Genomic DNA, 57,671 nt, shown 5'->3' with positions numbered 1-57,671 from the left:
CTATTTGGAGTGTGGTAAGCACAACAGTGACTTGTACTCTATTCGCCCAGACAAGTAAAAAAACCGCCTAACAGGCGGTTTTTTTATTCGTCAGAATCAATATAACTTTTTGATTTTATTTATTATTACAGATTCAAATCCAACAATGTTATTTGATGTCTCCAAAGCGCTCAAGATAAAGGACGGTTGCTGCAGTACGAGAAGGAACTTGAAGCTTTTTAAGTAAACTCTTCATATGTACTTTAACCGTAGACTCAGAGATAAAAAGACGATCGGCAATTTGCTTGTTGCGGAAACCTCTTGCCACCTCTCTTAAGATCTGCGATTCACGATCGGTCAGTGTATCAAACACGTCCTCTTGCTCTGAACGTTCACTCAAATACTTAGAAACTTCTTGGCTGTATGCCTTGTCCCCTTGGTGCGCTTGTTTTAGCAACTCAACCAACTCATCGGGCTCAGTGTCTTTCAATAAATAGCCATCGGCACCACTTCGAACTATTGCTTCTATATCTGCTGGGCTATCCGAAACGGTTAGAATGACAATTCTGGCTTCACAGCCATCTGCACGCAGTGCTTGCAAAGTATCAAGGCCAGACATGCCTTTCATATTAAGATCAAGAAGTACAAGATCCAGTTCCAGCTCATGCGCTTTCGCTACTGCATCCGCGCCATTACTTGCTTCTGCAATAACCTCAAACTCAGGCTCAAAGCTTAAAAGCTGGTGGATACCTCTTCGCATGAGTGGATGATCATCCACCAGCATTACTTTACACACTGTCACTGTTTACTTCCTTACTATGTTGGAATTCTAATTTTACGGTACAACCTTTGTTTATCGATGCTTCGATGTGAAGATCGGCATGCAGTCTAGCGGCCCGCTCTTGCATGATACTCATACCGTAATGATTTAATTTTTCGTCTTGATGTTCAAAGCCTATTCCATCGTCGCTAACGGTTACTGTGACTTTTCCATCATTATCGAGACATTGAATGTGAATATTATCTGCTTGCGCATGTTTGATAGCATTAATTGCCGCTTCTCTTATCAACTGTAGTAAATGAACCTGCTGATGTGCATCCAGTTCAGTTGATGAAAGTCTATTTTTTAGCGTAATGTCCGCAGCAGTTTGTTCACTGAGCGTTTCAACCATGTCTTGCAATGCTTGGCCAAAACTGCCCTCTTTAATCGTAAGACGAAACGTCGTCAGTAACTCGCGTAACTGCGTATAAGCGGCAGATAAGCCCGTATCTAGCTCGGCAATAACTTGATTAGCCTGCGCGATCGCCTTTTCGTCAGGCAAGTTCTTTACGCTTCTCTTCAACAAAGCGACCTGAATTTTTAAGTAAGAGAGTGCTTGAGCCAATGAATCATGCAACTCCCGAGCAATAGTGGCTCGCTCTTCCATCAGCAGAATTTGTTCTGCTTGGCGCTGCGCCCGATTGTAATACACGGCGCGTGATAAAATCTGCACGAAGTTGTCAATAAGAGCCTCGTTCGGACAAGGTAACCCTGCTTTCCAATATAAATAGCCCAAGTGCTCACCATCTAGCATCAGGGCTTTACCGTGGCAATCTTCATCACAATCTTGGCAGCATTCTTCTCCTTCCATCAATATCCAGCTCGGTTCTCCCAGCTGCTCGATTTCAAGTTTGACCGCTTTAATGCCCTCAAGACTGACGATATGCTGCAAAATCGCCTGGAAATTGTCTTGATTAATACGCGACGCCGTGAGTTCTTTTGACGAGTCATACAGCACCTCTAAAGACTGGTTGGCATGCTGCAATTTACGTGTTTTCTCATCAACCGCTTGTTCTAATCCTCGGTACAACTTACCAAGGTCTGTCGCCATCCGATTAAAGGTTCGAGTCAGTATTCCCATTTCATTATCGCTGGATACATTGAGCGATATATTAAATGAGCGATTTTTAATTTGCTCGCTAGCAAAAACTAAAGCACGCAGAGGCCGAACAACTTCGAGGCGCACAAAATGAACGACAAACATACTGACACAAAGAATGCCACCCAACCCTAACCCGCCGATCCAGGCTAAGTTAATCAGTTTTTGCTCCGAAAAGCTTTGCAGCTTAAATACAAACTCATCGATTTGTTCAACAAAACCTGCCACTAGGAGTTGATATTCTGCCGGGTTGTCTCCTCTAAGCACCGCCTTGAGTTCATGCCATCTGATAATAAGACGGTAGTAATCGTGAGTGATGTCTTCTGGCACAGACCAATGCTGAAGCGCTTTCATTGAAGGTGAATATATCGAATGTTCAAATGCGTCAATATGTGAAGAATAGTCAACAGATTTAACCTGAATATCATTCGCCAGACGGTAGCTTTGCATTCGCATCGAGCCAGCAACATTGACGGCTTCAGCATCGTTCAAACTGGACGCTAACGTAAAAATTGCAAAACCAGTCGTAGCGACTGAGAGCAGCAAAATAAGAAGCATCGCGGACGCAATCGTGCGCGTCACCGACTTTTTCACATTTTTAAACAATCTGAGTTCCTCGCCCATTAACAATCCTATTTTTACGTGCAATGAACCCATTACCTTTCAACTTTATCAATATGTGATCACCTGCGACGGAATTTATTGATCCAAAACAATATTGCATACCATTTACCCCCTAAGAGGTATTTATACAAATATGTCAAAAACTACAATTTCGTTAGTTTAAATGACAGTTTATTAATGAAAATTGTGGACTATGCTTAGTTTGGGTTCCAAGTTTCGAGGTGACTAAGTGGTAGACCTTTCCAGAAGAAGACTCTTTGCAAGAAAAGCGCACCCCGACAACGCCGTACGTTTGCCTTGGTTAACTAAACCGCAACAGTTTACGGACGATTGCACTCGCTGCGGTAAATGCATTGAGGCCTGTGAAACAAAGATTATAACCAAAAGTGATGGCGGATTCCCCTCGGTCGATTTTTCCATCGATGAATGCACATTTTGCTATCAATGTGCAAACGCCTGTCCTGAGCCCCTTTTCTTGCCAGAAACAGAACAACCTTGGCAAGCAAAAGCAAGTATCAACGATAACTGCTTAGCAAAACAAAATGTCGAATGCCGAAGCTGTGGGGATATGTGCGACCCGATGGCAATTCAGTTCAAATTAGAACTGGGGAAAGTAGCACAACCCAATTTAGACCTTGATGAGTGTAACGGCTGCGGCGCCTGTGTTTCAGTGTGCCCGACTTCATCCATCAATGTGAGCAATATAACAGCCTAAGCCGAATGTCGTCGGCCAAAGGCAATAAAAATAAATGAGAGAGCTATATGTCACTAAATGAAGTGCATATTTCAAGTTTGGTAGTACATGTGCTGCCGGAACATTTGGACGAAATCAAACAAAAGATAGAAGCACACGAAAATGCGGAAATCTATGGTGACAGTCCTGAAGGCAAGATTATCGTCGTACTTGAAACTGAGAACCAAGGTTTCATCACAGACACTATCGATGCCATTAATAATTTACCGAACGTCTTAAGCACGGTATTGGTTTATCACCAAATCGAAACTGGGCTTGAAGAAACGGATGAAGAAGACACTGGAACACAACATTCCCAAATCGAGGGTGAAGTATGAAAATGACAAGACGTGCGTTTGTGAAAGCAAACGCGGCTGCATCAGCTGCTGCTGTCGCAGGTGTGACACTACCAGCATCTGCAGCCAACCTGATTGCAAGCTCTGATCAAACCAAAATCACATGGGACAAAGCACCTTGTCGTTTCTGTGGTACAGGCTGTTCTGTTCTTGTTGGCACTCAAAACGGCAAAGTGGTAGCAACACAGGGTGACCCAGAAGCACCAGTAAACAAAGGTCTGAACTGCATCAAAGGTTACTTCCTTTCTAAGATCATGTACGGTCAAGACCGTCTAACTCAACCGATGCTACGAATGAAAGATGGCAAATTCCACAAAGATGGTGAATTTACACCTATCTCTTGGGATGACGCTTTCGACATCATGGCTGAGAAATGGAAAGCTTCCCTCGAGAAAAAAGGCCCAACAAGCGTAGGTATGTTTGGCTCAGGCCAATGGACAGTAATGGAAGGCTACGCTGCGTCAAAGTTAATGAAAGCAGGCTTCCGATCAAACAACATTGATCCAAACGCTCGTCACTGTATGGCTTCTGCCGTTGTAGGTTTCATGCGCGCATTCGGTATCGATGAGCCAATGGGTTGTTACGATGACTTCGAGAACGCAGACGCTTTCGTTCTTTGGGGCTCAAACATGGCAGAAATGCACCCGGTTCTATGGACTCGCATTACTGACCGCCGCCTAAGCCACCCTCACGTTAAAGTGAACGTGCTTTCTACTTACTACCATCGTTCATTTGAGTTGGCAGACCACGGCTACATTTTCAATCCTCAGTCTGACCTTGCAATTGCTAACTTCATCGCAAACTACATCATCGAAAACGATGCAGTAAACTGGGACTTCGTGAACAAACACACGAACTTCACTCAAGCAGACACTGACATCGGCTACGGTCTACGTGACGATGATCCGCTACAAAAAGCAGCGAAGAACCCGAACTCTGGCAAACTCACTTCTATCTCATTCGAAGAGTACAAGAAATCAGTAGCGCCATACACAGTAGAGAAAGCATCTGAAATCTCTGGTGTTGAGAAAGAGAAGCTTATCGAGCTTGCGAAGCAATACGCGGATCCAAATACGAAAGTGATGTCTCTATGGACGATGGGTATGAACCAGCATACTCGTGGTGTATGGATGAATAACTTGGTTTACAACATCCACCTACTAACCGGTAAGATCTCGACTCCGGGGAACAGCCCATTCTCACTAACGGGCCAACCATCAGCATGTGGTACCGCTCGTGAGGTTGGTACGTTTGCTCACCGCCTACCAGCGGACATGGTGGTTGCTAACCCTAAACACCGTAAGATTGCAGAAGACATCTGGAAACTGCCAGAAGGTACGATTCCACCAAAACCTGGCTTCCACGCCGTATTGCAAGACCGTATGCTGAATGACGGCGTTCTGAACTGTTACTGGGTTCAATGTAACAACAACATGCAAGCCGGTCCAAACATCAACACAGAGCGTCTTCCAGGTTACCGCAATCCAGAAAACTTCATCGTTGTGTCTGACCCATACCCGACAGCAACAGCACAAGCAGCAGACCTTATTCTTCCTACCGCAATGTGGATTGAAAAAGAAGGTGCTTACGGTAACGCAGAGCGTCGTACCCAAGCTTGGTACCAACAAGTGGGCACAGTCGGTCAAGCAAAATCCGACCTGTGGCAGCTAATGGAGTTCTCGAAACGCTTCAAAATGGAAGAAGTGTGGCCTGAAGAGCTTCTAGCGAAAGCGCCTCAATACCGTGGTAAAACAATGTACGACGTACTTTACCGCAATGGTAACGTCGACAAATTCCCTATCGAAGAAGCTCGTGAAATGAATGACGATGCTCACCACTTCGGTTTCTATGTTCAAAAAGGTCTGTTTGAGGAATACGCAACATTTGGCCGTGGTCACGGTCATGATTTGGCTCCATACGACCGCTACCACCAAGTACGTGGTCTACGTTGGCCTGTTGTTGATGGTAAGGAAACACAGTGGCGCTTTAAAGAAGGTTCAGACCCATACGCGAAAGAAGGTTCTGGTTGGGATTTCTACGGCAATGCTGATGGCAAAGCGAAGATCATTTCCGCGCCATACGAAGCGCCACCAGAAGTACCGAACGATGAATTTGATATGTGGTTATGTACTGGTCGTGTTCTTGAGCATTGGCACACAGGCACCATGACTCGTCGTGTACCTGAATTATACAAAGCAGTACCAGACGCAGTGTGTTACATGCACCCAGAAGACGCAAAAGCACGCAATGTTCGTCGTGGTGAAGAAGTACTCATGGCAAACAAACGCGGTGAAGTACGCGTTCGTGTTGAAACTCGCGGTCGTAACCGTCCGCCAAAAGGTTTGGTATTCGTACCGTTCTTTGATGCACGTATTTTGATTAACAAGCTTATCCTAGATGCGACTGATCCACTGTCTAAACAGACAGACTTTAAGAAGTGCCCAGTCAAAATCACTAAGATTGCTTAACCTTCAGATACTGAATGCTACGGCCGTCATTATGGCGGCCTAATAAAGAATTTAAGCCATAAAGGCGGAGATGAAATGATGAAAAAATTACTTGTCGCAGTTTTATCTGTAGGTGCGTTAGTGACAGGCATTGCGCAAGCTGAGTTGGATAATCCAGGTGGTATTGGAGGTCTAGAATCTTTACGTGGAATGTCTCAATTGGAAGATACGCGTCCAGCAGACGAGTTCAAAGACTTCCCTAAAGATCAAATTGTTGAAGACAGCTATGTTTATCAACCACCGTTGATCCCACACAGCATTCGTCACTACGAAATTTCGTTAAATGCTAACAAGTGTCTTGCATGCCATAGCTGGAAAAATGCAAAAGAGTCAGGTGCGACTAAAATTAGCGTAACGCACTATGTAAACAGAGAAGATGCGGTACTGGCAGATATGTCTCCTCGTCGTTACTTCTGTTTGCAATGTCACGTTCCACAAACGGATGCAAAACCACTAGTGGAAAACGAGTTTAAGGCAGTCGATTCGCTTCAGTAATTGAAACGCGAGTACTAAGAGGTTACTTATGAAAATACTTAAAGCGTTTTGGAAGAGACTGTCGAGCCCGAGTAAAGCTGCCGCTGGTGTGGTTTTATTTCTAGGCTTCGCTGGTGGCCTTCTATTTTGGGGCGCATTCAACACAGGTATGGAAGCAACCAACACAGAAGAATTCTGTTCTGGCTGTCACGCGCCGATCGTTGCTGAAATTCAAGAAACAATTCACTACTCCAACCGATCTGGTGTTCGTGCGATTTGTTCAGACTGTCACGTTCCTCATGAATGGACGGATAAGATCGTTCGTAAAGTACAGGCATCTAAAGAGCTATTTGCACACTTCGTAACGAAGACGATCGATACGCCAGAGAAGTTCCAAGAGCGTCGTGGCCACCTCGCAGAGCGAGAGTGGGCACGTATGAAGAAGAATGACTCTCTTGAATGTCGTAACTGTCATGAGTTTGATTTCATGGATTACTCTCAGCAAGGATCACGTGCGGCAGAACAACACTCCACCGCTCTCGCTTCAGGCGAGAAAACATGTGTAGACTGTCACAAAGGTATTGCGCACAAACTACCAGACATGAGCGGCGTTGAAGGCTGGCACTAAGGAGACTTACCATGAGTACATTAGAATCTGTAATTTGGCATATCCTTGGCTACAGTGCTATGCCAGTGATTATTCTTTCCGGCTTTGTGGCGGTAGCAGCAATCTCTCTCTGGCTGCTGTCATTTGGTAAGGATAAAGAGGTGTAACGTAACGCATCTCTACTCGTCAACTAGCCTATTTGTTGACACTGAGCGCCGAGCAAATGCTCGGCGCTTTTTATTTATTGCTCAATGGTACTTGCCAACAATAAACAAGCAATCATACATAAAAAAAGCGACCATAAAGGCCGCTAAGATTTACTGCTATAGGGAGTTATTTAAGATTCTTTTACTGGCAGAACCTGTTTGACGTATTGTCCTGGCGCTTCATCAATAACCGGATGGTTTTCTGAGCCAATAGGGAAAGGCTCAACTTGCTCTTTAGGGTTGAATTGGAGTAACCACTCGTTCCAGTGTGTCCACCACGATCCCTCTTTGTGTTCCGCGTTATTCAACCACTCATCAGCAGAGTCATCCAAATTATCGTTCAACCAATAACCATACTTATTTTTAGCTGGAGGGTTCACGATGCCCGCAATATGACCAGACTCACCGAGGACAAATGTTTTGTTGCCACCCGTGTTCAGCGCACCACGGTAAGTTCCCTGCCATAACGCAATATGGTCTTCTTTCGTTGACACAAAATAGCTAGGAATTTTGATCTTATTTAGATCAATCCACACTCCACCAATTTTGACGCCTTTATCTTGCACTAGCTTGTTCTCTAAATAGAGCTCGCGAAGCAAGAAATTGTGAGATGCAGCGCTGACGTTGGTGCTGTCACTATTCCAGTACAACAAGTCAAAATCGACTGGGCTATTGCCTTTCAAGTAGTTGTCTACGTAGTAGTTCCAGTACAAGCTGTTTTCACGCAGTAAACTAAACGTCACGCTTAAGGAACGGCCGTCCATATACCCTTTTGCGTTATTTTGCGCTTCAATTGCACTAACAATGGTGTCATTGATATACGCGCCGACTTCACCTGGTTGAGAGAAGTCGAGCAACGTGGTGAAGAAAGTGGCAGACTTGATGCGCTTCTTCATACGTTTTGCAGCGTAGTACGCAACCGTGCTTGCTAAAACAGTACCACCAATACAATAACCAGCCGCATTGATTTGCTCTTGTCCTGTTATATCTTCAATCGCAGCGACGGCTTTCACCACGCCTTCTGTCACGTAGTCACCAAACTCTATGTGCGCTTGAGCCTTGCCTGGGTTACGCCAAGACATCATAAATACACTGTGCCCCTGCTCTAACAACCATCGAACCATTGAGTTCTTTGCTGTTAAATCAAGGATGTAGTATTTATTGATGAAAGGTGGGACGATGAGCAGCGGCGTCGCATTCACTTTCTCTGTTAGAGGTCGATATTGAATCAACTCAAACAATTCGTTTTGAAAAACCACATTGCCCTGTGTCGTCGCAACGTCATCGCCCACGCGGAATGCATTGTTATTCGTCATACGAATTTTTAAAATGTCTGCGCTCGACTCAACGTCTTCTTTCAACTGTTCTAAGCCTGCCAGTAAGTTTTGACCGCTTTGCTCAAGTGTCAGCTTCAAAAGCTCTGGGTTAGTGGCGATGAAGTTGGAAGGAGAAAGGGCGTTAATGGCTTGGCGAGAGAAAAAAATAATACGTTCTTTCGTCTTTTCATCTAAGCCTTCCAAAGACTCGATGGTGTCCAGATAGGTCTTACTAAATAAAAGGTAGGATTGTTTGATGAAGCTATACATGGCTTCATTTTGCCACGCTTCGTTTGAGAAACGCTTATCCCCTTTTTCAGCTTCGACGATTTGTGCTTGGTTCCCTGCCAATGCAACATTCTGCCAAATTTGCAGCTGCTGTTCCCACCACTGTGCTTGCAGCTTTAAAATCGCAGCAGGCTGATTCGCAGCTTGTTCGAACAGTTTGGCAGTATCCTCAAAGTTCACTTCTTGCATGGCCTTGTTTAAAGGAGAGTTCACGACTGCCTTGTTCACTTCGAAATCATGCCACCACTGATGATTGGTTTCCTGAAGCTTCACAAGATAGTCCGAAAAGAAGTGTTGAAACATAGTCTTACTCCTATATTCGGAAAAAACAACGCCGCCCAAATCTAGGGGCGGCGAGAATCGGACAAATTACGCTGGAGTAACAGTCTTTAGATTTTCCGAAGTCATTTTCTCAACGTCTTCTTTGAACTCTTTTGCAATCGCTTGAAGCTTGTTGCTGTCATCCATCATTTGTTGAGAAAGTTTAGTAAGTACGCTTAGTTGCTGACTGTTGAAAGCAGTCAATGACGTTACGTCTTTGATTTCTGTCGCTGCTTTCATCTGGTTTAGACCCACTTCACTGTATGTGCGAATGGCGTTCAATTGAAGCTCGGTCAACACTTCTACGTTTTTTGTCACTAGCTTGTTGAACTTCAAGTAAGGTTCTAGATTTTTTTCAGTTTGATCGCTAAATGTTTTGAAGAAATCTGTGTACATGGTTTGTCTCCTAGAGAAAGAATTAAAAATGTCCGTTTAAATAATTACTTAACTGTCTTTACAACCACAGCCGTGCCCATGCCGCCGCCCACACAAAGTGAAGCAACGCCATATTGACCATTTTGCTTATGAAGCTCGTGAACCAGCGTGACTAAGATTCGGTTGCCAGAAGCACCAAGCGGGTGTCCTAGCGCGATAGCACCACCGTTAAAGTTCGCTTTATCTTGAATCGCGTTAACTGGAACTTGGTTTGTTTCCGCCAACTGATGAATCACGCCAAGTGCTTGCGCTGCAAATGCTTCGTTTAACTCGTAAACGTCGATGTCGTGTACACTGAGTTCTGCTTTTTCGAGTGCTTTATTGACCGACTCAACAGGACCTAGGCCCATGATCTTCGGATCAAGACCCGATTGCGCGTAGCTTACGATCTCAGCAAGCGGCGTTAATCCGTGCGCTTTAACTGCGCTTTCAGACGCAACGATAATCGCACTCGCGCCATCGTTAATGCCCGACGCATTACCCGCAGTCACTGTGCCTTCGCGGTCAAAAGCAGGACGCAGCTTGCTTAAAGCTTCCATTGTTGCGTTCGCTTTTGGGTATTCATCGGTATCGAATAGTACGGTTTCTCGACGCTGTTGCACTTCCACTGGCACAATTTCGTCTTTGAATTTACCTGCTTCAATAGCGGCTACCGCTTTCTGTTGACTAGACAACGCATATTCGTCTTGCTGTTGACGAGTTAGGCCGATTTCTTTTGCTACGTTTTCTGCCGTCACACTCATGTGATATTGGTTGTAAACGTCGGTTAAGCCGTCCGCTACGAGCAGATCTTTCAGCTCCAGATTGCCCATTTTGTTGCCATCACGAATGCTGCTTGGTGCGGCAAACGGAATCTGAGACATGACCTCAACACCCGCCGCAACAACGATCTCTGCATCGCCACTACGGATATGAGAAACTGCGTCCATGACCGTTTTCATACCACTACCGCAAACCATGTTTACGCCGTATGCAGGAACAGATTCGGGAATCCCAGCAAACAATGCCGCTTGGCGGCCAACACCCATGCCTTGACCTGCACCAACAACGTTGCCGACAATCACTTCGTCAACCTTGTCGCCAGCCAACTTTGCTTCTTCTAACGCGCCCTTAATCGCTACTGCTGCCAGATCGCCAGCTGAGGTATTTTTCAGGCTGCCACCAAAAGCGCCAATTGGGGTACGCTTCGCCGCTACGATAAATACTTTTTCCATCATCTTATCTCCTTAGTGCATGTATAGGCCGCCGTTCACCGACAAAGTCTCACCGGTGATATAGGCGCCGGCATCGCTGACCAAGAAGCTCACTGATGCTGCAATTTCTTCTGGTGTCGCAAGGCGTTTCATTGGGATTTGGTTCGTGATGGATTCCAACACTTCTGGCTTCATTTGCTCAACCATTGGCGTACCTGTGTACCCCGGAGCGATAACATTGACCGTCACACCCGAGCGAGCGCCTTCGTATGCCAAGGCTTTAGAGAAACCGATCATCCCAGCTTTCGCCGCCGAGTAGTTTGCTTGACCAAACTGCCCTTTTAGACCATTGACTGAAGAGATATTGATGACACGACCACCACCTTTTTCGCACATTGCTGCGAATAGGGGTTGCGTAACGTTGAATAGACTATTGAGGTTGGTATTGATGACATCATTCCAAGCTTGCGCAGTCATCTTTTTAAACACGCCATCGCGTGTGATACCTGCGTTGTTGACAACAACATCAATGGTTCCTTCTTCCTCAAGCAATTGCGCTAACTTCTCCGCACACTCAGCGGTGTTTGTTACGTCCAACTCAAAAAGGCGAACCTGATCTTTGGTAAACCCTTTACTGTTGAACCACTCCAGCGCACATTCGTAGTTACCTGTGAAATAAGTAGCGATTACACGGTAACCGTCATTGACTAATTGAGAGGAAATAGCAGAACCAATTCCGCCTTTTGATCCAGTGATCAAAGCGACTTTCTTCATTGAAGACTCCATTCTTAACGGCATTTAAAAAGCAAACTTAATACACTGATGAAATAGTTCACCAACTGACGTGTTTATTTATTCTTTTGACAACCAATCCTGTGCTGCCTTTTATTTTAAGTTAACCTAGAAATATTACATTTCAAATAAAAAACTAAACCATTTGCATAAGATTGATTTAGATCTCATTACACATGAAATGTTATAAAATGGTTAATTCTTCATGACTCATTGTTTTTAATAGTACTTACCTGAAACGCCAGCCTACCAACACGGCAAATAAATACTTATATATCATATAGTTACATACAGAACGACAGACGTTACATTATGTCATGATTTAAGATCTGAATTTTAAGCCTATATGATTACAACAAACTTGAGATTAGAATAATAATTCAATTATCAGTAAAAATAATTATCAAACATATCATTTAATTACTGTGTTTAATGATAATTTAGTTATCAATTCGATTATTTTAATACAGTGATGATTAATACCGATAAAATATAATAAATTAAATATATTTAATCTAAAAATGATATAAGAGCTTGTCTCATACTGGTGCAATACGCACTATTATGACGCATAGATTAAAATATAATTTCATTTTAATTTTATATATTCGAAGAACATCAACTAGCTACTAGTGAAAGTAATCGTTCGCTTTGTAGTAGCATCCTTTTCCACTTTGCACTATCTTTGTGGCTTCTCTTTAATCACTAAATCATCAACAGATATGAATCTTGCATTGCTCAGTATGTTCATCCCTACTTTCTTTTTTGTCTCAATCACGCCTGGTATGTGCATGACTCTCGCCCTAACGTTAGGTATGAGTATCGGTTATCGTCGCACGTTATGGATGATGATAGGAGAACTTCTCGGTGTTGCGCTAGTGTCAGTCTCTGCGGTGTTAGGTATCGCTGCGATTATGCTCAATTATCCTTGGATGTTTATCGCGTTAAAGTTCATTGGTGGCGGTTATTTACTCTATCTTGGTGTTGAAATGTGGCGATCGCGAGGGAAACTTGCGATTAATGTCGACAACTTAGAAACACCAAAGAGTGACAATATCGCACTGATCATGCAAGGCTTCGTTACCGCAATCGCAAACCCAAAAGGCTGGGCATTTATGATTTCTCTTTTACCGCCTTTTATAGACCAAAACGCAGCACTTGCACCGCAACTGATCATACTTGTCTCCATTATTTTACTGTTTGAGTTCATTTGCATGTCTCTGTACGCTACTGGTGGTAAAGGGTTGAAACACGTATTAGGTCAGTCTAAGAATGTACGCCTAATGAACCGTATCGCAGGCACTTTAATGATGGGAGTTGGTGTCTGGTTGCTACTAAGCTAAGGCAAACTGGAAACAATGAAAAATATTCTGAATAAAATCGCTAAAGTCATGGGTGAAGTATTGGACTTTCAAGCCCGAGTTTGGGTTGTGAACGTCTATAGCGGTGAGCATAAAGGCGAGTCTTATGTCGTTAATGAAGATGCTTTCTCTGTACCTCTTCAGTGGATGAAGAAGAAAGGCTACCAAGAGTCGATGTTGAATAAAGTCGAAGCAATGAAGCGCTCACAAGTCTTAGAGTTCGATTTGGGACTTGTGAAACATCGTCTGATGCGCGTGAAATAAGCACAAAAAAGCGCCACTCAAGATGAGTGGCGCAAGCACTTTTACCTTAAAAATAATGCTACGGCGCTGCGTCAATCTCAACTGGAAGATAATGTTTCGGCTCCAGTTTCAACCACTCCGGCAGCACAGTACCAATCGAAATCGAAGACCATGTACCCGACAGAACGCCAATAAACATGGCGGTTGAGAAACCAGCCAAAGGCGCTCCTCCCATAATCCATAATGCACCAACAGTGATCAATGTCGTACCAGATGTCACCATAGTGCGTGAAAACGTCGCGATAACAGCTTGGTCATTGATGTCTTCTGTTTTCCAACTCTGTTTCGCAATCAACAGCTCACGGATTCGGTCTGCAATGATGATCGAGTCATTCAATGAGTAACCTAAAATCGCCAGCACAGCAGCAAAAACGGTTAAGTTGAACTCCATTTGAGTAATTGCAAAGAAACCAAGCACTAAGATCACATCATGGGCCAAAGCAAACAGTGAACCACTGGCCAAACGCCACTCAAAACGGAAACACAAGTAACCGAGAATACTCAACACACAAATCAACAATGCTAAGCCACCTTGTTCAAACAAGTCTTGGCCAACTTGAGCGCCAACTATACTGTTGCTGACAACATCAACTTGGTGAGAGATTGGCTTCAACACCTCTTCTACACTTGGCAACGTTTGTCCATCTTCCGGCGCAGAGTAACGAATCACCCAACGGCCATCTTCACCAGAGCGTGTCACTGACGCAGATTCACCAAGCTTTGGTTGCAGAACGTCAAGCAGATCATGGTTAGTTAGCTGCTTATCTACCTTTACTTCTGTCACCATACCGCCAGTGAAGTCCAAACCTAGGTTCAACCCTTTAAAGCCTAGAGCGACGATCGCGATCACCGTTAAAATGATGGAAACTAGCGTAGTAAAGTAGCGAATTTTACGAATATTTTGTTTTAGCATTTCGACCATGATTAAACCCTCACATCACGACGGGCATCGCGGCCCCAAATTAAATTGATCATTGCTCGAGAGGCAAATACGCCTGTAAACATACTGGTTAACAAACCTAATCCGAGTGTTAAGGCAAAGCCTTGGATTGGGCCATTACCGATGGCGTACAAAATCACGGCGGTGATCATGGTAGTAATGTTGGCATCAAGGATGGTCGAGAATGCGCTGTCAAAGCCTAGATCAATTGCTTGAGCGAAGCTGCGGCCTTCACGCATTTTGTCCTTAATACGTTCGAAAATAATAACGTTGGTGTCCACTGCCATACCGACGGTTAACACTAAGCCTGCAATGCCAGGAAGCGTTAACACAGCGCCTGGTAACAAAGCAATTAGGCCAAGCAAACAAAGCATGTTGGCACAAAGCGCCACGTTCGCTACCCAACCTAAGCGGCGGTACCAAAGTGCCATAAAGGTCAGTGTTAAACCCATACCTAAAGCCAGTGCTGCAAAACCGTTTTCAATGTTTTCTGCCCCCAGAGAAGCACCGATAGTACGCTCTTCCACAATAGTAACCGGCGCAGTTAGTGAGCCCGCGCGAAGCAATAGCGCTAACTGCTGCGCATCGTCCATGCTACCTGCTCCGGTAATACGGAACTGGCTACCAAGTTGAGATTGAATAGTCGCGACGCTGATAACGCGCTCACTACGCTCGGTTACACCGCGATCGTTTGTTTTGTACTCTCGGTAAACGGTCGCCATTGGCTTGCCGATGTGAGTTGCTGAGAAGTCGCTCATTTTCTTACCACCAGCGTGGTCAAGAGAAATATTGACTTCTGACATACCCATTTTGTCGACACCAGCACGAGCGTTTACGATGTGCTCACCCGTTAGGACTGGTCGTTTTGCCAAAATCACCGTACGACCGTCATTGTCTTGAAGAACAAGATCTTGGCTGCTGTGTGCTTGGCTCGCATCTTTCACTTCATAAAACGCCAAGCTTGCTGTTGCACCAATAACGTTTTTCGCTTGAGCAGGATCTTGTACACCAGGGAGTTCAATTCGAATGCTCTCTTTACCTTGGCGTTGCACTAGTGCTTCTGTGATACCAAGTTCTTCAATACGACCACGCATGATCTTCAGGTTTTGTTGAAGAGTCGACGATTGAAATTCTTGGATATTTTGTTCACTCGGTTCAAGCACAAAGCCACGAGATGAACTTTTTGAAATCCAGCCAGGGTAATTTTGACGCAAGAACTTGTTCACTTCCGACAATGCTTGCTCGCTGTCACTGTTTACCGTAATTCGGTTGCCGCTTTCTGCTCGAACTTGCACACCACGGACACGTTGATCACGTAAATTCGCTTTGATTTCATCAATCAACGCATCACGTTGCTCTTCAAACGCTTTATTCACATCAACATTCAACAAGAACTGAACGCCACCACGAAGGTCAAGACCGAGTTTAATTGGGCTAAAGCCCATCTCATTCAACCATTCTGGCGCAACCGATACGTATGAGAAAGTGATGCTGTCGTCTTTATTTAGCTCTTTGTTTAACAACGCACGAGCTTTACTTTGCGCATCTTCACCATCGAATACAATGGTTGTTTTGCCGTCTTTTTCGATGATTTTGTCGGCTGAAATATGGTTGGTTTTTAGCAGTTGATTCAGATGAACAACCGACATTTCACTGTTGTTTTGATCCGCAAACGTCAACTGAATAGAAGGCTGTTCGCCAAACCAAGTTGGGATCGCACTTAAAGTTAAGATAATGACCGTCGTGATTAATACGACATATTTCCAAGCTGAGTAGTGATTCATCAGCTTTCTGTTCTTTTGCTGCTTTGGTGTTTTTTTCATGTAAACATCATCCCTTCACGATGAAGTGAAGCTTTTAATAACAAGGCTTAACACACGACAGATGCTCCCAGAATAAATTCAGGGTATGAAATGCTCAGAACGCTCACGTCCTGTCGAATACAATCGTCGTGTTAAGAGTGCACAATGGTGCAAATAAATGGTGTTTAGGCAGAAAACTGACTATTGAGTGCGACGTACATGGCATTGGTCTCTTTCCAACCAGAAATGCGATGATCGCTTGTGAAATGATAAAATGTGGACTGGTTGTGACGCCAGTTAATGTCCATCAAACTGTATGTGTAACCCGCATCAGCGTAAAACGGAGTAGTGAGATCGCCGACAAAATCTACGTGCTCGTCATCAAGCCCTTCCCGTAAGTAAGACGTCCAGCGCTGAGAGTTAAACAAAGCAACGGAATCGAGACTTGCATGGCCTTCAGATACTGGAGATTGAGAGCTTTCTTCTGAAACTTCAGAAAAATCGACGGAAGAGTTTGGCGATACACTTACGGCTACAAAAGGTTGTAGCTTAGAAAAGTGCGGTACGTGAGCCTTGTGGTCGATTTGCGCAGCAGATACATGCACTGGTAGCAATACCATTGCAAATAGCAGCAAAATCAACTTTCTAAGGTAAATCCAAGGCATAGGAACTCACTAAAAACACAAAGAGCCAAGTTAGGTCACTTGACTCGTTGATAGTATTCCTATTGATTATGGTTCACAACTAAAAAGTTATAAATCTCTGATTTCAGGTTTGCATCGTTATTGCATTTATCAAAACGTCTTTAGAAAACTAGTGTAATTGGTGGTGAGTTATCGATAAAAAATATCGCCCTTATCAACATCTAAGTAGATCTTGTTCTCTTGCTCCAAACCGCCACAATAGATGAAGTAAACGTTGCGCTTTTTGAACGTCACAGAACGAACCCAGCCTCCGAGCTCCTCAAAATCACTCGGATCACAGGTTTCATCGTCTAACAATTGCTGTGTTTTCTTACGGAAAATATCCAAGTGAACTTTTAAGTCATCCGACTTCTGTAGGTATTCATCCAATATCTCTAAGCGCTCTTGCTCTTTAATAACTGGCTCTGCATCCGATAACCCTTCAGCATTCAACCATTCGGCTTTTTCTTCTCCACCCTCTTCATAGACAAGATAGCCGGAGATTCGGTACCACCCATCTACTTTTTCTAACACCGATACTTTTTCTCCCTTATAGAGCGTATCGACAACTAAAGCATTAGGGTTAGGCTTGTTGTAAACATTGACACGACGCTCAATAACGTAGTACTCGGTAACTTCCGGGGGAACGGCTTCTAAATCCAGAATCGGTTTGGATGTTTCTTTTTGCAGTGACGATTGCTCGACTTGTGTAGCCTTTGGTGCTTCAGGTTCATCTTTCTGCATAAAGAAGAAATAGTAACCAGCCCCCGCTCCGCCGAGCAACAGCATGACAATCAATGCGACGAGAATTTTCTTCATGCCCTTTTCCTTTTCATTCTTTATTCTTATCCCACCAGTAGCACGCATGTCGTAGAAATTTGGGTATATACTCAAAAGAGCAGGTCAACTAACGCGAGCAATAATGATCAACAGACTCAATTGGATACTACTATTTCTTCTGTTCCCGATAACGGGGCACGCCAATATTCAATGTAACCCATCGTCGTGGAATGACAATCTTACCCAATTCAATCGTTTAGAGTCCAATTACAATCAGCATGTTGAGGTATTCAATACACTTTTGACCGAACATAAACAGCGTCAGTTATTGTCCGAAACCTTTTCACTGCATGAGCTCGTGCTACTTTGGCGTGCCAAGTCGAACCAAAATGTGTTCAAAGCGCAATTAAAAGCATCGATTCAATACAAAGAAGAGCTCACAACTAAAGCGAATCAGCTGCTTAAATTGAGCACACAATCCCAATGGTCAGCAAATGGGTGGGAGATACTGGCCCAGAAGTGCCGCGAGTCAAACAAAACAGCCAATCAAATAACTGCGGAATGGTATAACACCAACGCTTTGGAACTTGCTGAAGATTACAAGCGCCTCTCTTCACAATATCAAACTCTGTCACAAGTCTATGATAAAGAAGCTCGAGCGCTTCAATACGCTCAAGATGTTTCGAAGTAAAAACAGAGCCAGTTTTGAATAGACGATGTTGGTTTTTCACTCCAATATTGGACGTTATTCGTGCTTTTTATCTTTCCTTAGTCGTGAATGATATCAAATGTAAATAATGGGATTGTTCCCTTTGACAAACTTGACTAAACCATGACCAAGACAATCAATTTATAGAGACATACGTCACATTAATGCTTTACTTATGGACATTTTTTGGTTAGTTTAGCCATTAATAAAATTTAATAAAAAGTCACATTTGGCTGGAGATGATGCTACAAACATGGTTATCAATCGATTAAGTAACAGGGAATGTCCTAATGCTACCAAAGCCAAGTTTTTGTCAGTAGTTAGGCACGTAAAAGAGTTCGGTTCAATCAGTGATTTGGATCTTTGTAAAATCTTCGGAGAAACAATATGGAGTGATGGGAGGGAATACCATTCAGCCGCGTTCTCATTCAAGGTTGATAGATACACAGGTAACTGTGAAATCTCACAATACAAAAACCAATAAGGCTTAAGAATTTATAAAGCGGAGTCAGGAAACGGACCCCGCTTTTTTGATCATGGCAATCGTAAAGTCGTGCTCGGAGTACCCCTCAATCAATCGTGTATTCGGACACAGCAACCGACAATAGCGAAAGACACCTTCTTTATTGTGCGACGCTAACATTTTCATGCTGGGTAGTTTGGATTCATCCAACAAGTTAAACACACAACCTTTCTCTGTCGCTCGGTACATTTTATCAATCATTTCAATGGTATGATTTGGGTTGGTGGATTGATAGTTCAATGATCCGGAAGCAAAAACAAAGTCGCAACGAGGCAATACCAACGTTGAAAAGTCGCCACATATAAACTTACTTTGCGTACGAAAATCTCGTTTTCTGGCTTCAGAGATAAACTGTTTTTGCTGATCAATGCCAATATAGCTTTGAGGAAGCCCCCCCGTAAGTTCGATAAACGCTAACAAGTCTCCGTAGCCGCACCCAATATCTAAAATACTTGAACCGTCTAACGTTAACCCTCGGCACAACGCCTCAAAACGGCTGATCTGACTATACTTATCTGCCCATCCCAGAGTTCGGGCTCTGTCTTTACCAAACTGTCTATATCGCTTTCGATGATAGTGGGCAATCTTAAGTCTATCGAAAAATTTCATCTTTCTTATGCATAAATCGGCAAACTGCCATTTCCTTTCACTTGTCTAATCGCCAGGTGGGTATGAATATCTTTCACATTTTCTAATCGCTGTAACTTTCTAGTAAATGTTTCATAACCAGCGAGATCTTTACTGACCACCTCTAACAGGTAATCATAGGCCCCTGATACGACATGGCATGAGATCACTTCATCCATCTCAACAACGGCATGTTCAAACTCATCAATCGAAGAAGCTTGGTGGTTATTTAAACTCACTTCAACAAATACAGTCATCGCGATGCCTACAGTGTCTCTGGACACAATAGCTCGATAACCACTTATTACACCTTCCTGCTCCAAACGCTTAATGCGTCTTGCACAAGGTGATGCCGATAGCCCTACTTGGTCAGCAAGTTCTGCCGTTGTCAGAGTGGCATCCTTCTGCATTAGGTTGATAAGTTGCCTGTCAATTTTATCCATCTATTCTTCCATGCCTTTAATCACCAACAATTAACACTTATACGCAATTTATCACCAACATCAAGCCTAATTACGTCAAACTTTGCCTCCCTTTGGCAAGAGTTTTATTCAACAATTAACACATCATTTACAAATGGACATGTCGATAATGATCTTGGGATACGCAGCTATATTAACGACCTTACTGCTTTGGTCTGGTTTCTTTATTTCTTTAAAAGGGGGCGCAATTTCTGCCTTGCAGCCAGCCGATATCGCGTTAGTTCGCTTTCTAATCCCAAGTATAATTTTATTACCATTTGTGATTAAGCATAAACAGTCGCTGCGCGTGGTGCCTAAACGCTACCTGGTTGGTGTTGTGGTTGGAAGCGGCCTTCCCTATCTTCTGGTCGTCGGAACGGCTATGCATTTCGCTCCCGTGGCGCACGGCAGTGCATTAGTACCTGGCACTTTGCCATTGTTTGTTTCTGCTATCGCGGTACTTTGTTATCAACAGTCGCTGAGTGCTCACCGCTTAATCGGGCTTTCTACGGTGTTGTTAGGGATTTTCGTATTCCTTCTTTCTAATAGCGGCGCAGAGTACAACTGGTCTCAGTTGCAAGGGCATATCCTGTTTCTAACTGGCAGCATCATGTGGGCTGCTTTCACCATCAGCGCTCGTGTCGCTAATCTTAATGCACACGTCTGTGCAGGATTCGTTGCAATCGCGTCTTTGGCTCTACTCATCATCGCCGTTGGTTTCGGGTGGGTAGACAGTTATTTGGTGGTAACACCGTTCAGCCAGTGGCCATGGGAGGAGTTATTTGGCCACGCGATGCTACAAGGTGTTGGCGCAGGTTTAATCGCTTCTTTCACTTTCATTTATGCAATTAGGATCATCGGTGCCGAAGCCAGCGCTGCTTTTGGTTCATTAACTCCAGTCGTCGCGACACTTCTTGCCGTTCCAATTTTTGGTGAACAACCAGATTCTCTCACTTGGTTAGCGCTGATGTTGGTCACATGCGGCAGTATTGTGGCAAGCCAAATCTTTATGAAAGGTGGAATGAGCCAAACTTATCGCCCACCACTTCACAGATAGCGATGATTTTACAAAAACTTATGCCTTACTATCTTGAATAACAAAATGGCGTTTTGATAGCCTCAGCTTAACTAAAAAATTAAAACGCCAATGTGATGCCAGCCACTCATACTAAAGATGAACTGCATAGGTTTCTCAAACCGGGAATGAAGCTTTCTACTAATTTCGAATTTGGGCCTAAGGATCAATATACGTATTCCACCACCTATCTGGGGATGAAAGAAAATGCTTATTTGATTCTTGATATACCAATGCGTTTGCTTGAAGAGCAAGTGATGAGAAAACTCCCCAACGCCGATGTCATCGTGCGTGGTGTATCAGATACGGAGTTAGGCCATGTCATTGCGTTTAAGTCCAGCGTGCTGACGACGACCGTTCGACCATCCCCCCTTTTGTTTATCCGCATTCCAGGAACATTTGCAACCAAACCAGTTCGGGAACATGAGCGTTACAAGTTGCAAATGGACTGTAACGTTATTCATGCAGGGAATGTCTACGACGGTAGCCTTATCGATTTCTCTCTAGCAGGTGTTGGTATATCAACCTTGATTGAGCCCGAATTCAACGTGGGTGAGAGTGTTACCATCGAATGCCCGTTAAGCCACTATATCGGAGAAGAAAATCGATGTGTCATTGCCAACATTAAGAAATTGGTGAAGGGATGGGTAGTTGGAATTAAGTTTGCCAGTCCCATTGCGATGACTCACGAACTAAAAACAGAGTTACTGGAGCAATCCTTTCTAACCAGTAACGTCTGAACTTACTGCTCGCTAAAGCGCGTCGCCTCAAAGCTGTTGAGTATTCTGTGAACCGTATAGGTCACAAGCAGCGTCGCAACAATAGCAAACAAAATACTGCTCACGCGATACAGCGCACTGAACATTAAGTCACCATCCGGAGTAAGATATTGGCCGAACAAAATGCCTAATGTGGTTAAACCGCCAAATCCGGCTCCCGAACCGCTAGACTCTTTCACGTGCATATAACTGAACATCATCGCACCAATCCAAAGCAATGGGACGATAAACAATAAGGTATCCGACCAATCGTATAATACAAGTTGTCCGACGATACCAAAGGTCACCCCCATCAAGGTTCCCATTGCTCTTTTTCGCGCATACCCTAAAGCACCGTTCCAATGCATAGGAAACAATAAAAGCAAGGTTGTCGCCTGAGCAGACATAGAGTCACTGAGGTCAAATAGCTGGAATACAAGGAAAGACATTGTAGCGATACTCGCCCCCATAAGGGCTTCATGACGCATTCGATGACTCTGTTTAGGCTGCGACGGTTTCGCTGGTGGCTGACGAGGTTCCGCATCGGGAATCAAAAATGTCACCACATAAGCAACGATCACTGAAATAACATTCGCTTGCAGGTTGCTAAATATTAGGTCATTTAAGTCAGTGGTTGGATAACTAGCAAAATGCAGCATGATGCTTAAGCTCAGTACGCTGTTCGCTCCAAATAAGAACAAGCTCCCTTTTGACATACAGGCGAATTTATATAGGAACAACCCGAATGCAATGATTGTCATCATGCCTGGGTGCCCACCAAATAACCCACCAAGCACCCCAACTTCTAATCCACACACAACCGCTGAAAAAATCAGTTGTCGTGCGGCATGTAGATTCATGACTGGCACCATTCCAAGTAACAGCATCGGGGTTACAGTAAAGAATACGCCATAGTTCCAACCAAATACTTTACATAAAGTGAAACCAATAGTCGCACCAGTTGCAATGCGCAAACACTGACGGAAGTCGTTTTCCGACATGGGGTGGTCCCATAACTTCATATCGCCTCCTCGTTAATAAATATAATGAAGAAGACTCAAGAATTGGATCTGGCATCTCGCTAACCAGCCAGATAATGCGTTTTCTGGCAACAACTGCACGGTTGCTCGTGCCCCTGCTGGAAATGCACGCTGCTGAGGCTCATCGATAGCTAAATGTAAACGTAAGCGCTGCGCGTCTCTCACCCAACGGTTTGAGTCAGTTGGTGTTGCTAAGCGACCATCCGCATCGAACTGACCCGAGCTGACCCCGGCATCCACACTCGTAATACGAGCTTCAAATACATCACCAGGCAAGCTATCAAAAGCCACTAACGCACGGCTGTTCTGATTAAAGTGTCGTAAACTCTTTTCACGAAAGTCGGCAATGATATCCACGTCATCGGAGACTAAAGCGACAAGAGGTGTACCAGCTGCCGCATAGGCCCCCGTCTCCAGCTGCAAGTTAGCGACAACGCCATCATGTTCCGCCGAGACTTGAGTGTAAGACAGATTAAGTTCCGCTTGTTTTAGCTGGTTTTGCGCCACGCGGATATTCACATTCGTCGCGCCTAAATCACCGCGGTTTACTTCCAACTCTTTTAAACGAGCACGTGCGGCCAGTAAGTTCGCTTTAGCTGCCGTTGCGCTGCTCTGTGCGTCATCGCGCTGTTGTTGCGAAGTACCATTACGGTGAAACAGGGTATTAAGACGTTTCGCTTCGCGAACTTTTTGTTCCGCCACGATTTTGCTCGCTTCAACGTCTGCTTTTGCCGCCGCAATAGAAGCATCAAGTTGTTCGTTGTTTTGAATCACACGCTCAAGGTTAAGTTGAGCCTTTTCTACGGCGAGCTGATAAGGCTGGGGATCAATCTGAAATAGTAGGTCGCCTTGGCTTATTTCTTGGTTGTTGGCAACATAAAGATGCGTAATCTGCCCACTCACACGGGGGGCCACTTTAGTTACCACACGCGTTGCCATTGCCTGAGGCGTCAACGGCATGGCGAGATCTGCAACTAGAAAATAGGCAAAGACAAGGACAAACGCGACGCAAGAATATTTGATCCAACGTGCGAATTTTTGATCTGGAGTCATAGGCGTTTACTTCTCTTTTTATTCGGTTTTCTGACTTATTCGCTAAGTGAATCAAGCGCATTGTGAGCAATCTGATCAAGAATCAATGAAAGCTGCTGAAGTTCCTGGTCGTTGATGTCCGTTAGGAGCTTGCTTCGAACTTGAAGAATTCGAGCCTCCATTTGCTTTAGTAGGGTTTTCCCCTCTTCTGTGAGGCTAACAATACGTGCTCGCTTATCGTGTTCACAGCAATGGCGAACGATCAGAGATTGCTCTTCTAATAATTTTAATGTTCGCATCAACGACGCTAACTCGATCTCAAGCGCTTCAGCCAAATGCTTCTGACTGATGTTGTCACCCATTCGATAAAGCTTCCATAACGCAGTCCAACGCGGATACGTTAGGTTTAAAGGCTCTAACTCGCGATCTGCAACCATTTTCCACAAACGAGCAACACGAGATAATTTTTCAGCCAGAGAAAGGTCTCGCAAACTGTTGATGTCTTGAATCATAAGATCTACTCAATTACTTAGCGTGCTAAGTAATATAAAATAGTTAGCACGCTAAGTAAATATCTTTTTGTGATTGAAATCACGTTGGGTGTGTCAGTGAAGGGGCAGAAATCTAAGTAACACAACACTATGTTTGAACTTGAAATGCAGCGATGTACACAACAAACGTCGAGACCAATAAAGTCTGATTTGTATAAGAGTAAAAGGGTCAGATACAAAAAAGCACAACCCACAGTCATGGTGTTGTGCTTTTCAGATAATGAATAATTGGGTTATCTCGTAGTGAGCCAATTATTCATGTTCGCTCGACTAAGAACCGCTGTTTAAAATCCACAAATGCTTCATGGAGCGCATTTTCTTTAATCGGCTTGAGAAGCACGTAATTCGCACCCGATTCCATAAAGGCGTCACTGGTTTCTTTCGCGGTGTCAGCAGTACACGCATAAATTGGCGTGCCTAGTTTTAGCTTTTGTCGGATCTCTTTGGTCGTTTCAATTCCACCAAGATGCGGAAGTTGGTTGTCCATCAGTATCAAATCGTAAGTATGATCTTTTAAGAATTCCATTGCTTCTAACCCATCTTTCGCCCAATCAACCTGCATTTTGTACTTGTTACAAAACGCTTTTAGAATGAATGCGTTAGTATGGTTATCCTCTACCAACAACACTTTGAGACTCTCTGCAAATAGTTCACCTGGCTTAACTCGCAAACTCGAATCAAGAGGGGTGAGTACTCGCTCACGATCTTTCACTGGCATTGTAATGACAAAAGTCGTTCCTAAGCCTTTCTGACTGCGGACTTGAACATCACCTTCCAGCATGTCGACAAGGCTCTTCACAATGGTCAGCCCTAAGCCACTGCCACCGTATTCTCGAGTCGTTGTTGCTTCTTCTTGAACAAAAGGTTCGAACATTTGGTCGAGTTTGTCAGACTCGATGCCGATACCTGTATCCGTAATTTCCACGACCAGCACGCTATTGTCAGCGCCATAGAACTGCTCAAGTTCAGCATGCAAGCGCACGCTACCCGAGGGCGTAAACTTTACTGAGTTACTGACTAGGTTGAATAAAATTTGGTTCAGACGAACTTGGTCAGTAAAAATTTCAACATTGGGATCTATTTTGTTTTCAATGACAAGGTTGACGCCTTTACTTTCACAAATAGGACGATAAATGTTTTCTAACGTTCGAATTGTATCAGTGAAAGAAAACGGGTGCTTTTGGATATTAAACTTACCCTGCTCAATCTTCGAAAAGTCCAAAATATCATTCAAAACAGCAAGTAAGTGCTCACCACTATGCCGAAGTACGTCAATTTGGTTATTCTGCTCTTCTGTTTCCACAGAGTCTTTTAGCAATTGAGCAACCCCTAAAATTCCATTGATTGGCGTTCGGATCTCATGGCTCATTTTAGCCAGAAAGTCGGCACGGGCTTGAGCAGATTTTTCTGCTTCTTTGCGCGCCAAGTTACTCTGTTTTTCCGCCTCAATAAGCGTGGTTATATCCTGACCTTGAACAATAATACCGCTAATATCTCCATCAACTCGAATCGGCGATAAGTTCCAGCGATATACTTTGTCTCCAATTGGCACATTAACGCCTGTCAACGTAGCTCCCTGAGCCGCCATGCGAAGGTGTGGCATCAACTTTTCTTTGAAACCTTTGAACACTGGGTGCATGGTTTCAACATCGTTTTCCATGACTAACTCTTTGCGTGCTGCCGGATTGATTTGGACAAGTACACCCGATTCAGACCACACCATAATAGGTGATAACGCAAAGTTAAACAGGTCGCGGAAAGAGCGCTTTTGTGCTTCAAGCTCTTCAAAAGTGTTTTCTAGTGTCGAACCAATATGATCGAATTCCTCAATATCTGACCCCTCAAAACGCTCAAATCCTTTTTCTTCACGAGCCGAGCGGGTATATGCCATCAGGGATCCTAACTCTTCAACTACTCGATTCTCGATCCATTCTTTAGTCATTAGCGCAATCATGACCATACCGATAACTGAGGCTAGCATTGCTAGCAGGTGTTGGATTTGCAATGTCACCACGCTCTGATTGTCTTGCACAGTAAGCAAGCACAAGTCAGTCTCGGCGGCATTTACCTCAATAGGGGTTTTGATGATCAATAATTGGTCAAGCTTGTGCTGGGACTCTCGTCGTTTGAGTACGTCAAATATTTGATAAGCCTCATCTCCTACTAATGAGCTTGCCAATGGTGTGTTGTTAGCGACCAACACAACATTGTCGACGTTGCCTTCATTTTTTAACCTTTCCATCAACCCAAAGTTATTATCTAAAACAACAACATTGTAAGAGTACCCCATCACTTCACCGGTTTTAGGTTGTAAAACGGGTACGCGACGAAGTAACAGATGGCGAGTTCCCATCGGGGTCTGTGAGGGTAGATAATACCAGTTGTTGCTAAAGGTCACCTGACTGGCAAGTCGGCTAAGTATCAGGTTGTTGATGCCATAGAAATGCGCGTTGCCATCGTCCCAAATAATACCTTGATGATCGGTTAGGAAACGAAACTCCGGTGTATGGGAAGGATCACTCTGGTCAATACTCATGAAAAAGTAATTGAGTGCCTCTTCATCACGTTCTGTATAAAAATCCAATACAACATCACTTTTCGAATTGCTGTTGTGATGAATCTGAATCGCTGCAAAATGGCTATCAAAAATGTTCAGGATCAGGGCAGAGGTCTGCTGCTTGGTTCGGTCGACTTCCTGCCAAATAATCTGCTTCGAGAAGTAATAACTCTGAACAAAGATGCCTAGAATGATCGGAGCAAGTACGAGAATAATTATTTTGGTAATAAGCGTCGACAGTGAGCGACGCTTTCTTGTTTTTGATGTAGTTGTCATCAATTATCTGAGTATCTAAATGCACGTTTTCTTAATGCTTCAATTCTTTCTGGAGAGTCCGATTTGGTAACGACTTCAAAATCACCAGAGTAAACGGTGGGAACTGGCTTTCCTTCTAAATCCCACTTAATGGCCTCAGCCATTGCAATACCTGTATCATCGTTCATACGCATAACGGTAACGTCTAACTCCCCTTTAGAAAGCGCCTCTAACTCTGCTGAACCGCCGCCCCAACCATTGATCATGACATCATCACGACCTAACTCTTTAAGAGCGTCAACAGCACCTAATGCTACATCGGTAGAACACGCGTAAATGAAGTCAACGTCCGGATACTTCTCCAAACTGGCTTTTGCAGCTTCATACCCAGATTGCTTTGTTGCTTTGGTGTAGTAAGCAGATTGTAGTTCAAATTGATTATCGCGGTTCACTTGGTTGATAAAAGTGTTGCCTCTGATGTCACTAATGTAGCCCTCTGAGAAGTAGAGAACACTATAGTGGCTATGTTTAGGGAAACGCTTGCCAAACTCAACGGCCAATTCACGACTTCCTTCTGCGTGGTCGAAACCAACATAAAGAAACGGCTGATGATGTTCCCAATCCCTAACAGGTGTGGTGATATTTTGTAAAATTAACTTGGTTTTCTTTGAATCTAAGACATGCTCAACAAACTTACGATGTCTTGTGGTATCTAGAGTAAAGATCAAGTAATCGGAGTTGCTTTTCAGCGCCTCCATTAAAGACAAACTTTGCTGCTTTATATCTGCATTAGGACGAGTAAACACTTGATTTAGTTGATAGTCGATATCAAGCTTATCTAGGCGTTTTTCAAACGCATCGATGTTTCGAATCCAATAATCAGAGATCTGCTGCCCTGGATAAACAACAGAAATTTTCAGTGGACGCTTTTTGTCTTTTGCTACGGGTACAGGGGTTTCTCTTACCACTTCAGCCAACGCACTAGTTAACTGCTTCTGTTGTGGAAACTGGTCTAAAAACTCTTGATATGCCCAATACCCATTAAGAACTTGGGTGGCCTGCACATTCGGCGCAAAAGCGGCCATTGAAATCAGGGAGAATACTAACGCTTTTTTCATCTACTGCTCTTTTAGCTTTTTTATGAGCCTAATTCAGCTCTATTCATTACCTAGCCGAGTCATCCTATACTCTTGTAATCTACCTTCCTCTTAGTGCCTGTTTCAATAGTAAATTGGTTCTTGGTCTGAGTGGATGCAAATAAAGTACATTGAGTCGCTTCCTTTGTCTCGATGACGTAGAGACATTTCGCGCTTTTCATACTCAGGACCTTTAAACAGAACACCAGCCCATTATGCGTCAGTTTATTCCTACATGGTACTCCAAAAACAAAAAGAAACCGCCAATGTGACATAGGCGGTTTCCGTGTATCTTTGCGTAGCAAGGGCTTATCAGAGTGCCACTATCTCTAACATCATTTGTTGATGTTCGTCGACGACAATATTTGCTTTTGACATAACGAGCAGCTCTTTTTTCGCTTTAGTTAGTTGCTTAATATAGTACTCTGCTCGCATGGCAAGCGTCTTTGAGTCAAAATCCGATGACCATTCCAATACCAAAGGGCCTTTTCCCTTCAAAGCTTTCGCTCCTTTTCCGGTTTGGTGCTGATTGAATCTTCGTTCAACATCATTGGTAACACCACAATACAACGCGTTGCGGTTATTTCGTATCAGGTAGACACTCCAACGCTGCGTTGTATTTTCCATCATGAAAGCAGTGACTCAACCTTAGCTTTTAATTCATCCAGCTCTTCTTTCAGCTGAGCGACTTCGAGCTCTAGCTGACTTACTCGATCGGAGCTCGAGCTTGCAGCAGACACAGGCGCTGCAAGTTCGGACGCATCAACATCACCACAGAACAAATGCATATAACGCGACTCCCGCTTACCAGCCTCACGTGGTAATTTGACCACTAATGGTCCTTTCTCTTCACTTGCTAAATGCTCAAGGACCGTTTCCACTTCTTTTACATCATGAAATGTCGCGAGACGATTAGTACGAGTACGAATTTCCCCAGGTGTTTGAGCTCCGCGCAAAAGCATACAGCATACAATGCCCTTCTCCTGCTCTGTCAGCTTTAAATCACCAAATTCCGTATTACAGAAACGGTGTTGATACTTGCTGACGCGGCTGTTGAACGCACTTTCGTCACTGACGAGCCTGCGCTCAATAAGAGCATCAACGGCATCGAGTACGTCTGACTCAGAGAGTGACATCACGGGATCACGGTTGCTTTTTTGATTACACGCGTTGGTTAATGCGTTCAGGCTGAGGGGGTAAAGATCTGGGGTAGTGACTTCTTTTTCGATCAAGCAACCAATAACTCGTGCTTCAATTGCCGTTAGCTCAACTTTCATAATGCATTTCCTTATTATTTTTGCATTTGACTTTGTACCTAAATCGCTTCGAAATCATACGCCATAAATTCACACAGCAGTGCAAGAAGCGTTAGCGGTTCAGGTGTTGGTGTCAGGCTAAAGCATAGCGTAAGACCTGACACCCCTTACGAATAGGGTCAGGTATCAATGCTCCGAGAGAATCGGCACTCTCGTCAAATTGCCATCTTGGTCGACCATCATTATTTTTGAACGATTAAGCTCAACTTCGATGATTTCGAGTTGCTCACGGGCGTTGATATACGCCGTTTTTAACTTTTCAGCCACAGAGCGAGTGACTTGCTCATTATCTTGACTATTTACTTGCTCCGCAGTGTTACCAGAGTCCATATCAAGTTCATCATTTTGCATTCAATGGTGTTGATAATATAGTGAAGGCCACGTTATGACAATGAATCGATGGATTCTACAATGTTGGCCAAAACTCGAAGAAAGCAGCACGATTATATGGACACAGCGCAATTGGTTGAGAAATGTTCAACTCTGCATTGCTATTGATCTAAAGACTGTTATGCCACTGGATGTTGTGCTTTAATCGAGGAAGATATTCATAAAATTAGGAAAGAGAACTATGAGTAGCGTATTTGAAATCGTTAACCAAGCTCGTCGTAAAAACAAACTAAAACGTGAGCTTCTTGATAACGAGAAGAAAGTTCGTGATAACCGCAAACGTGTTGATCTTCTAGAAAACCTTCTAGACTACATCAAACCAGAAATGACTCACGATGAAATCGTCGCAATCATCAAAAATATGAAAGCAGACTATGAAGATCGTGTTGATGACCACATCATTAAAAGCGCTGAGATCTCTAAAGCACGTCGCGACATCAGCCGTCGCATTCGTGAGCTGACTGAAGAAGACAAGCAAACTAGCGGCAAAAAATAAACGCGTAAGCTAGATTTTCGAACCCCGAGCAAGAATATCTTCCTCGGGGTTTATTTTTGTCTCTAAACTAACCGCCGTGTACAATCAATCTAACTCTTATTCCTAACGCATTCAGCTTTCTATGTCTTCAACTACGACAAGTACACAACCAACGCTTGCAAAACAATTATTTACGATGACCTGGCCAATGCTATTTGGCGTTCTGTCTTTAATGAGCTTTCAGCTTGTGGATAGCGCGTTTATCGGTCAGCTCGGCGTTTTACCGTTAGCCGCTCAAGGTTTCACTCTGCCTTTGCAAATGGTCATTATCGGCATTCAAGTCGGTCTAGGGATCGCAACGACAGCGGTCATTTCTAAAGCTCTTGGGGCGAATGAAAGTCGGTATGCCAAACAACTTGGCGGATTAGTATTGATGATCGGCTCAATTGGTGTCGCTATTTTTGGCGGGCTAATTTGGCTTTTGCGCTACCCCATTTTAGCTCTATTAAGCGCTCCAGAATCTGTTATGCCGATAATCGACAATTACTGGCCTTGGTGGTTATTAAGCTCATGGACTGGTGCGGTTTTGTATTTTTATTACAGTATCTGCCGAGCTAATGGCAATACAATGTTACCTGGCACAATGATGATGATAACCAGCGGCGTGAACCTTGTGCTCGACCCGCTATTTATTTTCACGTTTGACTTGGGTATTAACGGAGCGGCAATAGCAACCATCGTCGCTTTTGGGTTTGGTATTTTAGTCGTCGCTCCTCGCGTGAAAAAGAATCACTGGGCAACGACACAATGGCAAGATCTTAACGTAGCCAAAAGTGTTGCATCTATCGGTAACATTATGGGCCCTGCGATGATTAGCCAACTGCTGCCACCGTTGTCTTCCATGCTAGCAACAAAATTATTGGCAAGCTTTGGAACCGCAGCAGTCGCCGCTTGGGCGCTTGGTTCACGCTATGAGTTCTTTGCTATCGTTTCGGTCTTGGCGCTGACAATGTCTATGCCTCCAATGGTTGGACGCTTACTTGGAGCAAAGAACTATGAAGATATCCAAAGGCTCGTCAGTATTGCCGTAAAATTCATTCTAGGTTTCCAACTTTTGATTGCTGCCATTACATTTGCCGTCGCAAATCCACTCGCATTATTGATGACAAGTGATGTGCAAGTGGAGCAAGTCTTGGAAATGCATTTACTGATAGTGCCGATCAGTTTGGGTTCATTAGGGGTTTGTATGCTAATGGTTTCTCTTTGTAATGCATTAGGCAAATCTTACACCGCGCTCACTATTTCAGCGCTGCGCTTGTTTGTCTTTTTCCTACCGTGCTTGTGGGTTGGCGCTCAAATGGATGGAATCCGAGGTTTACTCTTAGGCGCTTGTATCGGCAACCTGTTAGCTGGTGTTTCCGCATACCTAACCTATCGCCAAACCATACGCAAACTCGCAGGCGCTCAAGCCAACGCACAACAATGAATAATCAGAACTAAGCCCCTGAAGTGGGGCTTTATCGTTTTGAGGCCTTGTCTAAGTTGAAATGTTAGCTAGGCGAGTTTTAATTCACTAAAGAGCTCAAATAACTGGTTCGATTTATACGGCTTAGGTAAATAAGCATCCATGCCTGCCGCAAAACAGTTGTGGATGTCTTCTTCCAAAACACTCGCAGTGAGTGCGATAATCATCGTTTTTTCACGTCCTGCTTTCTTTTCCCAACGACGAATTTCTTTCGTCGCGGTCAGTCCATCCATCACGGGCATCATGCAGTCCATTAAAATTGCATCGAATTCTTCTCCCTTTGTGATGGCTTCTAACGCTTCTTGACCGTTGCTTGTTATCAAATAGTCATAACCTGCTTTATCCAGAAAAAAACTCGCTATTTTCTGGTTCATCAAATTATCCTCCGCAATTAAGATCCTCCGATGAGAGCGCGACGCTCGATATTCAGAGCTGACAACATTATTGGTGACATTGTCACTTGATATAGTCTTTTCAACCTTAGCTAAATCATCAATGACATGCTTAAATCGATTGCCAAGGAAAGGTAATGTGAGTACGGCATGTACTTTTTCTGCATTTTCGTAGGGAGTGGATAAATGATGCTGGCAAATAATCACACGGCGAAGATCGTAATTAAATGATAGATTATCCAAGATTTCATCGGTATTAGCGTCGTTACTGTGGCACAGAAATATGACATCAAAGTCATCATTTATCGCTTGCACTTCATTCACATTATTAACACCAAAGAGATTGATTTTCGCTAAGCGACACTCTTTTAATACTTGGTCGGCGTAGTCGTAATTTGAGCAGATCAAAAGCCCTTTATTAATCACCTCCGAACGCCAGCCAAACACCGGAATTGCTTCAACCTCAATCGAGAATTCAAAGCATGTGCCCACTCCTTTTGTAGATGTTGCTACGAGCTTGCCCCCCATCATCGACACAAGCTGACAACAAATTGCCAAACCCAACCCTGTACCGCCAAATTGCTTCGACACTCCTTCATCTTCCTGAGTAAAGGGTTCAAAAATCGTGGTTAACTTATCTTGATCAATGCCTATTCCGGTATCTTCTACTTTAAACGTCAGCACTCCACGTTCTTTCTCAAGTAACTCCTCATAACTAACATCAACGCATACATGCCCACTTTCGGTAAACTTAACCGCATTCGATACCAGATTCGTAACTACCTGTTTGACACGATGATCATCGACCATCACGCGAATGGGGATATTTTCAGCTAAATTAATACCTAACTTTAGCTGTTTAGATGTTGCTTTGGATTGGAATAAAATCATCGACTGATACACGACTTCTCGGATATCCGCTTCTACTAGTGACAGCTCCAATCGTCCAGACTCGATTTTAGAGAGATCCAATATATCGTTAAGTAAAGTAAGCAGCGTTTGAGATGAGGAGTCAATGTCATCAACAACTTCTTGTTGATGCGAAGACAACTCACTTTGAGAGAGTATTTCTGTCATGCCCATGATCCCGTTAAGGGGCGTGCGGATTTCATGTGACATGTTGGCAAGAAACACAGATTTTGCACGATTAGCCGATACTGCTGACTCTTTTGCATGCAGTATTTCTTCAGTTTGTCTCTGCATTTCTTCAACCACTCGATTCACTTGCTGAGCAAAAATGGTCAGTTCATCACTTCCATCAACTTTGACTTTTGTTTGCTTCTCTTCGGAGTTGATCAACGCGTTTAAAGTATGAATGATCGCATCGAGTTTGCTGTTAACGCGGAACCAAGTACTAAATCCGAGCCAACAAAGCAGGATAACCACTAAGGCAACGCCAAAACTGATCATGGCTATATTGGCCTTTTGTTCATGAACCTGCGTGAGAAGCGACTGCTCAGTTTGTTTGGTGAACCCATCGATGAGCACTTGTAAGCGCTGCACACGAAAATCGAGTTCTTTTAAATACGCGGCGTAGTCACTTTGTGACATGTCTCCTGACATTAATTGTCCGCGAGACGCCAAGTTTCTCTGATATCTCGGCGAAGTAAACAAGCCAAGCAATTTATCCACTTGCTCGTATGACCCACCTAAGTTTAAAAACGCATCCAAATTTTGCTGCTGTCGGTCAATCGCCTGATAAAACATACTTTGACTTAGCCGACTCTTAGGGTCTTGGACTAAACGGTTCGTCAGCCAAGCTTCTTTCTGTGTCCAAAAAGAGAGCTGAGCAAGGTAGGCAATAAAATTTTGCATGCGAATGCCATCGTCACTGCCATACCATTGATGATTTTGCAACAAAGAGCGCGACATATTTTGGAGCTGTTGAAATGCCCAATCACCCAGGTCGTCCATCTCACTCAATCTACCTGACAATACCCCCAGCATGGCTTCTTTCAGTTCATCAGCATACTCAGCAGTATTAGGGTTACTCACAAACTTTTGATGCAAAGAAGAAATAACTTCACCTTGTTCTTCAATATTAATGGCTGCAGAGACTTGAAGATCAGGCTGTCGGCGTACTTTCTCTATGGAGTAAATAAAGTGGGAGGCCTTGGATATCAATTGGAAACCTTGAATATTGCTAACCGTTTGATTGAGACGGCTCACGCGCAACGCATTATCAGAAAACTGCTGAACTGCAAATACCACGATTACCACAGCGGGTAATAGTGCGAGGAGTGCTAAGCGTGTTTTTATTGATAATCTCAACATCCATCAGCCTAATGGTTGATTTCATCCGTTTATTTAATATTAGACTAGTTTCCCGCATTGAAAGGCATATACGACATTGTTACTTTCAAACAACATTCACCTACCTAGATTATGGTTATTGTGAGTGTTTTATCATCGGCTAATGAAGTGGCAATTGTGATTTAAGTCATATTTTTTGATCTTAAAGTTGGATGCAAACAATAAAGTTTCACTCACAACTAAGAGTCGCATCACTTTTCAGGAAATCATCTATTGTATGTTTACCTATTGAGTTGCCTTATCGAGTCAAATCACACAAAAATGCAAAATATCCATTTTTGTCAACAAAACTAATTTGAAAGCAAACGTTATCATCGCAAAAAAAGTAAGTTACTTTCTAAATGTCAATACGTGAAAACCACTGCTTTAGTCACATTAATCCACCACTAACGTCCCCTTAAGTAGTGTTTTACACTGGATTTAATTTTCCTAGCAGAATAAGGACTCCGATCTTAGAATCCGCACACATAACTATTACAACCCGATTACATAACCCACCACACTCTTGCACGCTGCCGAAGAGGCAACAACAGAGAGTATGGTTAGCCCCCAAAACGTGAAAGGTCTAATACAACAATGAGTCCAGAGAAATATCTCCAAGACTGGCAAACTAGCCAAACGATTGCTGAATCTATTTCCCCTCTAATTGGTAAGCTATATCGTCAAAAAGGAATCGAAGTGGTTCTGTTTGGTAAAACGCTTATTAATGCTACTACTATAGACATTCTCAAAACTCATCGCGTTGCAAGACGTTATACCGGTAACCCACTTTCGCTTGAGCACACGATGCCTATTATTCAAGCGCTTTGTGAAATGAGCATTTCTTCATGCCGTGTCGATGTTGGCCAATTGGCAACTATGTACTGGAATGAACATGACGATACAAGCTCTCTAAACGATTTCCTTATCACTGCACTTGATGGCGCTCGCGACGCAGATTCTTCATTGAAAGCGCGTGATGTGGTTCTTTACGGGTTCGGTCGCATTGGTCGACTACTTACTCGCCTTCTCATTGAGAAAAGTGGTCCAGGTTACCCACTAAGACTACGTGCGATTGTGGTTCGTGGCGGTAAAAAAGGCGATTTGGAGAAGCGTGCTAGCTTGCTGCGTCGTGACTCAGTTCACGGTCAGTTCAACGGTAGCATTGTTATCGATGAAGAGCGTAAAGCACTGATCGTTAACGGCAACTACATCCAAATCATCTACGCAAATAACCCAAGCGAAGTGGATTACTCAGCTTTCGGTATCAATAACGCGCTAGTTGTTGATAACACAGGTGTTTGGCGTGATTCTGAAGGCCTGAGCCAACACTTAGCGTGTAAAGGCGCAGAGAAAGTACTGCTAACAGCACCAGGTAAAGGTGACATCAAAAACGTTGTCTTCGGTGTAAATGAGTCGGTAATTAAAGAAGATGACACCATCATCTCTGCGGCAAGCTGTACAACAAATGCAATCACGCCAGTCCTTAAGGCTCTGAACGATAAATATGGTGTTCTTTCTGGCCATATTGAAACCGTGCACTCATACACAAACGACCAAAATTTGATCGACAACTTCCACTCTGGTGACCGTCGCGGACGTAGTGCTTCACTAAACATGGTTCTGACTTCAACAGGTGCGGCAAAAGCAGTTGCTAAAGCATTGCCAGAGCTTGCAGGCAAGCTAACAGGCAACGCGATACGCGTACCGACACCAAACGTTTCTATGGCAGTCGCTAATCTAAACTTAGGTGAAGACGTAGACCGTGATTCACTGAACGATTACTTGCGTGAAATGGCGTTGAACTCTGAGCTTTCGGCACAGATTGACTACACCGATTCAACAGAAATTGTATCAACTGACTTAGTTGGCTCTCGCCATGCAGGCGTCGTAGATGGTCAAGCGACTATCGCACAAGACAAGCGTTGTGTACTTTACATCTGGTACGACAACGAATTCGGTTACAGCTGCCAAGTTGTGCACTGTATGGAACAAATGATGGGTGTTCGTTACCAAACATTCCCTCGATAGGTGAACTTTGCTCCACAACGTTAACCACATAGCGTAGCGGACAATATCTCATATTTGTTCTAAATAATAAGCGCCATGCGCATTACTAATATTTTTCCCCGTTTATACGCCTGATCACCCTCAGGCGTTTTTTCGTTTCATTCATTTGACACTCTCCGGACAAAGTGAACGTCAGCATTCATGTTTTGTTCATGTTCACAGCATTAATCTGAGCACATAAATTACAGAGAGGTCATGATTATGAATCGGATTATTGTAACTGCACTAGCACTGATTACCGGCTTTTTTACGTTAGTATTTAGCTTGATCATTGCGATTCCGTTGACCATCGCAGCATTAATTACCGGCAAGCGTATTGAAAAGCGCGTCAAGAAAATGCAGAGAGAAATGCACGAAGAGTATGAGTTTAATACAGGTAAAGCAGATGCGATTGAAGGTGAATTTGAAGAGGTTCGCCGGTAAGTAAATAAGATTTAGATGAGTTTCTCTCCCCCGACCGCTCCTGAGAAACTTCTTGCTTTCACCCTGTCCTTAAAATGGCAGGGTGCTTTTTTGAAATGCACAATGTTGAATAAGCACCTAGCGGTTTATTGCTTTATCTTTTTGTTGTAGGAGGCTGTGTAACCAGCCTCCCATAAATCACCATCGACACCAGAGTATGGGTTGGATTCTTTCGTAGCGCCGCTTAGGCAAGCATCTTTGCCTTCCTTCTTAATTTCATCGATGTGATTTAAAACAAAGTCAAAGTGTTTAGGATCAGCCTTTTGTAGTAACCCGTACAAAAGGCCAAAGCCAAGCATCGTAAATACAAACAGTTCAAAAAACACCCAAATGCTCTTTGTTGAAAAGAATATCCAAGCAACGCTGCAAACACTGGTCAAAATTACTACTGGAGCTAAATCTACTATTCTTTGCATATTGCTCTCACCTTCTAAACGGTCATGAAGTCTCTACCCCTTTCATAGGGTAAGTAAGAGGAAAGTCCGTTTTTATCCAATAAAGCACTCTCGACTTAATATGCGACACTGTTAGTATTAACGTTAAGTGGCTATCGTTCTCATTATAACAATGCGTTGGAAAGTAGCTTTCACAGCAAATGAGAATATGAACCAAAGTAACACTATTGATAATATTAATTTTAGCAACGTTTAGCGTCAGAATTACGTAAATTGTGTAAGGGTTACTGAGAGTAGACAAAAAAGCAGCCACACGGGCTGCTTTTAGTATTTCTGTCTTGCGAGCTTGTCTATACCGTTACGACCACTCTAAGAGCCAGCAGCATGAGTACTACCCCTGACAAACGATCAATCAACACTGCCTTAGAGCGAATTCTGTCAACGACTTTAGAGCTCGATAGCACTAGGGTAATAAAGGTGTACCAAAGCCCATCCACAACAAACGGCGTGGCAACAATGATCATCTGATTACTCAAATCATTACCGAGCGCGACAAACTGACTGAATAATGCGATAAAAAACAAAGCAATTTTGGGACTTAAAATCGAGATAAAAAAGCCTTCTCGCGCAGACTGGATTACCGTTGTCTCCTCACCTGACTCCAACTTCGCAGCCACACCACCTTTTGAACGCAAAGCATTAAACCCTAAATACGCAAGATATGCCGCACCCACAAGGCTAATCGTCTTGAACAGCATCGGGCTTTGCTGCAAAACAACAGCGAGACCAATCAAGGTAATAAACGCATATATACCAATGCCAAACGCATGAGCCCAAGCCGTAGCTAATCCATTGGTACGTCCACCAGCCAACGAGTGCTTAGCGACAATAGCTAAGCTGGGACCTGGTGACATAGCCCCTAATAAACACACGGTAAAAAGTGATAACCAAACTGTTAGTGTCATAAGAATTTCCCCTCTTTGAAGCTCACTCTATCAACGGAAGAGGTATAATTAGAAATCAAAGTTATTCATACTAATCATGACTTCAAGTCATAGCTAAACGATGTACGTATTAGCGAATGGAATATTCAGAGATTTGCATTACTGAGCGAATCTCTTCTCGCACCCATTTATGCGCAGGATCCGTGTCGTATTTGGGATGCCACATTAACCAATATTGATGAATAGGTGTTTCGAGTGGTAATGCTTTATGGGTTAAGTCCCAATGCTTAGCGAGGTTAACGGCAATATGTTCAGGAGCCACCATCAGGTGCTCGCTTACAACTAAGCGATTGATCGCAGCAGAGAAGAATGGAACCTTAAAGGTAACGTGGCGGGTGTGCCCTAGCTCTTTCAATGCTAAATCAGTGTAGGAATCTTTGTCTCCGCCGCCAGTCACTTTGATGTGTGAATATGAAATCAAGTCTTCAATACTGATCTGGTCCTGCTTTGCTAACGGATGAGAAGATTTCATCAAACAAACTGATGAATCCTCACCAATTTTAACGCTCGACACACTCTGTGGTTTTTCTGGATACATAGAAGACGCGATATGGATGCCCGTCTCATGAAGTTTATCAAGAAAGTTGGGTTGCCACAGTCGGTACGCCATATCTAGCTGTGGCGCTTGTTCACCCAAGTGAGAGGCAATATCGGGCAATACGTATTGCGCCACGTAGTCACTAGAAGCAATAACAAGCTCACCTTGCCACTGCCGCGGCTCAAAAGGTTGGTCATCGAGTAAATGGTCAAACTCAGCCAGTAATGCATCAAGCTTTGATTTTAACGCTATTGCTCGTGGCGTTGGTATCAGTTGATTACCTTGACGAATAAGCAGTGGGTCACCACACAGATCGCGCAATTGTGCAAGCTGTCGACTGACGGCAGACTGCGTAATGTGCAAACGGTCTGCGGTCCGGCTGACATGACACTCCTCTAAAAGTACATGCAAGGATCTAAGTAGATTCAAATTAATGTTGTTTAACATATTCGCTCAGAAGGGTTTTCAACATAGCATCCATTCATGGTCACTTCACAAACAGGTTCCCAGTCGTGTTAAAGAATTCAGCTAAGACGGTATGAGTCATCAGGTTTCGAAGCTCTGGATATCGTTGAATTTGATCTCTGATTTCGTTCAAGCGAGCCATCGTAGGCACTTCGACAAAAACCATCATGTCCGTCTCACCGCTGATCGCATGACACCATTTTACGCCATCAATTTTGTATAACTCGTCCGCGTATGATTCGCAATAATACGTAGAGGTTGATTTATCGAACTTTAAGGCAAAATAGGCGCAAATCGAATCCCCACCCGAAGGCGCAATTTCAGCGTGATACCCTAGAATCACTTTGTCATGCTCTAGCTTACGAATACGGGCCGTTACCGCAGAACGAGAAAGGTTTACTTTATCCGCAATTTCAGTCACCGACAGCCGAGCGTTGTGCCTGAGCAGATCCACAATCTTATGATCAAACTTGTCCATACCGTTACCAAGCTTTCCTTATTTTTCTCATTCTATACCGATTCTAACTGCATAAGAAACCAACATTTTGTTGGAATTATTTAAAACAACCGTCATATTGACGGTTTAGTAAATCATTTTGTTATTAACATTTTGGATATGCTATTTGGCGGGCATGAGATGAGTGCTGTTATCCATTTCAACAGAAAATAGATAACACATTGAAATCAAATTCCCACCTTAAGTACTCAGCACATAAATAGCATCGCTTAAACACATAAAACGAAATAACCAGAAGCCACAAGCTTTTTCGCAATAACCCTCATAACATTGGATGAATCAATTCGCATGGAAGAGCTCAAAAAAGACATTTCACTCACATCAGGTATCGCACAGTTATCCACCACATTAATGGGAACGGGGCTGTTTATGATCCCGGCTATCGCAGCAGGTATAGCTGGCCATTTTTCACTATGGGCTTGGATTTTATTGTTCATCGCGATTTGTCCTATTGCGCTGACTTTTGCTCAACTGGGTAAACGATACCCCAACGCGGGCGGAACAGCCTTTTTTGTACGCAAAGCCTTTAACGCCAAGCTGGAAAGTAGTGTCGCTTGGCTATTTGTTAGTGTCATTCCGGTAGGGGTTCCGGCCGCGATTGCACTCGCCGCAGGCTTTCTACAACAAATATTGCCAGAGCCTATTAGCAACAATCTGTTTGCACAAGTTCTCACGGTAGTACTTCTTGTGTTCGTCAACTTGATGGGCACAAAATCATCAGGTCATTTACAAACTCTTATTGCTTTGAGTGTCTTCGCACTTGTTGGCGCATTTTTATGGAAAGGCGACGTTAACAGCGCCGATCTTGTGATGCCCGCCATCACACAAGAGTCAATTTGGCCTATTACCGCAGCGTTAGGCGTGATGTTCTGGTGTTTTGTTGGCATAGAGGCTTTTGCCCATATGGGGGAAGAGTTCAAAAACCCTCAAAGAGATTTCCCTATTGCCATTGTGGTCGGTTGTTTTGTAGCAGGGGCTACCTATTGGGCATGCTCTGTCGTTATTTTAAAATTTGGCGCGTATGGTAACGCTCAATTTGATAACGCATCCATCCCCTGGCTTAGTGCCCAACTACTAGGCGATGGAGCCAAATGGATAATCAGCTTGATAGGTTTCTCCGCTTGTTTCGCGAGCGTTAACTTATACACACAGAGCCTAGCGCGAATGGTCTGGGCTCAAGCTCGTGAACATCGTCCTTCTAGTCCACTAGCCAAGATTTCGCGTCGTGGTGTCCCTTTCTCAGCCACCATATTAGTTGGCGGTATATTATTGATATCTTGTGTGATAGGAACCCTATCACAGCTCGATCTGGAGTTTTTCCTAAAACTCGCAAACAGTGTATTCGTTCTGGTTTACATGTTGGCGATGTTAGCCGCTTTTAAATTGCTTCGAGGATTTGGTAAAACACTTGCGGGACTGTCCCTACTGCTTTGTACCGGTGTTTTTATATGTTTAGGCTGGTCAATGTTTTATGCACTTGGCATTTTTACTCTACTTTTACTGCCTTGGAAACAGTGGCGACATAAGCGACAAACACGTGTAGTTGAATAGTCATCGCTTCCCATTTCGAAATATGTGAGCTAAACGTTGGATACCAGCGTCTATGTTCTCTAACGCGATATTGCCGTAACCAAGCACGGCACCATGCCAGTGACGTGCTTGAAAATCTGGGTGTTCATAATAGCTCAAAGGTCGCAAGATGATCCCTTCATGCTCTGCTAGTTTTATAAAACGCTGCTCATCCATACCGTCTTGCCATTTCAACGTAACATGAAGCCCCGCCGCTTGGCTAACGACGCAAACACGGTCGCCAAAATGCTGTTGAATGGATACATGCATCTGTTCATGCTTAGTTTTGTACAGTCGACGCATTTTTCGAATATGACGTAATAACCCACCTTCAGTAATAAAGTCTGCCAATGCTTCTTGTGTATGCGTCGGCGAATCACCACTTAACGCATCTTTAACCACTAAGCATTGCTCTACTAAACGTTCAGGAACTACAAGGTAGCCAAGCCGCAATCCGTTAAACATCACTTTACTGAAGGAACCCACATACAACACACGATCATCTCGACCCATTTGAGCTGCTAGCCCCTGTAAGCTGGTATAGGGACGATGAGCAAACTGAAATTCGCTGTCATAATCATCCTCGATGATCCAACTTGATTGTTCGACCGCCCAGTTGATGATCTTTCCTCTTTGCTCGGTATTGAGTGTGGTACCCATCGGATATTGATTACTTGGTGTAATATACAGCGCATCGGCATCGCTTGAGGTCACCGCTTCCACATCAAAACCTAATTTCTCTCTTACGAACAAAGGCTCAAATTGATAGTTTTGGAACTGAATCAACTTCCGCATTTGCGCGTAACCTGGTTGCTCCATCAGAACCTTATCACCTTGTTTGAGCACTACCATCGTCGCAATTGACAACGCTTGCTGCGCCCCAGAGGTAATAATAATGCGCTCTGGAGAACAATTCACTGAACGGCTTGATGCGAGGTAGTCAGCTAAAGCACAGCGTAATGTCCAACTGCCCTGAATATCTTGGTTCCCCAACAAGCAAGTACGAGACATATGGCGAGTGAGTAACTTTTGCCATTGCGCCATCGGAAATGCGTCCAAATCCGGCACACCTGGTGCAAATGCGCGGTTGATGTCAAAGTTGGTTTTCGGTGATGAATCTCTCTGAACTGAACTAGGTTCAGGCAAGTACTGCTCTGGCAGTTCTACGGCAACATAAAAGCCAGAACCTTTTTGGCTGTTCAAGTACCCTTCCGCCACTAACTGTTCGTAGGCAGAAATCACGGTATTCCTACTTAGATTAAGCTCTTGTGAAAGCTTCCGCGTAGAAGGCAGCTTCCCATTCTTCACCCACAGTCCTTGAACAATTTTCTTGCGAATAGCCAAAAACAACGCTTGCTGACGCGTTCCTTCACTGTCTTTTAAATGTAGGTCACCGATATCAATCAAAGACAAACTGGATCCATCCATTAGTTAAAACTGGCTCTCTTTAAGCTACCAGTTAAACGCTACATTGCAATCAAAGAATGAGGATCAATCGCTCGTAATCGTGAGCAAACAAGGAGAGAAAATGCTATCCAACACCAATAGAACGGAAATTAAGAAAGGCGCACATAAAGCCGTCTCTGATGTTAGCAAACTGCACGCCATCATAGATGAAAGCCTAATCGCTCATATTGCGATAACCAACGAGTCAGGCCCTGTGGTCATCCCTATGCTGGCATGGCGTGTCGATGATTACGTGTATATCCATGGTGCCAACAACAGTCGACTGTTACGCTCACTCAAACAAGGAGTGCAAACGTGCTTAACCTTTACTTTGTTTGATGGTTGGGTATTGGCTCGAAGTGCGTTTCACCACAGTGCGCATTATCGCAGTGCTGTGGTCTTTGGCCAGTTTGAGGTGGTGGAAGATAACCAAGAGAAAGACAGGTTGCTGAATCACTTTATTGAACAGATCGCTCCGGGGAGAACAGAACAAGTCCGTTTGAGTAATGAAAAAGAACTCAAAGCCACCATGCTACTGCGTATCCCGCTCACGGAGGCATCAGTGAAAATCAGCAATTTTGGCGTCAACGACGACGCAGAAGACATGGACATTCCTGTTTGGGCAGGTGTCCTACCCTACCGAACCGTCGTAGGTCCGCTGCAAGCTTGTGGAGATTTGTATGAAGGTATCGCTGAACCAGACTACCGCAGTGCCTACTCTAATCGTTGGCAGGAATAAGCACCGTAAAACGTGCGCCGCCTAAGTGACTCTCGCCGACGGAAAGCTCCCAACCCAGTTGCCGCGCTGCACTGGTAGCGATAGCAAGCCCTAAACCAAAGCCTTTCACGTCGGCGTTGCGGCTTTTATCTAAACGTGAAAATGGCATAAATACTTCTTCTCGCATCGCTTCAGGTATGCCCGGACCATCGTCCTCAATATCGATGCTCCAGCAATCCGCTGCCATTCGAATCGTCACCTCAACGCAGGATTCACCGTAACGCTTGGCGTTTTGCAATAAATTATCGAGGACGAGGTTACCCAAAGTAGGCTGAAAGTGAATCAATTGGTTCGCGAGTTCCTTTTCTGCTCTCAACATGGCGGACTCTAAGCCTAGGTAATTCATGCGGCTTTTACACCAAAGAGGCAGTTCCATGGTTTCAACAGAATCGCTCAAAGAATGGTTTTTCACACTCAAGCGAGACAGCATGACAATGTCGGATGTTAAATCCGTCACTACATCAACGTATCGTTCAATATCGTCATGTAACTCTGCCTGCATTTCACCACTCGTGCGTCGAGCTAAATCCGTCGCTAGCTGAATACGACTCAGCGGAGTGCGCACTTCATGAGGAATAGCTTGAGTAAAGATGTGTGTTTGGCGTACTCGTCTCTCAATCTCTTCAGACATGCAGTTGAAGCCTTGGGCGAGCTCTTTCACGGGTTGCGAAAATTGCTTTAGCTCGACTCGCGTATTCAACTCACCAGAACCAAATTGTTGTTGCGCAGCCGTTAGTTGCCGAATTTGGCGGTCAAGACGTCGTACAGGTATGTAAACCATAATGCCTAAACTGCATACAACAACCAAAAGTAGAGTAAGTATAAATACAATCTCAGAATCTTCATTCCAATCAACGTGTGGGCTAAAGAAATCCGTTTTTTCTTTGAAAACTAAACTCTTCGAAGTGTTAGGCAAAGGGAATACCGCAGCATAGGTACTGCCATCAATAAGATAAACAGGTATCCCTTGCATACGGTACAGCAGATTACAATCTCGACAAGGCGGTGATCCGTCCCAGTTTTCAACCAATGTTAAATCAAAGATAAAGAAATCTTGCTTGCCGTTTTCGGTTAACTTCTTGTAGAGAGAATCCGGAGTGCCTCGTTGCTCAATGTATTGACCGACAAAATAAGCACCGTCACTCAAAAAAACACCGACTTCTGTTTTGCGCATGTACTCTTCCCCCATAAAGAGAAACAAAGCAACAGTCAGCGCAAGGCCAGTTACTAACCCCACATATAGACGAGTAAACAGGGAAAACATGCGTCATTTACCTGTCAGCATGTAGCCGTGGTGACGTATGGTTTTAATGGTAGCCGTATGGATATGAGCCTTGGAGAATTTCTTCCTTAGCGAGGATATACGCATATCAATCGAACGATCAGTAATACAGTATTCAATGCCTCGGGCAAGACGGCAACATGATTCACGAGATACTGGCTTATCGACATTCAGCATCAGGAGCTCTAAAATTTCAAACTCAGAACTCGTTAAACCAATATCTTTTTGCAAATAAAATGCCTGGGAGCGACGAAGACAAAGACTAATGCCATATCGGCTCAGCTTTTCTTCTTCAACGATATCAACTTGACGACAATAGCGACGCAACGCTGCTTCAATACGGGCGAGAAGGATATTGCCTTTTATCGGTTTGGTAAGGTAATCATCAGCACCAAACTTAAATAAGCTCACCTCGCTCATTTCATCATCGGTCGCAGTCAAAACAATGATAATACCATGATAAAACTTACGCGCCTCTTGGCATATTTCTGCGCCATTTTTTCCTGGTAACATCAAATCTAACAGTACTAGGTCCGGCTTGAGCCCCTTAATCGTTTCTAATGCATTTTGACCGTTATCGATGACAGTTACCGTATACCCTTCGGCTTCGAGGTACATTTTGGTTAATCGAGCAATCTCTGAGTCGTCTTCTACCAGTAAGATTGTATTACCCACCATGAATCATTTACTCCACCAATATGATGGAGGGAGTATATCGCTCGTCCTATACTGCGCAACCTACTTAAATGATAATTTTAATAAAACGCAGGCTTACATACGCTTACAAACCATACATATACGATAATCCTAATCATTCTATACCCCTAAAACCATGCAATAACCTGAGGTTTTATTCATTACCAGAATATAGCTTCACATAGAAAATAAAATTCGGAATAAAAATCCACTATATTTTTAAATGTATCGAATAATAGGTCTTACCAAAAAACAATATCAACATATATGACTTAGTTTGCTTATATAGACAGGACTTTATGTTGCTTCTAAGTTTCTTGCTCTAATAAAGTCTACGAGTAACATGAAATGAGATATTCCAAATTAACACCTTTAGCCATATTCTGCGCGATAAGTCTAACTGCTTGTGGCGGCAGTGAATCTAATCCGAAACCATCGAAAACAACACCTCCACCACCACCAATGCCAACATTGAGCACTGTCACAATCCCAACTGTCGTTTCTACAGAGTTTCCAGCCAAGTTAAAAGTGGCTGCTGATGCTGGCTTCACCCACTATGTGAAAATCTCCCTTTCCGAAGCAAACAACAACGATACATTTCACATTGTGGCTGTTGATGACGGTGCGAATAATGAAAAAATCTTTCGTGCAGCCAAAATCATCCAACACCTTCTCACAAACCAACCAGACTCTAAGTACGGTGCTGACAAGTCTCGTATCGCTAAGACATTAGCCGAGCGTGATGCCACACTAATGCTGACCGAAAACGACGAACAGAATGATGAGATGCTAACCAAAATCTTTATCAACGAACTGATTCGCCAAGGCAAATTGAACGATGCAGTTACAAGCTCGGGCTTAGCACACTCTTTTGATACGAGTTCTCTAGAAAAGTTTGTTGTAAGCATGATGGTACTTAACGAAGATGATATGGATACACTTGTCACATCTATCGCGTCAACATTAGTAACTAGTAAAGAAACACCAAACTGGCTAAGGAATAGCCAATCTTTAATGTATCGAGAACTGACAGTTGAAGGCGATTGCCATTACATGAGTAATTTTGCCGATTACTGCGCCAATCTTGGTAAAAAAGCCGAACGAGACGCCGCTTTTGAAGAAATTTTACACTTGGTCCAAGCGCAAGGTATTGCACCTAACACGGCGACTGCGGCACTGCAAAATGACATTCAAGCTCATGCGTTAAGCATCTATAACGATATTCAATCGGGCAAACCGACGGTGTGGCGCCCTACTCAGTATGACTGGGACGATTGGAAATCGGACGACTTCGATCCTGAAAGTGTGAAACAAACGGGCCCTTCATATTCTCACGAATATTTTGCTGCCGCTTTTGAAGCTTACATGGGTGTAGCAAAAGCAAACGGACATGGTTTAGATGGCTACCAAGCGTTAACGCGTGAAGAAATGCAAACCCAAGATCCACAAGCCGTTGATTGGATCAGTGGCTTATTCCACGGATACTTGCAATATACCGCGAATATCGACTCTGCGGGCGTCAAGCTCTACACAGAAAAGACAAGTCCAGGCACAGTACCTACCTTCCGTATGGCTCCCAACAAAGACGGTTTGATAGAAGCGTACACCTACAAATCTCAGTGGCTAACAAAAGTGAAGATCATTGGCGGCGACGCGATGAATGTGATCGGTAATGATCAAAACAATACTTTTGAAGGCAACAGCAAAGACAACAGCATTTATGGTGAAGGCGGTATCAACACCTATATAGTGCCACACAAACTGGCGGAATGTACTGTTATCAAAGCAAAGAGTGTTTCTGTTGAGTGCCCAAATACAGGCACTGACGAGTTGTACGACATTCAGAACATCCAATTCACCGACCAAACCCTAGATGTAACCAAGCTATAAACAATGAAAAACATGAAGAAACTTATTCTATTCGCTCCCTTGCTCCTTGCTGGTTGTGGTGGCCTAGCCGTCATGGATCGTACTGATGCCGTAAAAGCACAACCAGAAATGCTGATCAAAACCGACGGTGATTTTTGGGGATTCGGTGCGGATGGCCATTTTGATTTTGCTGGTAAGTACAAAGGCAAGTATTCACGCAGTGCTTCTAACTCAAGTTGGTTTAACCGTATCTCTTTCAAAGAAGGTTCAATGGGCGCAGAAGTGACTCGTATCGACAGCGGGGAAACTTGGCTTTTGAACTGCACTGGAGGCGGTATGTCGGTTAACTACATGGGCGTCGATTTTGGTGGGAATGATCCTTACACCTGTGACATTACTCAAGATGGTAAAAAAGTCGGTGAGTTTGCGATGGAGCCAAAATCCGCTCTCATCGACATCAGCTTTGAGAAAAAAGAGACAGGCGTAGTGCGTATTGGTAGCACCCACTTTAATGTAGAAACTGTACATACTAGTCCTGACGCCATGATGGCGGTAGACATTCCATTGGGTTATAGCTTTAAGGAAGGCACACAAGAAATTGCCGCAGTGCAGACGAACGGTACCATTGCGGTACAGATGCTCCCTGAACTTAGCGAACAAAAAAAGGATGTAATTGCCATCGGCGCTGTTGCAAGTGCACTAAGTTGGCGTCCTAAGAAATAGCCACCACATAAAACGACACAAAAAAATAACAAAGCCCTCAACTTTGAGGGCTTTTATTGCTTGTACTCATAGAGATAAGTGGAGCACTACTTCTCTAATCTTCCCGTATACTGCTTGGGCGTTAATCCACGATGTTTCTTAAACATACGATTGAAGCTCGCCACATTGGTGTAACCAAGGCGCGTGGCAATGTCATCAATACTCACGCGCTTACTCAACAAACCAGCTGCAATATTACTCAATACATAGCCAGAAACCGTCGAAAAATTGAGTCCTAATTTATGCAAACGACGTTGAAACTGCTGTTCAGATAAATCAAGCAGAGAAGAAACGCGCTCTAACGTTGGCAATCCATAATGGCTGCTGTAATTCACCACTTCATAAATCACTTTCAACTCATCTTCTGGGTCGGGCATATTAAGCAAATCATCCAAATCGGAAAAACTCATCGCTAGACGGTTGTCTTCTCGATGGCTCACTTGGCGAGAAGCTAGTCGGTCATCTCCCGGGATCCATATCTCTGTTTTTGGCTGACTCCATTCCACGTCGCAGCCGAAATATTCCCGGTATCTCTCAGTATTTTTTCTCGAGCCTGAAACCTTGACACGTAAAGGCTGGTAATCTTTGCCAAGAAATTCGCGTAACACCTTAATCATAAATACCGCACAGCGGATACTATCGTGCACCTTTACTGACGTTTCTATAAACGGGTTGTGGTAAGTCCATTTGATGATTTTACCCGACTGTTCGCCAGCAAAAAACGCCCCTGATTGTAGGTTGCTCACACCATAATTCACTCGCCGAATGGTACTGGCTAAATCATTGCCGGAGAATAACCAGCGTCCCACTGGCCCTAGCTTTTGCAGTTCAATACCTCGGCTGAGACTCAACACCACATCCGGGTCACCACTGGCTTGTTCAACACAACGGTACCATTCCGCAACGGCTTTTAGCGGGATCAGTGTCATTGGGTTACGAAACACCGATGCTGGGATCCCTAACTCATCCGAGTCCAAATTGTATTTAGATAACGCGAGGTTATGCATGTTTAGAATGCCCATCGCGCGAATAAACCGAACCGTTTTCATAACCAATCACATCAAATTTAATCCTGTAGTGATTGAATCTGTCACAAAGAAAGCCGCAAATCAAATTCAGATCACAATACGCCAACAGTTTGATAGAGGAGCGTTTAATGAGTTTACTGAGTGTCCCATTTGTCGGTACAGGCGCAGATACAGCGTTACATGTTGTTGCTGCTGTCGTTTTAATCGCGAGTGTCGCGGGCGCGTGTTACGGCTTTTGGAAAATCCATGAATTACCTATCAATAAAGCACACAGCAAAGATCATCATCAGATAGGGCTCATCACTGCGCTGACCTGGATAGGGTTTATCTGGCACTGGGTTTGGGTGCTAGCCGTGATCTTTGCATTTGTTGATATGGAAAAAGCCATCATCAATCTGCGTGATACATGGAAAAGTAAACCGCAAACAGAAACACAGCCAAAAGAGGAAGCATAATGTTAGAAGGTTTAGCGGTATGGGCACTCTTCATCTATCTGTTGCGTTTGGTTGGCATGCCTTGGAACAAAGCAACCAAATCGTTCGCTTATCTTGGCGGCTTGGGTTGGCTAATGTTCGTCTGGGTAGGTTTGATTAACTTCACCCCGATGGATTTATCCGGCGGTTCTGTCGTGCAGTCACCACACATCCAATTGCGTCCAGATTCAACCAATGTAAAAGGTAAAGTTGACCACATTTACATTGAGCCGAATCAGCAAGTTAAAGAAGGTCAGCTCATTTATGAACTTGACCCAACGCAATACAAAATCGCATTAAATCAAGCGAACGTATCCGCTGATTCTGCTCGCGTTGCATTAGCTACAGCAAAAGGCGACATCGAGATTGAAGAAGCTAACCACGAAGCGCTAGTGCAAGATCTAGAAACATCAAAGAGCCAGTTGGAAGCGGCGAAAGTTGACTACAAATTGCAGAAAAAAATGCTAGATCGTTATGTTGAGCAAAACCGAGTAGTGCACAACACCATCACGGAAAGCGATATCGACAAACAATCGAGTGCGGTTGATATGGCACGTCACAACGTGTTGACCCTTGAGTCTCAAATCAAGAAGAAACAAGTCGATATTTCCCGTGCAAAACTGGCGATTCATAAAGCGGAACTTGCAGTTGAAACTAAACAAGCCGAACTGCGCCAAGCTGAAGAGCAAATTGCAAAAGCGCAATGGGATTTGAATAGCACAAAAGTTCATGCCCCAACAGATGGCTTTGTCACCAACTTTATCCTGCGTGAAGGTCAGCGTGTATCGATGATGCCGCGTATCAACATGTACACTAACGAGAAGTACGTGCTGATGCGAGTCAACCACCAGGCGATTCGTAACATCAAACCGGGTCAGCCAGCGGAATTCTCTTCGTCCGTTTACCCAGGTAAGATCTTCTCAGCGACCGTCGAAGGCATTGTTGAAGCAACAGGTGAGTCACAAGGTAATCTACTGGGTTTCGATGATTCCGTACGTGTCACCACTGGAAAGAACTTACAGAACAAACACCACTTTGTTCGTCTTAAGATTGATGAGCCAGAAGGCTACGACATCCCTGTTGGCTCTGTTGGCCTCGCATGGGTCAGCGGTGAAAAACCGATAGGCTTTATGGCCTTCTTAGATGTGATTCGCGGGATCATCATCCGAATGAAGTCTCAACTGTACTTCTTCTACTCTATCTAAACTCGCAAACCGCCAGTTACGCTGGCGGTTTTCTTTTCATTTGTATCCAAACATATCCTTTTCCCGTATAACAATTAGTTAGTAAATAGCGGAGAAGATTCATGTCGGCAAAGGAAAGAAGCCTACCTACCCATCGCATCTCAAGATTCAGCAAGTTCGCTTCACTTGCTACCCGTGTCGCTGGCAATGTGATTGCAGAAGGCACGAAGCAGATAGCCAAAGGCAACAAACCAAAAGCGAAAGACCTCTTGCTGACGCCACAGAACATCGCGCGTTTAACCGACCAACTTGCTCATCTACGTGGCGCTGCAATGAAGCTTGGACAAATGCTATCAATGGATGCTGGTGATGTTTTAGAACCTCAACTCGCCGATATTCTTTCCCGTCTTCGTTCCAACGCAGACCCAATGCCTGCAAAACAACTCAACGCAGTAATGGAAAGTTCGCTAGGAACGAATTGGAAAGCTGAGTTTCTGTCATTTAACTTCAAACCAATCGCCAGTGCATCAATAGGACAAGTGCACCAAGCCTACAGCGATGCGGGCGATAACCTAGCCGTCAAAGTGCAATATCCGGGCATACGGAAAAGTATCGATAGCGACGTCGATAATGTCGGTACACTGCTCAAGGTCGTTGGGTTGATTCCCGAGTCTGTCGACTACAAAGGATTGCTCGAAGAAGCGAAAAAGCAGCTACATGACGAGGCCGATTACGCACGAGAGGCACAATTTGCCATTCGTTATCATGACGCTTTGAAGGAGCACCCTCATTTTGTGGTGCCCAAGATTCATACTGAAAGTTGCTCAGACTCCGTTCTCGCGATGGAATTCATTGATGGCAGTCCGATTGAGCAAATCGAACATTATGATCAGAGTACGCGAGATTTTGTCATGCACAGCCTACTCGAATTACTGTTTCGAGAGCTGTTCGAATTTAAGATGGTACAAACCGACCCAAATTTCGCCAACTACTTATATATCGAAAACACTCGTCAAATCGGCTTGCTAGATTTCGGGGCCACTCGCGAGTACAGCGAGCGGTTCAGCACTGGTTATCGCCAAGCTTTCGCATCTGTCGTTAACAATGACGAACAAGGCTTGAATGATGCGCTTGAACAAATAGGCTTCTTCAGCCAAACCATCCTTCCAGACCAACGCCAAGCGATTCTCGATCTAGTGAAAATGGCATGTGAACCAATGTTAGTTGATGAGCCTTATGATTTTAAAGCCAGTGGCTTAGCACAAAAGCTTCGCGAAGCTGGCACTATTTTAAGCATGGAACAAGAATACTGGCATACTCCACCAGCAGATGCCCTATTTTTGCACAGAAAAATAGGCGGAATGTACTTGCTGGCAGCCCGTATTGGCGCAAAAGTGAACATTCGCCAATTGGTACAGCCATATCTCACCATCAACAGCAAATAGCCTATTGTTTTTCTGTTACTTTCAAGTACCTTGAGCAAGGTTAAGATGCATAGTTGTGCATCTCAATAACATGCCATACTTCCATAAAACGAATTAACTATCGGGGTACTCGGTGAGCAAGTTTCAAGATCTCTCCACTCTAATCCAGCAAATTGGCCAAGCCGAAGAAGCGGATCAAGTCGCAACGCTCAATGAATCTATTGAAGCGGGCCTCGAGCCCGGCGCGGTTGCCCTGATTCTAGAAGCATTTCCAATCGACGATCGTGTTCGCTTATGGCGAGCTTTACCACTAGAGCTACATATCGACGTGTTAACGGAAATGCGTGCGGACGTACGTTTCTCTATCATCAATGCGTTATCTGAAGTCGAGCTAAAGCTCACTCTCGCTAAACTCGACAACTTGTCGCTCATCGAATGGGCCGATTCGTTGCCAGAGTCGATCATCAACGAAGCGCTCTCGTTGATAGAAAAAGATGAGTTGGAACTTTACGATCAAGCAAACGAGTATGCTGATGAAGAACTCGGCCACTGGGCTGAACGTAAGATCATCACCCTGCCCTTCAACATTACGATTGGGACAGCTAAGCAGTTAATGGAGCGCTATAGCTACGACACGCCTCAACAGGTGTATCTGATTAATCGTAATAAACAGTATCGTGGAACGGTCAACTACTTCGATATCTTGCGTGGTGACCCCGATACTCGCTTAAAAACACTCGTTATTGAGGCTGTGACGGTGCTAGACAGTAAAATGATGCTTCCTGAAGCGGTAGAGGCATTAGAACACAGCACACTGCCCGCTCTCCCTGTAACTGATGCAGACCAAACACTGATCGGTGAAGTCGATTGGCAGTTTGCATTGAGTACACAGCGTGAAATCTACGAAGCACGTTTGATGGCCGGTACAGGTATGGATGAAGGCGATGACTTGTTTGCGCCAGTATTAAAAAGCTCGCAAAAGCGCGGTGTTTGGTTAGGTATCAATTTGCTTACTGCGATTTTGGCGTCTGTCACTATCGGACTATTTGAAGATGTAATTGCGCAGGTGGTGGCTTTGGCGGTGCTCATGCCAATTGTTGCATCCATGGGGGGCATTGCTGGCAGCCAAACGCTCACTCTAATGATTCGTGCGATGGCGCTTAATCAGATCACCCCAGGTAACCGCTTCAAGCTTTTGAAAAATGAGTTGGGTATTGGCTCTCTGAACGGCATTGCTTGGGCGTTAATCATCGGCGGGCTCGCTGGATTGTGGTTTCAATCTCCGGTTCTAGGGGGAACCATCGCGCTCGCCATTATCGTCAATATTATTACCGCAGCTTTATTTGGTGTGCTGATTCCCATTATTCTGGATAAGTTTAAATTGGACCCCGCTTTGGCTGGCTCGGTGATTCTAACAACAGTGACAGATGTAGTTGGTTTTTTCGCCTTTTTAGGAACGGCGAGTTTAGTCATGCTTTAAAAGGTTCATTGTTTATTAATCAATCATTAGCATAATAGAGTCAAATTGCATAACGCAGTTGCAAATTGCAAACATTACTCAAACTTTAAGCAACGCATGTCACAGAAACTACGTATTTTAGGGCATATTAAAGTTGGCACAGTAACTGCATTATATAAATCGACCCTTCTTAAGCCGAGGGTCACCTAGCCAACTGACGTTGTTAGTGAACTTGATTTTGTTCACATGTATATAAGCCAATCGCACTCTTTGCGGTTGGCTATTTTTTTATGTGGCTATTGCCCTCTTATCCTCTGACCGAGCTCGGTTGTACTTTTCTTACCCACAACAGATTGTTTACTGTTTATAAAATTCAAATATTCGCCCACTAAACCATTAGAAATGCCAGCTTCAACAAAAATAAATCACCTACATAAAATAAAACCAAGAAAACACACCCAAGAAAAGAACAAATAACGTCCAAACCAAAAATCCCATCATGAAATCGTTTTCTTTTCATAGAAATCGACTGAACAATCCAGAGTTATAGATAAATTTAATCCATAAAAACAAATGGCAATTCAAAACACTAATTTCACATAGAAAACCTGTCTATAAATCATAGAAAATACGTAAAAATAAATTTTTCAATTTTAGAATTCAAAAATTAAACCATTGTTATTAAAGGAAAAAATACAAACCAAAAACCAAGCAAACGTTTAAATTTCAACTTTATCATTGACTATTAAATTTACATCACGATAATACGCGCCGTTTGCCTGAAAATCAGGTGCTATAATTTAATATTTCAATGTGCGGAGGTAATAATGGCTGGAGACAATAACTACAGTCTTGGACCAGTTCCTAACACGGCCAGAAAAGGCGTGGCGTCACTTACAATGGTGATGTTAGGACTCACTTTTTTCTCCGCAAGTATGTGGACTGGGGGTTCTCTCGGTACTGGGCTCTCCTTCAATGATTTTTTCCTCGCTGTTCTCATCGGTAACCTAATCCTCGGTATTTACACTTCTTTCCTCGGTTACATCGGCGCTTCTACTGGTCTCTCTACTCACCTTCTTGCTCGTTTCTCTTTTGGTTCTAAAGGCTCTTGGCTTCCTTCTGCTCTTCTTGGCGGTACTCAAGTTGGGTGGTTTGGAGTTGGTGTCGCGATGTTTGCGATTCCGGTGCACAAAGCAACGGGCATCGATACCAATACTTTGATCCTCGTCTCCGGTTTGCTCATGACCGCGACCGTTTACTTTGGCATCTCCGCACTGATGGTGTTGTCAGCAATTGCCGTTCCTGCCATTGCGCTACTTGGCGGCTACTCTGTCATCGAGGCAGTAAATAGTGTTGGCGGTATAAGCGAACTACAACAGGTTCAACCAACCGAGCCACTCGATTTTTCAATAGCTCTCGCGATGGTTGTCGGCTCTTTTGTCAGTGCTGGTACATTAACGGCGGATTTCGTACGCTTTGGTAAAAAGCCGCGCAGCGCCGTGATGATCACCATGGTGGCATTTTTCATCGGTAACTCGTTAATGTTTATCTTTGGCGCGGCAGGTGCGTCGGTGACGGGTCAATCAGACATCTCTGAAGTGATGATCGCGCAAGGTCTTCTTATTCCAGCTATCATCGTTCTTGGCTTGAACATCTGGACGACCAACGACAACGCGCTCTACGCATCGGGTCTTGGATTTTCCAACATCACAGGCTTACCAAGTAAATACATCTCAATGGCGAACGGTCTTGTTGGCACACTTTGCGCTCTCTGGCTCTACAATAACTTTGTTGGCTGGCTGACCTTCTTATCTTTGGCAATTCCACCGATTGGCGGTGTGATCATCGCTGACTTCTTCACGAACCGTAAACGCTACGCAAACTTTGAAGCCGCCCAATTCCAAAACGTTAACTGGGCTGGCATTATCGCTGTCGTGATTGGCGTTGGTGCGGGACACTTCCTGCCTGGCGTAGTGCCGATTAACGCTGTACTTGGCGGCGCAATTAGCTTCCTGATTCTTAATCCTGTTCTCAACAAAAAAGCACTGGCTACACAGCCAGCGTAAGGAACCATCATGACAACACTACTGATCAAAAACGTAACGTTAAAAGGACAAAAAGGTCTGCAGCAAATTTTGATTGAAGATGGTCAATTCAAGCGCATTGAAAGCAACGATGTGGAGCTTAGTCATAACGGTGACATCATCGATGCTGAAGGCGGTATGGCGGTTGCGCCTTTCTGCGAGCCACACATTCACTTAGATACAACTCAAACCGCAGGTGAGCCAAGCTGGAACATCTCTGGCACATTGTTTGAGGGTATTGAACGTTGGGCTGAGCGCAAAGAAATGCTGTCGATTGAAGACGTGAAAGCGCGCGCAAAACAAACCTTAAAATGGCAGATAGCAAACGGCGTACAACACGTTCGTACCCACGTCGATGTTTCAGACCCTACCCTAATTGCCCTAAAAGCGATGGTAGAAGTGCGTGAAGAGATGAAAGAATGGGTAGATATCCAAATCGTCGCCTTCCCGCAGGAAGGAATTCTCTCTTACCCAAATGGCAAAGAGCTGCTAGAAGAAGCCGTCAAATTAGGTGCGGACGTGATTGGCGCGATTCCACACTTTGAATTCACACGCGAATATGGCATTGAATCGCTGCACTACGTATTCGAGTTAGCGAAAAAATACGACCGCCTGATCGACGTGCATTGTGATGAAATCGATGACGAACAATCTCGGTTCGTTGAAACACTGGCAGCATTAGCGCACAAGTTTGATATGGGGAATAAAGTCACGGCCAGTCACACCACAGCGATGGGTTCCTACAACGGTGCATACGCATCTCGCCTGTTCCGTTTATTACGCATGTCCGGTATCAACTTCGTGGCAAATCCATTGGTGAACATTCACTTACAAGGACGTTTTGATGATTACCCAAAACGTCGCGGCGTAACACGAGTGAAAGAGATGCTGAATGCCAACATCAACGTCTGCTTTGGACACGATGATGTATTTGACCCTTGGTACCCACTAGGCACTGCAAACATGCTGCAAGTACTGCATATGGGTCTGCACGTGTGTCAGGTGATGGGTTACGACCAAATCAACAACTCACTGGATCTGATCAGCAACAATTCAGCACGTACACTGAACATTCAAGACAAGCACGGCATTGAAGAAGGCAAACCAGGTAGTTTACTGATTCTTCCCGCAGAAAATGGTTTTGACGCAGTACGTCGCCAAGTGCCGGTTCGTTACTCTGTTCGTCACGGTAAAGTGATTGCAGAAACACAGCCTGCGACAACTCATATTCATCTTGAACAAGCAGAGCAAGTAACGTTCAAACGCTAAAAAGATCGGCGAAACGAAAAAGGCCTGACGACATCGTCAGGCCTTTTTTCTACTGGTGTGCCGTCCTAAATAAGGTTGACACTTTCCACCCCCAAAATTGGAGAGTGTTATGAAATCAACAACTAAAAGAACTCAGCGCGATTACTCCCTCGCTTTTAAACTCA

The 57,671-nt window shown here is 44.0% G+C and carries 55 protein-coding genes (1 of these 55 running past the window's edge); 26 read left to right on the top strand and 29 right to left on the bottom strand.

Annotated elements, in window-relative coordinates; genetic code table 11:
* A protein-coding gene (locus R7035_RS08930) for a hypothetical protein (RefSeq protein WP_005373524.1) crosses the window boundary here: on the top strand, positions 1–58 show its 3' portion. Its footprint begins 116 nt before the window's first position; the window shows 58 of its 174 coding nt (coding positions 117–174); its start codon lies off the left edge, out of view; its stop codon occupies positions 56–58.
* Positions 59–148: 90 nt separating this feature from the next.
* Here the strand turns inward: R7035_RS08930 and R7035_RS08925 are convergent, their stop codons facing one another.
* Positions 149–763 carry a response regulator gene (locus tag R7035_RS08925; RefSeq protein ID WP_031777156.1) on the bottom strand — a complete coding sequence of 205 codons (615 nt, stop codon included), beginning with the start codon at positions 761–763 and terminating at the stop codon, positions 149–151.
* 4 nt (positions 764–767) lie between these two features.
* The gene (gene narQ / locus R7035_RS08920) at positions 768–2,504 is read right to left on the bottom strand and encodes a nitrate/nitrite two-component system sensor histidine kinase NarQ (RefSeq protein ID WP_025767926.1); all 1,737 of its coding nucleotides are present in this window, start codon (positions 2,502–2,504) and stop codon (positions 768–770) included.
* Between the two features lie 247 nt (positions 2,505–2,751).
* On the opposite strand from narQ, the gene napF reads away from it, so the two are divergent.
* The 6 genes from napF to R7035_RS08890 all read left to right on the top strand — a co-directional run bounded on the left by napF (position 2,752) and on the right by R7035_RS08890 (position 7,366).
* The gene (gene napF, locus R7035_RS08915) at positions 2,752–3,237 is read left to right on the top strand and encodes a ferredoxin-type protein NapF (protein ID WP_080276949.1); all 486 of its coding nucleotides are present in this window, start codon (positions 2,752–2,754) and stop codon (positions 3,235–3,237) included.
* Between the two features lie 47 nt (positions 3,238–3,284).
* Positions 3,285–3,593, top strand: a complete 309-nt coding sequence (locus tag R7035_RS08910) for a chaperone NapD (protein WP_005373535.1) — start codon at positions 3,285–3,287, stop codon at positions 3,591–3,593.
* A complete protein-coding gene (gene napA, locus R7035_RS08905) occupies positions 3,590–6,079 on the top strand; it encodes a periplasmic nitrate reductase subunit alpha (protein ID WP_206949619.1) in 2,490 nt (829 codons plus the stop codon). Before R7035_RS08910 ends, napA begins: the two co-directional genes overlap by 4 nt.
* A 78-nt stretch (positions 6,080–6,157) precedes the next feature.
* Positions 6,158–6,613, top strand: coding sequence for a nitrate reductase cytochrome c-type subunit (locus R7035_RS08900; protein WP_005389061.1), 456 nt, complete (start codon positions 6,158–6,160; stop codon positions 6,611–6,613).
* 28 nt (positions 6,614–6,641) lie between these two features.
* Positions 6,642–7,220 carry a NapC/NirT family cytochrome c gene (locus R7035_RS08895; protein WP_005373542.1) on the top strand — a complete coding sequence of 193 codons (579 nt, stop codon included), beginning with the start codon at positions 6,642–6,644 and terminating at the stop codon, positions 7,218–7,220.
* An 11-nt stretch (positions 7,221–7,231) separates the two neighbouring features.
* Positions 7,232–7,366 carry a TIGR02808 family protein gene (locus tag R7035_RS08890; protein WP_005373546.1) on the top strand — a complete coding sequence of 45 codons (135 nt, stop codon included), beginning with the start codon at positions 7,232–7,234 and terminating at the stop codon, positions 7,364–7,366.
* A gap of 170 nt (positions 7,367–7,536) precedes the next feature.
* On the opposite strand, the gene phaC is transcribed toward R7035_RS08890, so the two are convergent.
* The 4 genes from phaC to R7035_RS08870 all read right to left on the bottom strand — a co-directional run bounded on the left by phaC (position 7,537) and on the right by R7035_RS08870 (position 11,732).
* Positions 7,537–9,312, bottom strand: coding sequence for a class I poly(R)-hydroxyalkanoic acid synthase (gene phaC / locus R7035_RS08885; RefSeq protein ID WP_005373548.1), 1,776 nt, complete (start codon positions 9,310–9,312; stop codon positions 7,537–7,539).
* A gap of 66 nt (positions 9,313–9,378) precedes the next feature.
* Positions 9,379–9,726: a phasin family protein gene (locus tag R7035_RS08880; RefSeq protein ID WP_005373550.1), complete on the bottom strand. Its 348-nt coding sequence runs from the start codon at positions 9,724–9,726 to the stop codon at positions 9,379–9,381.
* A gap of 44 nt (positions 9,727–9,770) precedes the next feature.
* Positions 9,771–10,979, bottom strand: coding sequence for an acetyl-CoA C-acetyltransferase (locus R7035_RS08875; RefSeq protein WP_318146111.1), 1,209 nt, complete (start codon positions 10,977–10,979; stop codon positions 9,771–9,773).
* 12 nt (positions 10,980–10,991) lie between these two features.
* A complete protein-coding gene (locus tag R7035_RS08870) occupies positions 10,992–11,732 on the bottom strand; it encodes an SDR family oxidoreductase (protein WP_005477336.1) in 741 nt (246 codons plus the stop codon).
* A 740-nt stretch (positions 11,733–12,472) separates the two neighbouring features.
* Between R7035_RS08870 and R7035_RS08865 the strand changes: the two genes are divergently transcribed.
* Positions 12,473–13,093: a LysE family translocator gene (locus R7035_RS08865; RefSeq protein ID WP_021035942.1), complete on the top strand. Its 621-nt coding sequence runs from the start codon at positions 12,473–12,475 to the stop codon at positions 13,091–13,093.
* A 15-nt stretch (positions 13,094–13,108) separates the two neighbouring features.
* A complete protein-coding gene (locus R7035_RS08860) occupies positions 13,109–13,375 on the top strand; it encodes a hypothetical protein (RefSeq protein WP_017635186.1) in 267 nt (88 codons plus the stop codon).
* Between the two features lie 58 nt (positions 13,376–13,433).
* Here the strand turns inward: R7035_RS08860 and secF are convergent, their stop codons facing one another.
* The 4 genes from secF to R7035_RS08840 form a co-directional block, all read right to left on the bottom strand.
* Positions 13,434–14,336, bottom strand: coding sequence for a protein translocase subunit SecF (secF, locus tag R7035_RS08855; RefSeq protein ID WP_005373567.1), 903 nt, complete (start codon positions 14,334–14,336; stop codon positions 13,434–13,436).
* A 2-nt stretch (positions 14,337–14,338) separates the two neighbouring features.
* On the bottom strand, positions 14,339–16,177 hold the full coding sequence (gene secD, locus R7035_RS08850; RefSeq protein WP_005373570.1) for a protein translocase subunit SecD: 1,839 nt from the start codon (positions 16,175–16,177) through the stop codon (positions 14,339–14,341).
* Positions 16,178–16,341: 164 nt separating this feature from the next.
* The gene (locus tag R7035_RS08845) at positions 16,342–16,821 is read right to left on the bottom strand and encodes a hypothetical protein (RefSeq protein WP_318146098.1); all 480 of its coding nucleotides are present in this window, start codon (positions 16,819–16,821) and stop codon (positions 16,342–16,344) included.
* A gap of 168 nt (positions 16,822–16,989) precedes the next feature.
* Positions 16,990–17,658: an SH3 domain-containing protein gene (locus R7035_RS08840; protein ID WP_005385650.1), complete on the bottom strand. Its 669-nt coding sequence runs from the start codon at positions 17,656–17,658 to the stop codon at positions 16,990–16,992.
* Between the two features lie 103 nt (positions 17,659–17,761).
* Between R7035_RS08840 and R7035_RS08835 the strand changes: the two genes are divergently transcribed.
* A complete protein-coding gene (locus R7035_RS08835; protein ID WP_017635183.1) occupies positions 17,762–18,310 on the top strand; it encodes a hypothetical protein in 549 nt (182 codons plus the stop codon).
* A 526-nt stretch (positions 18,311–18,836) separates the two neighbouring features.
* On the opposite strand, the gene R7035_RS08825 is transcribed toward R7035_RS08835, so the two are convergent.
* Both R7035_RS08825 and R7035_RS08820 read right to left on the bottom strand, forming a co-directional pair.
* Positions 18,837–19,460, bottom strand: a complete 624-nt coding sequence (locus tag R7035_RS08825; protein WP_017635182.1) for a class I SAM-dependent methyltransferase — start codon at positions 19,458–19,460, stop codon at positions 18,837–18,839.
* Positions 19,461–19,465: 5 nt separating this feature from the next.
* The gene (locus R7035_RS08820) at positions 19,466–19,921 is read right to left on the bottom strand and encodes an Lrp/AsnC family transcriptional regulator (RefSeq protein ID WP_005373581.1); all 456 of its coding nucleotides are present in this window, start codon (positions 19,919–19,921) and stop codon (positions 19,466–19,468) included.
* Between the two features lie 148 nt (positions 19,922–20,069).
* Here R7035_RS08820 and R7035_RS08815 point away from each other — a divergent pair, with 148 nt between their 5' ends.
* Positions 20,070–20,996 (top strand): DMT family transporter, encoded by a 927-nt coding sequence (locus R7035_RS08815; RefSeq protein WP_017635181.1) that lies wholly within the window; start codon positions 20,070–20,072, stop codon positions 20,994–20,996.
* A 95-nt stretch (positions 20,997–21,091) separates the two neighbouring features.
* Positions 21,092–21,754 carry a flagellar brake protein gene (locus R7035_RS08810; RefSeq protein WP_064369362.1) on the top strand — a complete coding sequence of 221 codons (663 nt, stop codon included), beginning with the start codon at positions 21,092–21,094 and terminating at the stop codon, positions 21,752–21,754.
* Positions 21,755–21,756: 2 nt separating this feature from the next.
* On the opposite strand, the gene R7035_RS08805 is transcribed toward R7035_RS08810, so the two are convergent.
* The 8 genes from R7035_RS08805 to R7035_RS08770 form a co-directional block, all read right to left on the bottom strand.
* Positions 21,757–22,794: a DUF2955 domain-containing protein gene (locus R7035_RS08805; protein WP_285400206.1), complete on the bottom strand. Its 1,038-nt coding sequence runs from the start codon at positions 22,792–22,794 to the stop codon at positions 21,757–21,759.
* A 12-nt stretch (positions 22,795–22,806) separates the two neighbouring features.
* Complete coding sequence (locus tag R7035_RS08800) at positions 22,807–23,865, bottom strand: HlyD family secretion protein (protein ID WP_005373588.1); 1,059 nt, start codon at positions 23,863–23,865, stop codon at positions 22,807–22,809.
* A gap of 35 nt (positions 23,866–23,900) precedes the next feature.
* Positions 23,901–24,356 carry a transcriptional regulator SlyA gene (slyA, locus tag R7035_RS08795; protein WP_017635177.1) on the bottom strand — a complete coding sequence of 152 codons (456 nt, stop codon included), beginning with the start codon at positions 24,354–24,356 and terminating at the stop codon, positions 23,901–23,903.
* A gap of 295 nt (positions 24,357–24,651) precedes the next feature.
* Positions 24,652–27,228: a quorum-sensing autoinducer 2 sensor kinase/phosphatase LuxQ gene (luxQ, locus tag R7035_RS08790; protein ID WP_017635176.1), complete on the bottom strand. Its 2,577-nt coding sequence runs from the start codon at positions 27,226–27,228 to the stop codon at positions 24,652–24,654.
* Positions 27,228–28,325, bottom strand: a complete 1,098-nt coding sequence (locus tag R7035_RS08785; RefSeq protein ID WP_005385634.1) for an autoinducer 2-binding periplasmic protein LuxP — start codon at positions 28,323–28,325, stop codon at positions 27,228–27,230. The genes luxQ and R7035_RS08785 overlap by 1 nt, the downstream gene beginning before the upstream one ends.
* A 330-nt stretch (positions 28,326–28,655) precedes the next feature.
* A complete protein-coding gene (locus tag R7035_RS08780) occupies positions 28,656–28,973 on the bottom strand; it encodes a GIY-YIG nuclease family protein (RefSeq protein ID WP_005373593.1) in 318 nt (105 codons plus the stop codon).
* Positions 28,970–29,620, bottom strand: a complete 651-nt coding sequence (locus tag R7035_RS08775) for a YceH family protein (protein WP_005373594.1) — start codon at positions 29,618–29,620, stop codon at positions 28,970–28,972. The genes R7035_RS08780 and R7035_RS08775 overlap by 4 nt, the downstream gene beginning before the upstream one ends.
* Before the next feature lie 165 nt (positions 29,621–29,785).
* Positions 29,786–29,989 carry a hypothetical protein gene (locus R7035_RS08770; RefSeq protein ID WP_031777159.1) on the bottom strand — a complete coding sequence of 68 codons (204 nt, stop codon included), beginning with the start codon at positions 29,987–29,989 and terminating at the stop codon, positions 29,786–29,788.
* A gap of 241 nt (positions 29,990–30,230) precedes the next feature.
* Here R7035_RS08770 and R7035_RS08765 point away from each other — a divergent pair, with 241 nt between their 5' ends.
* Positions 30,231–30,545, top strand: a complete 315-nt coding sequence (locus tag R7035_RS08765) for a DUF496 family protein (protein WP_005373603.1) — start codon at positions 30,231–30,233, stop codon at positions 30,543–30,545.
* Positions 30,546–30,666: 121 nt separating this feature from the next.
* A complete protein-coding gene (locus tag R7035_RS08760; protein WP_053349267.1) occupies positions 30,667–32,010 on the top strand; it encodes an MATE family efflux transporter in 1,344 nt (447 codons plus the stop codon).
* Between the two features lie 68 nt (positions 32,011–32,078).
* Here the strand turns inward: R7035_RS08760 and R7035_RS08755 are convergent, their stop codons facing one another.
* Positions 32,079–34,715 (bottom strand): ATP-binding protein, encoded by a 2,637-nt coding sequence (locus R7035_RS08755; protein ID WP_318146097.1) that lies wholly within the window; start codon positions 34,713–34,715, stop codon positions 32,079–32,081.
* Positions 34,716–35,330: 615 nt separating this feature from the next.
* On the opposite strand from R7035_RS08755, the gene R7035_RS08750 reads away from it, so the two are divergent.
* Positions 35,331–36,764, top strand: a complete 1,434-nt coding sequence (locus R7035_RS08750; protein ID WP_025767937.1) for a glyceraldehyde-3-phosphate dehydrogenase — start codon at positions 35,331–35,333, stop codon at positions 36,762–36,764.
* A 240-nt stretch (positions 36,765–37,004) separates the two neighbouring features.
* Complete coding sequence (locus tag R7035_RS08745; protein WP_005373607.1) at positions 37,005–37,226, top strand: hypothetical protein; 222 nt, start codon at positions 37,005–37,007, stop codon at positions 37,224–37,226.
* A gap of 125 nt (positions 37,227–37,351) precedes the next feature.
* On the opposite strand, the gene R7035_RS08740 is transcribed toward R7035_RS08745, so the two are convergent.
* From R7035_RS08740 to R7035_RS08725, 4 genes are all read right to left on the bottom strand, one after another.
* Entirely contained in the window at positions 37,352–37,681 is a 330-nt protein-coding gene (locus tag R7035_RS08740; protein ID WP_318146096.1) for a hypothetical protein, read from the bottom strand.
* A 329-nt stretch (positions 37,682–38,010) separates the two neighbouring features.
* Complete coding sequence (locus tag R7035_RS08735) at positions 38,011–38,625, bottom strand: LysE family translocator (RefSeq protein WP_285400202.1); 615 nt, start codon at positions 38,623–38,625, stop codon at positions 38,011–38,013.
* 109 nt (positions 38,626–38,734) lie between these two features.
* Positions 38,735–39,649 (bottom strand): LysR family transcriptional regulator, encoded by a 915-nt coding sequence (locus R7035_RS08730; RefSeq protein WP_285400200.1) that lies wholly within the window; start codon positions 39,647–39,649, stop codon positions 38,735–38,737.
* A gap of 40 nt (positions 39,650–39,689) precedes the next feature.
* Positions 39,690–40,145: an Lrp/AsnC family transcriptional regulator gene (locus tag R7035_RS08725; protein ID WP_005373615.1), complete on the bottom strand. Its 456-nt coding sequence runs from the start codon at positions 40,143–40,145 to the stop codon at positions 39,690–39,692.
* 327 nt (positions 40,146–40,472) lie between these two features.
* Between R7035_RS08725 and yjeH the strand changes: the two genes are divergently transcribed.
* The gene (gene yjeH, locus R7035_RS08720; protein WP_017635168.1) at positions 40,473–41,735 is read left to right on the top strand and encodes an L-methionine/branched-chain amino acid transporter; all 1,263 of its coding nucleotides are present in this window, start codon (positions 40,473–40,475) and stop codon (positions 41,733–41,735) included.
* On the opposite strand, the gene R7035_RS08715 is transcribed toward yjeH, so the two are convergent.
* Entirely contained in the window at positions 41,736–43,181 is a 1,446-nt protein-coding gene (locus R7035_RS08715) for a PLP-dependent aminotransferase family protein (protein ID WP_285400198.1), read from the bottom strand. It lies immediately after the preceding gene.
* 100 nt (positions 43,182–43,281) lie between these two features.
* Here R7035_RS08715 and R7035_RS08710 point away from each other — a divergent pair, with 100 nt between their 5' ends.
* On the top strand, positions 43,282–43,938 hold the full coding sequence (locus tag R7035_RS08710; protein ID WP_248486474.1) for a pyridoxamine 5'-phosphate oxidase family protein: 657 nt from the start codon (positions 43,282–43,284) through the stop codon (positions 43,936–43,938).
* Here the strand turns inward: R7035_RS08710 and R7035_RS08705 are convergent.
* Positions 43,919–45,241 carry an ATP-binding protein gene (locus R7035_RS08705; protein WP_248486476.1) on the bottom strand — a complete coding sequence of 441 codons (1,323 nt, stop codon included), beginning with the start codon at positions 45,239–45,241 and terminating at the stop codon, positions 43,919–43,921. The genes R7035_RS08710 and R7035_RS08705 overlap by 20 nt on opposite strands.
* A gap of 3 nt (positions 45,242–45,244) precedes the next feature.
* Positions 45,245–45,937, bottom strand: a complete 693-nt coding sequence (locus R7035_RS08700) for a response regulator transcription factor (RefSeq protein WP_005373624.1) — start codon at positions 45,935–45,937, stop codon at positions 45,245–45,247.
* Positions 45,938–46,303: 366 nt separating this feature from the next.
* Between R7035_RS08700 and R7035_RS08695 the strand changes: the two genes are divergently transcribed.
* Together R7035_RS08695 and R7035_RS08690 are read left to right on the top strand one after the other, a co-directional pair.
* Positions 46,304–47,845 (top strand): hypothetical protein, encoded by a 1,542-nt coding sequence (locus R7035_RS08695; protein ID WP_285400195.1) that lies wholly within the window; start codon positions 46,304–46,306, stop codon positions 47,843–47,845.
* A gap of 12 nt (positions 47,846–47,857) precedes the next feature.
* A complete protein-coding gene (locus R7035_RS08690; protein WP_031778833.1) occupies positions 47,858–48,547 on the top strand; it encodes a hypothetical protein in 690 nt (229 codons plus the stop codon).
* Positions 48,548–48,633: 86 nt separating this feature from the next.
* Here R7035_RS08690 and R7035_RS08685 read toward each other — a convergent pair whose 3' ends face one another.
* A complete protein-coding gene (locus R7035_RS08685; RefSeq protein WP_213909480.1) occupies positions 48,634–49,635 on the bottom strand; it encodes an AraC family transcriptional regulator in 1,002 nt (333 codons plus the stop codon).
* A gap of 107 nt (positions 49,636–49,742) precedes the next feature.
* Here R7035_RS08685 and R7035_RS08680 point away from each other — a divergent pair, with 107 nt between their 5' ends.
* The 6 genes from R7035_RS08680 to R7035_RS08655 all read left to right on the top strand — a co-directional run bounded on the left by R7035_RS08680 (position 49,743) and on the right by R7035_RS08655 (position 57,507).
* Positions 49,743–50,069, top strand: coding sequence for an MFS transporter (locus tag R7035_RS08680; RefSeq protein ID WP_054577756.1), 327 nt, complete (start codon positions 49,743–49,745; stop codon positions 50,067–50,069).
* Complete coding sequence (locus R7035_RS08675; RefSeq protein WP_054577755.1) at positions 50,069–51,292, top strand: HlyD family secretion protein; 1,224 nt, start codon at positions 50,069–50,071, stop codon at positions 51,290–51,292. Before R7035_RS08680 ends, R7035_RS08675 begins: the two co-directional genes overlap by 1 nt.
* Positions 51,293–51,393: 101 nt before the next feature.
* Positions 51,394–52,716 carry an ABC1 kinase family protein gene (locus R7035_RS08670; protein ID WP_170890191.1) on the top strand — a complete coding sequence of 441 codons (1,323 nt, stop codon included), beginning with the start codon at positions 51,394–51,396 and terminating at the stop codon, positions 52,714–52,716.
* 112 nt (positions 52,717–52,828) lie between these two features.
* Positions 52,829–54,175, top strand: a complete 1,347-nt coding sequence (locus R7035_RS08665) for a magnesium transporter (protein WP_005373641.1) — start codon at positions 52,829–52,831, stop codon at positions 54,173–54,175.
* 806 nt (positions 54,176–54,981) lie between these two features.
* Positions 54,982–56,220: a cytosine permease gene (gene codB / locus R7035_RS08660; protein ID WP_064354865.1), complete on the top strand. Its 1,239-nt coding sequence runs from the start codon at positions 54,982–54,984 to the stop codon at positions 56,218–56,220.
* Between the two features lie 9 nt (positions 56,221–56,229).
* Positions 56,230–57,507: a cytosine deaminase gene (locus R7035_RS08655; protein WP_213874324.1), complete on the top strand. Its 1,278-nt coding sequence runs from the start codon at positions 56,230–56,232 to the stop codon at positions 57,505–57,507.
* The last annotated feature ends 164 nt before the right edge of the window (positions 57,508–57,671 follow it).

It is taken from the genome of Vibrio sp. 1731 (assembly GCF_033339955.1).
Classification (GTDB): Bacteria; Pseudomonadota; Gammaproteobacteria; order Enterobacterales; family Vibrionaceae; genus Vibrio; species Vibrio alginolyticus.
This window is presented reverse-complemented; position numbering and strand designations above follow the sequence as displayed.

What these genes read in the sequence shown, in the direction of transcription:
- R7035_RS08735 (WP_285400202.1), bottom strand. Translation starts at nt 38,625, where the DNA reads ATGACACTAACAGTTTGGTTATCACTTTTTACCGTGTGTTTATTAGGG.
- R7035_RS08820 (WP_005373581.1), bottom strand. Translation starts at nt 19,921, where the DNA reads ATGGATAAAATTGACAGGCAACTTATCAACCTAATGCAGAAGGATGCC.
- R7035_RS08825 (WP_017635182.1), bottom strand. Translation starts at nt 19,460, where the DNA reads ATGAAATTTTTCGATAGACTTAAGATTGCCCACTATCATCGAAAGCGA.
- R7035_RS08845 (WP_318146098.1), bottom strand. Translation starts at nt 16,821, where the DNA reads ATGCCTTGGATTTACCTTAGAAAGTTGATTTTGCTGCTATTTGCAATG.
- luxQ (WP_017635176.1), bottom strand. Translation starts at nt 27,228, where the DNA reads ATGACAACTACATCAAAAACAAGAAAGCGTCGCTCACTGTCGACGCTT.
- R7035_RS08740 (WP_318146096.1), bottom strand. Translation starts at nt 37,681, where the DNA reads ATGCAAAGAATAGTAGATTTAGCTCCAGTAGTAATTTTGACCAGTGTT.
- R7035_RS08730 (WP_285400200.1), bottom strand. Translation starts at nt 39,649, where the DNA reads ATGTTAAACAACATTAATTTGAATCTACTTAGATCCTTGCATGTACTT.
- R7035_RS08695 (WP_285400195.1), top strand. Translation starts at nt 46,304, where the DNA reads ATGAGATATTCCAAATTAACACCTTTAGCCATATTCTGCGCGATAAGT.
- R7035_RS08685 (WP_213909480.1), bottom strand. Translation starts at nt 49,635, where the DNA reads ATGAAAACGGTTCGGTTTATTCGCGCGATGGGCATTCTAAACATGCAT.
- R7035_RS08810 (WP_064369362.1), top strand. Translation starts at nt 21,092, where the DNA reads ATGCCAGCCACTCATACTAAAGATGAACTGCATAGGTTTCTCAAACCG.
- R7035_RS08800 (WP_005373588.1), bottom strand. Translation starts at nt 23,865, where the DNA reads ATGACTCCAGATCAAAAATTCGCACGTTGGATCAAATATTCTTGCGTC.
- R7035_RS08670 (WP_170890191.1), top strand. Translation starts at nt 51,394, where the DNA reads ATGTCGGCAAAGGAAAGAAGCCTACCTACCCATCGCATCTCAAGATTC.
- R7035_RS08835 (WP_017635183.1), top strand. Translation starts at nt 17,762, where the DNA reads ATGATCAACAGACTCAATTGGATACTACTATTTCTTCTGTTCCCGATA.
- R7035_RS08880 (WP_005373550.1), bottom strand. Translation starts at nt 9,726, where the DNA reads ATGTACACAGATTTCTTCAAAACATTTAGCGATCAAACTGAAAAAAAT.
- R7035_RS08815 (WP_017635181.1), top strand. Translation starts at nt 20,070, where the DNA reads ATGATCTTGGGATACGCAGCTATATTAACGACCTTACTGCTTTGGTCT.
- R7035_RS08765 (WP_005373603.1), top strand. Translation starts at nt 30,231, where the DNA reads ATGAGTAGCGTATTTGAAATCGTTAACCAAGCTCGTCGTAAAAACAAA.
- R7035_RS08680 (WP_054577756.1), top strand. Translation starts at nt 49,743, where the DNA reads ATGAGTTTACTGAGTGTCCCATTTGTCGGTACAGGCGCAGATACAGCG.
- phaC (WP_005373548.1), bottom strand. Translation starts at nt 9,312, where the DNA reads ATGTTTCAACACTTCTTTTCGGACTATCTTGTGAAGCTTCAGGAAACC.
- R7035_RS08700 (WP_005373624.1), bottom strand. Translation starts at nt 45,937, where the DNA reads ATGGTGGGTAATACAATCTTACTGGTAGAAGACGACTCAGAGATTGCT.
- secD (WP_005373570.1), bottom strand. Translation starts at nt 16,177, where the DNA reads ATGAAAAAAACACCAAAGCAGCAAAAGAACAGAAAGCTGATGAATCAC.
- R7035_RS08805 (WP_285400206.1), bottom strand. Translation starts at nt 22,794, where the DNA reads ATGAAGTTATGGGACCACCCCATGTCGGAAAACGACTTCCGTCAGTGT.
- R7035_RS08675 (WP_054577755.1), top strand. Translation starts at nt 50,069, where the DNA reads ATGTTAGAAGGTTTAGCGGTATGGGCACTCTTCATCTATCTGTTGCGT.
- R7035_RS08755 (WP_318146097.1), bottom strand. Translation starts at nt 34,715, where the DNA reads ATGTTGAGATTATCAATAAAAACACGCTTAGCACTCCTCGCACTATTA.
- R7035_RS08770 (WP_031777159.1), bottom strand. Translation starts at nt 29,989, where the DNA reads ATGGACTCTGGTAACACTGCGGAGCAAGTAAATAGTCAAGATAATGAG.
- R7035_RS08860 (WP_017635186.1), top strand. Translation starts at nt 13,109, where the DNA reads ATGAAAAATATTCTGAATAAAATCGCTAAAGTCATGGGTGAAGTATTG.
- R7035_RS08895 (WP_005373542.1), top strand. Translation starts at nt 6,642, where the DNA reads ATGAAAATACTTAAAGCGTTTTGGAAGAGACTGTCGAGCCCGAGTAAA.
- R7035_RS08910 (WP_005373535.1), top strand. Translation starts at nt 3,285, where the DNA reads ATGTCACTAAATGAAGTGCATATTTCAAGTTTGGTAGTACATGTGCTG.
- R7035_RS08715 (WP_285400198.1), bottom strand. Translation starts at nt 43,181, where the DNA reads ATGGATGGATCCAGTTTGTCTTTGATTGATATCGGTGACCTACATTTA.
- R7035_RS08875 (WP_318146111.1), bottom strand. Translation starts at nt 10,979, where the DNA reads ATGGAAAAAGTATTTATCGTAGCGGCGAAGCGTACCCCAATTGGCGCT.
- R7035_RS08705 (WP_248486476.1), bottom strand. Translation starts at nt 45,241, where the DNA reads ATGTTTTCCCTGTTTACTCGTCTATATGTGGGGTTAGTAACTGGCCTT.
- R7035_RS08900 (WP_005389061.1), top strand. Translation starts at nt 6,158, where the DNA reads ATGAAAAAATTACTTGTCGCAGTTTTATCTGTAGGTGCGTTAGTGACA.
- napA (WP_206949619.1), top strand. Translation starts at nt 3,590, where the DNA reads ATGAAAATGACAAGACGTGCGTTTGTGAAAGCAAACGCGGCTGCATCA.
- yjeH (WP_017635168.1), top strand. Translation starts at nt 40,473, where the DNA reads ATGGAAGAGCTCAAAAAAGACATTTCACTCACATCAGGTATCGCACAG.
- secF (WP_005373567.1), bottom strand. Translation starts at nt 14,336, where the DNA reads ATGGTCGAAATGCTAAAACAAAATATTCGTAAAATTCGCTACTTTACT.
- R7035_RS08725 (WP_005373615.1), bottom strand. Translation starts at nt 40,145, where the DNA reads ATGGACAAGTTTGATCATAAGATTGTGGATCTGCTCAGGCACAACGCT.
- R7035_RS08865 (WP_021035942.1), top strand. Translation starts at nt 12,473, where the DNA reads ATGAATCTTGCATTGCTCAGTATGTTCATCCCTACTTTCTTTTTTGTC.
- R7035_RS08780 (WP_005373593.1), bottom strand. Translation starts at nt 28,973, where the DNA reads ATGATGGAAAATACAACGCAGCGTTGGAGTGTCTACCTGATACGAAAT.
- R7035_RS08710 (WP_248486474.1), top strand. Translation starts at nt 43,282, where the DNA reads ATGCTATCCAACACCAATAGAACGGAAATTAAGAAAGGCGCACATAAA.
- R7035_RS08690 (WP_031778833.1), top strand. Translation starts at nt 47,858, where the DNA reads ATGAAGAAACTTATTCTATTCGCTCCCTTGCTCCTTGCTGGTTGTGGT.
- R7035_RS08745 (WP_005373607.1), top strand. Translation starts at nt 37,005, where the DNA reads ATGAATCGGATTATTGTAACTGCACTAGCACTGATTACCGGCTTTTTT.
- R7035_RS08925 (WP_031777156.1), bottom strand. Translation starts at nt 763, where the DNA reads ATGCTGGTGGATGATCATCCACTCATGCGAAGAGGTATCCACCAGCTT.
- slyA (WP_017635177.1), bottom strand. Translation starts at nt 24,356, where the DNA reads ATGATTCAAGACATCAACAGTTTGCGAGACCTTTCTCTGGCTGAAAAA.
- R7035_RS08775 (WP_005373594.1), bottom strand. Translation starts at nt 29,620, where the DNA reads ATGAAAGTTGAGCTAACGGCAATTGAAGCACGAGTTATTGGTTGCTTG.
- R7035_RS08750 (WP_025767937.1), top strand. Translation starts at nt 35,331, where the DNA reads ATGAGTCCAGAGAAATATCTCCAAGACTGGCAAACTAGCCAAACGATT.
- R7035_RS08840 (WP_005385650.1), bottom strand. Translation starts at nt 17,658, where the DNA reads ATGAAGAAAATTCTCGTCGCATTGATTGTCATGCTGTTGCTCGGCGGA.
- R7035_RS08785 (WP_005385634.1), bottom strand. Translation starts at nt 28,325, where the DNA reads ATGAAAAAAGCGTTAGTATTCTCCCTGATTTCAATGGCCGCTTTTGCG.
- R7035_RS08890 (WP_005373546.1), top strand. Translation starts at nt 7,232, where the DNA reads ATGAGTACATTAGAATCTGTAATTTGGCATATCCTTGGCTACAGTGCT.
- R7035_RS08760 (WP_053349267.1), top strand. Translation starts at nt 30,667, where the DNA reads ATGTCTTCAACTACGACAAGTACACAACCAACGCTTGCAAAACAATTA.
- R7035_RS08655 (WP_213874324.1), top strand. Translation starts at nt 56,230, where the DNA reads ATGACAACACTACTGATCAAAAACGTAACGTTAAAAGGACAAAAAGGT.
- R7035_RS08870 (WP_005477336.1), bottom strand. Translation starts at nt 11,732, where the DNA reads ATGAAGAAAGTCGCTTTGATCACTGGATCAAAAGGCGGAATTGGTTCT.
- codB (WP_064354865.1), top strand. Translation starts at nt 54,982, where the DNA reads ATGGCTGGAGACAATAACTACAGTCTTGGACCAGTTCCTAACACGGCC.